Here is a 54,989-nt window from a genome sequence, read left to right on the forward strand (position 1 = left end):
GGCACGATCGTGTTCGCCACGTTCGCCGGCATCTACTTCTGGTTCCCGAAGATCACTGGCCGGATGATGGACGAGCCGCTGGGCAAGCTCCACTTCTGGACCACGTTCATCGGCTTCCACGCCACGTTCCTCGTCCAGCACTGGCTGGGTGCCGAGGGCATGCCGCGCCGGTACGCCGACTACCTCGTGACCGACGGCTTCACCACGCTCAACACGATCTCCACGATCGGCGCCTACCTCCTCGGTGCCTCGACGCTGCCGTTCATCTGGAACGTCTTCAAGAGCTACCGCTACGGCGAGGTCGTGACCGTGGACGACCCGTGGGGCTACGGCAACTCGCTCGAGTGGGCCACCAGCTGCCCGCCGCCGAGGCACAACTTCACCGAGCTGCCCCGGATCCGTTCCGAGCGCCCGGCGTTCGAGCTGCACTACCCGCACATGGTCGAGCGGATGCACAACGAGGGCCACATCACCTTCACGGGTAAGGCGCTGCCTCACCCGGAGGCGAAGGACGCGCCGTCGGAGGTCCTCACCGAGGCCGCCGTCCCGGGACGGCACGACAAGGACAACGCGAGCGAACAGTGAGCGCGACCCCTGTCCTGATCACCACGACGGGGCCGGACAAACCTGGTGTCTCCTCGGTCCTCTTCGCCGCGCTGACCCGGCACGGCGTCGAGGTGCTCGACGTCGAGCAGGTGGTGATCAGGGGTCAGCTCGTGCTCGGCGTGCTCGTCGGGGTCGAGAGCGACCCCGAGGCGCTGCAGGAGGCCGTCGAGCAGGCGATGGCCACGGTGTCGATGCACGTCGAGGTCCGCATCGGTTCGGCGATCGGCACCGATCCGTTCGCGCAGGGGCGGCAGGGTTCGACGCACGTCCTCACGTTGCTGGGCCGCCCGGTGACGGCGCGAGCGTTCACGGAGGTCGCGGGAAGGCTCGCGGCGGTGAACGCCAACATCGACACCATCCGCAGCATCGCCGACTATCCGGTGACGGGCCTGGAGGTCTACGCCTCGGTCGCGCAGGACACGCCCGAGGCCGACGCGGAACTGCGCTCGATGCTCGCGGAGGTGGGTTCGCGCGGCGGTCTGGACGTCTCGATCGAGCGGGCCGGGCTGTCGCGGCGCGCGAAGCGGCTCGTCGTGTTCGATGTGGACTCCACCCTGATCCAGGGTGAGGTGATCGAGATGCTCGCGGCGTACGTGGGTCTCGAGTCGCAGGTGCGGGAGATCACCGAGGCCGCGATGCGCGGAGAGCTGAACTTCACCGAGTCGCTCGAACGCAGGGTCGCCCTGCTCGAGGGGCTTCCCGAGTCGGTGCTCGACGAGGTGGCCGACTCGATCGATCTGACGCCGGGTGCGCGCACCACTGTCCGAACCCTCAAGCGCCTTGGCTTCCGCTGCGGCGTCGTGTCCGGCGGGTTCACGCGCATCATCGACCGGCTCGTCAAGGACCTCGGTCTCGACTTCGCAGCGGCCAACGAGCTGGAGATCGTGGACGGCAAGCTCACGGGACGCGTCACCGGGGAGATCATCGACCGGGCGGGCAAGGCGGTGGCTCTGCGCAAGTTCGCCTCCGGCTACGGGATTCCGGTCGCGCAGTGCGTCGCCGTCGGAGATGGGGCCAACGACATCGACATGCTGTCGGCCGCGGGCATGGGCATCGCGTTCAACGCCAAGCCCGCGCTGCGTGAGGTCGCCGACGCCGCGCTGTCGTATCCCTACCTCGACGCCGTGCTGTTCATGCTGGGCGTGACCCGCGCGGAGGTGGAGGCGGCCGACGCCGCCGACGGGCTTCCGCTCGTCCGGCCGTGACCTCGATACTGGAACCACTCGCCGCGCGCTACGCGTCGTGGCTCGGTCTTCCCTCGGAGCAGACCGCGGAGCCGGAAGCCGCCCCCGGCGAAGTGCGGGCGATGCCGGTGGTGCTGCGCATGGAGAAGGCCGGCCCGCCCGCGCGCACGCCGCTGCTGGAGGCGGCGGCGACCGCGGCGCTGGCCGTGTGCCTCGACGAGCGCGCCGCCGACGGCGGGGAGTGGCACGAGGCCGTGAGCGCGTGGGTGGGCGGGCACATCCGCAAGGTCGCCAGGCGGGCGCGGGGAGCGCATTGGCAGGCCGTGCAGGAACTGCCCGGCGTGACGGTGACAGTGGACGGAGCGCAGGCGCGCGCGTTGCTGCCCGGCCGGGTCGCGGACGTGCCCAAGGACGTCGCGCGGCTGCAGATCTCCGGCAGCGACCTGCCCGCCGACGAGCCTGGGGAGCCGCCTGCGGACCTGCCGCTGCTGCTCCTGAACCCCGGCATCACGATGACGGTCGGCAAGGCCGCCGCGCAGGTGGGCCACGGCACGATGCTGCTGGCTTCCCTGCTGGGCAAGGAGGAACTCGCGCGCTGGCGGGAGCGGGACTACGGCTGCGCGGTGCGCACGGCGACCGACGCGGAGTGGACGAAGCTGTACCCGCGCGATCCCGCGGCCGCCTGGCGCGACCGCGAGGTGATCGCCGTGCGGGACGCCGGCTTCACCGAGATCGCCCCGGGCACGGTCACCGTGCTCGCCCAGTGGCGAGGCTGAACCACCTGCCCCCAAGGCCACCTTTGTTGCGTTCAACGCAACAAAGGTGGCCTTGGGGAGCGTTTGTCAGGCGGGCTGGCTGTCCGCCTTCCAGACCACGTACGCCTCGTCGGCGTCGGTCGTCATGGCCTCCACGAACTTGTCGTGATCGAAACCGGGCAGGGTCTGCAGCCGTTCGATGAGCGCGTTCGCCGCGGGGTCGCCGCTCGGCACCGCTGTGCCCGTTCCGTCGGCCGCGGCCAGCATCAGGAAGACGTCTTCCTTCCACGGACCTTCTGGGATGACTCGCACCACCACGGCGGTCAGCTCCGACCAGGTGATGGACTCCTCGCTGCCATCGGCGAGCTGTCGGCGCACACCGGTGTCGTCCACGCTGACCGACCGGGACCGTGCGCTGGATGAGTCGGGGAACAAGACTTCTCCCTTGCCTCGGGTTCCGTTCACCGTAGCGCCTTCTTCCCCGGCGCTCAGGCCGGGGCGGCGGCGTCCAGCCTGCGCAGGGCGTCCCGGGCGACCTTTGGGTCGTGCGTCGGCCACAGCGGCGGCAGCGACGCGCGCAGGAATCCGCCGTAGCGCGCCGTCGCCAGGCGCGAGTCGAGTACCGCGACGACGCCCTTGTCGGTCACGGACCGATGCAGCCGCCCAGTGCCCTGTGCCAGCAACAACGCGGCGTGGGTGGCCGCGACGGTGAGGAAACCGTTGCCACCACGCGCTTCGACGGCCCGCTGCCGGGCTGACGACACCGGGTCGTCGGGGCGCGGGAACGGGAGCCGGTCGACGATCACGAGCTGCAGCGACGGACCGGGGACGTCGACGCCCTGCCACAGCGAGAGTGTGCCGAACAGGCACGTGCGTGGATCGTCGGCGAATTTGCTCACCAGCAACGACGTCGAGTCGTCGCCCTGGCAGAGGATCGGGTGCTTGACGCGGTCGCGCAGTTCCTCGGTGGCCTGTTTCGCCGCGCGCATCGACGAGAACAGCCCCAGCGCACGCCCGCCGGCCGCGTCGATGAGCTCGGCGATCTCGTCGAGCGTGCGCTCGCCGAGTCCGTCGCGACCCGGCGGCGGCAGATGCTTGGCGACGTACAGGATTCCGTGCTTGCGGTAGTCGAAGGGCGAGCCGACGTCGAGGCCGCTCCAGCGCGGGCCGTCGTCGTCCGACGGCGCGGGCTTGTCCGTGGCGGTGCCCTCCGCCTTGACCGTCGGCTTCGGCGACGGTGGCAGCCCCCACTGGCGGGCCAGCGTGTCGAAGGCGCCGCCGAGCGCGAGCGTCGCGGACGTCAGCACCGTGGTGCTGCGCGCGAACACCCGCTCCCGCAGCAGCCCGCCCACCGAGAGCGGCGCGACGTGCAGCGCGGGCGGCCGGGGCGAGGCCGAGTACTGGTCCCCGGAGAGCCAGACGACGTCCTGCCGGTGGGCCTGGTCCTCGTCGAACGCGTCCAGCAGCCGCACCGCGGTGTCGTGCACCTCGTCGAGCAGCGAGCGGGCGAGCTTGCGTGCCGTGGCCTCCTCGATGTCCTCCTTGCGCTCGGAGCCCAGCGCGGTGAGGCACCCGTGCGCGGCGTCGCGCACGACCGTCAGCGCGCCGCCCAGCGGCGTCGGCAGCGTGTCCATGCGGCCCGGCGGCAGGTCGTCGAGCACGAGCGCGAGCCCGTCGCCGGCCTCCAGGAGCCGGTCGGCGATGTCGGCGTCGATGAGCCTGCCGCAGCGCCGCGTGGCCGCGGAGATCAGCGACGTGGTGAGCTCGGACGTGGCCACGGACGTCACGCGGTCGACCAGCTCGTGCGCCTCGTCGATCACCACCAGGTCGTGCTCGGGCAGCACCTGGTACTCCTGCAGCGCGTCGATCGCGAGCAGCGCGTGGTTGGTCACCACCACGTCCGCGCGGCCCGCCTCGCCCCGCGCGCGCTCGGCGAAGCAGTCGGTGCCGACCGGGCAGCGGGCGACGCCGAGGCATTCGCGCGCCGTGACCGACACCTGCCGCCAGGCCTGTTCGGACACGCCGGGCACGAGTTCGTCGCGGTCGCCGGTCTCGGTGTCCGACGACCATTCGTGCAGGCGTTTGACCTCCCTGCCGATGCGGGAGACGGCGAACGCGTCGAACAGCCCGGTGTCCTCGGGTTCCTCGGGAGCGCCGGTGTGCACGCGATGCATGCAGAGGTAGTTGCGCCTGCCCTTGAGGATCGCGAACGTGGGCTCCCTGCCGAGCGGCTTCTTCAGCGCCTTCGCGAGCCTCGGCAGGTCCCGGTCGACGAGCTGGCGCTGCAGCGCGATCGTGGCCGTGGAGACCACCACCGTCGCCTCGTGCTCCACCGCGTACCGGATTGCGGGCACGAGGTACGCCAGCGACTTCCCGGTTCCGGTGCCCGCCTGCACGGCGAGGTGCTCGCCGGTGCGGATCGCCTTGGCGACCGCCTCCGCCATCCGCACCTGGCCCTCGCGCTCTGCTCCGCCCACGGCCTCGACGGCGTGCGAGAGGAGATCGCGGACGCTGGGCAGGGTGGAGATGGAGGACGGCACGGATCGAGACGTTACCGCCCGGGTGCGTCAGTTCCGGGCGCGGTGCGCGCCAACTGGTCGCCCATTGATCACGAACGGTCCATTCACGTCTCATCGAGTCGTCGCGAACCGGTCATAACGTCTGCCGGATGAGACGCATCCCATCCCGCATCCTCGCCTGCCTGCTGGCGGCGGCCACGGTCGCCGTCGCCGGTCCGGCGCTGTCCCCGATGGCCGCCGCGGACCCCGGAGACGTCGTCGTCGACGAGTCCTTCGACGGCACCGCGCTGCCCGACGGCTGGCGGCCCGTGGCTGGGCAGTGGCAGGTCGCGGGAGGCCGCCTGGTGAACACCGAACCGGGCAGCCTTTCGAGGATCACGTTCGGCACTCACCTGCGCGACTTCCGCGCCGAGGCGACCATCCGGTTCGAGTCCGTGAACAACACGAGCCGCTGGGCCGGCCTCGTGCTCGACACCGACCCGTCCGGCGCCGTGCCGTGGAGCCAGGCGATCATGCGGTCGGCGTCCACCGCGAGCAACGGCATCGAGTTCGCCGGGCGCACCGAGGGCAACACCTGGAACGTCACCAACGCGGGCGCCGCGCCGTACGACGCGGGCACCGGCCGGGACATCCGGGTCGCCATCGAGGTGCACGGCAGCCGCGCGACCTGGTCCTTCGACGGTCAGACCGTGCTCACGTCGACGCAGGTGCGGCGCAGCACCGGCGGCGTGCTGGGCCTCATCGCCGACGGCGCGCGGATCAGCGTCGACGACGTCAAGGTCACCGAGCTGGAGCCCTTGCCGGTGACGCAGCCCGACGGCGCGCTGCCGCTCACCGTCGCGCACCGCGGCTACTCCTCGGTCGCGCCGGAGAACACGCTCGCCGCCGTGGAGGCCGGGATCCGGGCCGGCTCCGAGTACGTCGAGATCGACGCGCAGACGACCGCCGACGGCGTGCCCGTGGTGATGCACGACAGCACCGTCGACCGCACCACCGAGGGCACTGGCGACGTCTCGAAGCTCACGGCCGACTACGTCACCGGGCTCGACGCGGGCTCGTGGTTCTCGCCCGCGTACGAGGGCCAGCGCGTGCCGACCCTCGGTGAGGTGCTGGACCTCGTCAAGGGCAGCGGTTCGACGCTGCTGCTGGAGGTGAAGGGCCCGGAGACCCGCGCCGAGACCGAGGGCATCCTCGCCGAGGTCAGGGCCCGCGGCATGGCCGAGCAGGTGCTGCTGCAGAGCTTCGACGAGCGGGTGCTGCGCGATGCGCGCGACCTGGCACCGGAGATCCCGCTCGGCCTGCTGCGGGGCACGCTGGACGCCGACCCGCTCGCGACGGCGCGTGACCTCGGCGTGGTCGCCTACAACCCCTCGTCGGCGGCGCTGCTCACCAGGCCCGGCACCGTGGCGACGCTCAACGACGCCGGCATCGCCGTGATGCCTTACACGATCGACGACGCCGGGACCTGGCTGCGGCTGGCCGAGATCGGCGTGGACGCCGTGATCACGAACAAGGCCGGTGAGCACTTCGGCTGGCGGCAGCGGGCCGGGCAGGACGCGCCCGCGAAGCCGAGCGTGTCGCTCGTCGCGCCCGCCGACGGCGCGCAGCTGCGCCGGTACTCCTCGGCCGTGGTCGCGGTGGACGCCCGCGACGCCGAGACCGTGACCGTGACGCTCGACGGCGAGCCGGTCGAGGTGGGCGCCCCGCTGGACCTGCGGAACCTCGCGGCGGGCGAGCACAAGCTGACCGCCGTCGCCGAGGGGCCCGGCGGCACGGCGGAGGCGAGCGCGACGTTCGACCTCGTCGTGGACGTCACGGGTGTGCGGGTGCTGGTGGCCGAGGCCGGTGTCGCGCCGGAGGACACCGCCACGATCCTGGGTCACCTCGACAAGGGCCGCTGGCAGCTCGCCGAGCGCGCCGTCCACAAGGCGGGCTTCACCGCCGAGCAGGAGGAAGTCCTGCTGGCGGACCTCCGCACGCTCTCGGAGCGCTGACCAACTGCCCCCAAGGCCACCTTCGTTGCGTTCAACGCAACAAAGGTGGCCTTGGGGCAAGGCGGGGTCACACAAGCGAGTGACGTCACCGCGACCGGGTCAGGTGACGGCGCGGCTCCGCCGATGTCGTGTGCGGGTCAGCAGGCGATCTTGGAAGGAACGCGCATGGCGAAGATCAACAGGGCTGCGGTGGTGGCCGTTCTCGCGACCGGGGCGCTCGCGCTGCCAGTGCAGGCTCAGGCGCAGACCGTCTCCACCGCGTCGGCGTCGCTCGGCGCGGCGGACCTGGTCGTGAACGGCGAGGTCACCCAGGCGGGGCCGATCGCCCCGTGCGACGTCGCGGGCCCGGCGGCGGGCGCATCGGACGGCGTGGACGTCGGCGCCGACACCGAGTTCGGCCGCGGCGAGACGAACTGTGCCCGCGCGGGCGACGGCGTGTCCAGCGCGAAGGCGACGGGCCAGCGGTTCGAGACCTCGGTGCTCAAGCAGTTCGGCGGGCCGACGATCCGGGTGCGCACGTTCTCGGCCGAGTGCCGCACCACCACGAACGGCAGCAGCGGCTATGTCGAGCTCGGCGGCGTCTCCGGCTTCACCCTGCCGCAGAACATCCCGCCGAACCACACCATCACGATCCCCGGCAGGGCACAGGGCGACCCGCCGCTGGCCGAGCTCGTGCTCAACGAGTTCACCGCGCCGACGCCGCCCGACGGCAGCCTCACCACGACCGCACTGCGCATCAAACTGTTCCCGCAGGGCGGACCCGCCAGCGGCGACATCCGCGTCGGCACGGCCGCCTGCGATCCCTACGGGGGCTAACGCGGCGGCCGGGAGAGCTGCGTCAGCTCCTCCCGGTCGGGCAGGCCCTGCCAGTCGCCCTCCACGGACAGCGCGAGCGCACGGCACGCGGCGGCCGTGCGCACGCGCCGCTCCGGCGGCGCTCCAGTGAGGAAGTCCGCGAGATAACCGGCCACGAACGCGTCGTCGGCGCCGTCGGCGTCGACCGCGCGGACCGGGTAGGAGGGCACGTCGTAGCGCGAGCCGTGCAGCTCCGCGACCGCGCCCCTCGGCCCGAGCCGCACCACGACCTCCTCCGGGCCCAGCTCGGACAGGCCGGAGGCCAGTTCCTCGGCCGTGCCGTCGAAGCCGAGCATGCGCGCCTCGTCGTCGCCCGCGAACACGATGTCGGCCCTGGTCACCAGGTCCAGCAGCACCGGGCGGGCCTCCTCCGGCGGCCACAGGGCGTGCCGGTAGTTGAGGTCGAACGACACCGGAACGCCTTCCGCGTGTGCCACCTCGATCGCCGCGAGCACCGCCTTGGCCGCCGTGTCGGACAGCGCGGGCGTGATCCCGGACAGGTGCAGCACGCCCGCCTCGGCGACGCGGTCCTCGCAGATGTCCTCGGGACACAGCCGGGAACCCGCGCTGCCGTGCCGGTAGAAGGCGACGCGCGGCGAGTCGGGCGTGCGGAAGTCCTTGAGTGCCAGCCCGGTCGGCGCCTCCTGGTCGGTGACGGCCGCAGAGGTGTCGACGCCCTCCGCCCGCAGCCGCGAGAGCACCAGCGCTCCCGGCTCGTCGGCGCCGACCCTGCCAGCCCACGCGGACTCAATGCCGAGCCTGGCCACACCGATCGCCACGGTCGACTCCGAGCCCGTGATGCCCACCTCGGCCGTGGTGGCGTGCCGCAGCCTGCCCTCGGAGGTGCCGAACGCGGCGAGGGTCTCGCCGAAGGTCAGCAGACCGGGAACAGTCACGAAGCGACCCGTGGGCTTCCGCTGATCTCCACGCCCTCCGACCTCAGCTCCGCGAGTGCCTTGTCCACAGTGGACGACGAGACGCCCGCGGTCAGGTCGGCGAGCACGCGCACCCCGAAGCCCGCCCTCGCCGCGTCGAGCGCCGTGGCACGGACACAGTGGTCGGTCGCGATGCCGGCCACCTCCACCGCGGTCACGTCCCGCTCGCGCAACCAGTCCGCCAGCCGCTCGCCGGCGTCGGTCGCGCCCTCGAACCCGGAGTAGCCGTCGCTGTACTGGCCCTTCGAGAACACCGCCGTGATCGGCCCGACGTCGAGCTGCGGATGGAAGCCGGCGCCCGCCGTGCCGGCCACGCAGTGCCGGGGCCACGAGCGCACGAAGTCGGGTTCGTCGCTGAAGTGCGCGCCCGGATCGATGTGGTAGTCCCTCGTGGCCACCACGTGCGCGTAGTCGTTGTCGCGCAGGTGCCCCGAGATCGCCTCCGCGACCGCGGCACCGCCGGTGACCGCGAGCGCACCGCCCTCGCAGAAGTCGTTCTGCACGTCCACCACGATCAGCGCGGTCGTCATCTCGTCCTCCTCAGCTGAAGGTCGTGGGGATGGCCGGGTCGCCGCCGGAGAGCTTGAGCCCCTCCCACGGCAGGCTCACCAGCGCGCGGCGCAGCCGTTGCCTTCCGTCCTCAAGGGTGGGCAGCTCGTCCACCGGTTGTCCAGCGCGCATGAGGGGGATCAGCAACTCGCGGTCGTGCTCGCCGAGCTCCGGCGGCTTCGCGGTCGGGTAGACGACCTCCTCCAGCGCGGTCCCGGTCGGCTTGTGCCTGCGCAGCGCCGACTTGCGGCCCCCTCTGGATGCCTTGTGCTCACTGCGTTTCGCGACCGGCCTGCCGTCGACCTCGACCAGCTTGTACACCATTCCGGCCGTCGGCGCGCCCGAACCGGTGACCACCGAAGTGCCGACGCCGTACGCGTCGACGGGCTCGGCCCGCAGCGCGGCGATCGCGTGCTCGTCGAGATCGCCGGACACCACGATCCGCGTGTCACTGGCGCCGAGGGAGTCGAGCTGCTCGCGGGCCTTGCGGGCGAGCACGCCGACATCGCCGGAGTCGATCCGGATCGCGCCGAGCTCGGGACCGGCCACGCGCACGGCCGTCTCGATGCCCGCCGTGATGTCGTAGGTGTCCACCAGCAGCGTCGTGTCCACGCCCATCTTGTCGATCTGCGCGCGAAACGCCGCTTCCTCGCTGTCGTGCAGCAGCATGAACGCGTGCGCGACCGTGCCGCGCGTCGGGATCCCGTAGCGGCGGCCCGCTTCCAGGTTGGACGTGGTGGCGAACCCGGCGAGGTACGCGGCGCGCGCGGCAGCGACGGCGGCCTGCTCGTGGGTGCGCCGCCCGCCCATCTCGATGATCGGCCTGCCGTGTGCCGCGCTGGACATCCGCGCTGCCGCCGAGGCCACCGCGCTGTCGTGGTTGAGGATCGAGAGCGCCACCGTCTCCAGCACCACGCATTCGGCGAACGTGCCCCGCACGGTGAGGATCGGGGAGCCGGGGAAGTACAGCTCACCCTCGGGATAGCCGTCGACATCGCCCGAGAACTCGTAGTCGGCGAGCCAGGACAGGGTGTCGCCGTCCACCACCGCCGTGGTCTCCAGCTGTGCGATCTCGGCGTCGGTGAACCGGAAGTCGGTGATCGCGTCGACGACCCTGGCGGTACCGGCGACGACGCCGTACCTGCGGCCGGCGGGGAGCCTGCGTGCGAAGACCTCGAACACGCAGTCCCGCTCACCCGTGCCGTCCGCGAGCGCACTGCCGAGCATGGTCAGTTCGTAGTGGTCGGTCAGCAGCGCCGTGCTGTTGTCGTTGTTGCCGCTCTGTTCGGCCATACCGGGAAGACTATTCACCCACACGGCCCGACCGGTGCCGCACCGCCCCTTCGAGGCGTGACAACATGGAGCCATGACCACGCCTGTCGAGGCCGAAGAGACACTCGGTGCGGACGCCGCCGCCGGGGACAGTCCGTGGCAGACCATCGTCTGGAACGACCCGGTCAACCTGATGTCGTACGTGACGTACGTGTTCCAGAAGTTGTTCGGGTACAGCAGAGACCACGCCACGAAGCTCATGCTCGACGTGCACCACAAGGGAAAGGCCGCCGTGTCGTCCGGGACCAAGGAGAAGGTGGAGGGCGACGTCGCCAAGCTCCACGCGGCCGGCCTGTGGGCCACGATGGAACAGCCGTGAAGGGCTGGCGCCGCAAGGGCGGCAAGGTGCTCGCGGGCTTCGAGCAGCAGGAGGCCGCGGTGCTGCGCGGCCTGGTGAGTCAGGTGGACGACATGCTCCGCGCGCGTGCGCAGGAGGCGCCGCAGGACGAGCTGGCCGAGCTGACCGGGATCAAGACGGGTCCGTCCGAGAGCCCCAACGACCCGGTGCTGTCCCGGCTGCTGCCCGACTTCCACAAGCTGGACCCCGACAACCCGACGACGGAGGACCTCGACTCGGTCGCCGCGCTCCGCTCGCTGCACGAGCCGGAGGTGCTGGACGCCAAGGTCGGCGTCGCCGCCGTCGTCATGGACACCCTGCCGCCGGAGGGCGGCGACATCCGGCTGACCTACGAGCAGGCCGACGCGTGGCTGGCGGCCCTCAACGACGTGCGGCTGGCGCTCGGCACCGCGCTCGACGTCACCGACGACATGCCGGACGAGCTGCCCGAGGACGACCCCCGCGCGCCGCATCTGGGTGTCTACCACTGGCTGACCTGGGTGCAGGAGAGCCTGGTACAGGCACTGACCGAGTGATGCGGAACGCGATCACGGACGTGCCGGGCGTGCTCGTCGGCCACCACCACCGGGTGGGGGACGGCTGGGCCACGGGCACGACCGTGGTGCTCGTGCCGGGGGAGGCCGTCGCCGCCGTCGACCAGCGCGGCGGAGCGCCCGGCACGCGGGAGACGAACCTGCTGGAGCCGGAGAACCTCGTGCAGCGGGTCAACGCCGTGTGCCTGTCCGGGGGCAGCGCGTACGGGCTCGCGGCCGCGGACGGCGTCATGCGCTGGCTCGGCGAGCACGAGTTGGGCTTCCCCGTCGGCGTCGAGCCCCACGAGGTGGTGCCGATCGTGCCCGGCGCCGTGATCTTCGACCTGCCGCGAAGCACGTGGGGCAACCGGCCGGACGCGTCGTTCGGCTACGCGGCGTGCGAGGCGGCCACGGACGGTCCCGTCGAGCTGGGCACGGTCGGTGCGGGGGCCGGTGCGCAGGTCGGCTCCCTCAAGGGCGGTGTCGGCACGGCGAGCGAGGTCGTCGACGGGTTCGTGGTCGGCGCGCTCGCGGTGGTGAACGCGTCCGGCGAGGCCGTGCGCCCCGGCACCGGGGAGCCCTTCGCCGCGGACCACGAGGTCGACGGCGAGTTCGGCGTCGCCCGGTGGCCGGGCAGGCCGGGTGACCTCTCCCCGCGTGGGAAGGATCTCAACACCACGATCGGCGTGGTGGCAGTCGACGCGACGTTGTCGAAGGCGGAGTGCCGCAGGCTCGCCGTGGCCGGTCAGGACGGGCTCGCGCGTGCCGTTCGTCCCGCGCACACCATGTTCGACGGCGACACCGTGTTCGCGCTGGCCACGGGTGAGCGGGAGTTGCCGAGCGAGCAGGGCCGGATCGGCGAGGCGAGCCGGATGGTCGCCCTCGACGCGCTCTGTTCCGCCGCGGCGAGGGTGTTCACCCGTGCGATGGTGCGTGGCCTGCTCGCGGCGACGGGCGTCCCGGGCCTGCCGGCGTACCGCGACGTCTGGCCGGAGGCCTTCAAGCCGTAACCACGCGAGTCCCCCGCTGAGGCGCGCGAGTCCCCCGCTGAGGCGCGCGAGTCCCCCGTTCCGGCGGGCGAGTTCCCCGTTCCGGCGGGCGAGTTCCCCGTTCCGGCGCGCGACGTGTGCGCTCCGTTGCCGCCATCGCATCCCCAGTCGCGCATCTCGGCGTCCCGAATGGGCAACTCGCAGGCGGGAGCGGGCAACTCGCGGGCGAGAGCGGGGGACTCGCGGGTGGGAGCGGGGGACTCGCGGGTGTGACGTTCGTGGCTCGTCTCACGCTGTGAACGCCCGGTATCCAGCCCGTAAGATGTTCACCGTGCTTCGGATCCGCCGTGACCTCGTGGACGCGATCGTCGCGCACGCCCGTCGTGACCACCCCGACGAGGCGTGCGGCGTCATCGCCGGCCCCGACGACGGCAGCGACCGTCCCGAGCGGTTCATCCCGATGGTGAACGCCGCGCGCTCGCCGACGTTCTACGAGTTCGACTCCGGTGACCTGCTCAAGCTGTACCGCGAGATGGCCGCGAACGACGAGACACCCGTCGTGATCTACCACTCGCACACCGCCACCGAGGCGTACCCCTCCCGCACGGACATCAAGCTGGCCCAGGAGCCGTTCGCGCACTACGTGCTGGTGTCGACCAGGGACGCGGACGAGCACGAGTTCCGGTCCTACCGCATCGTCGACGGCGTCGTGACCGAGGAGCCGGTCGAGGTCGTCGAGTCGTACATGTTCGCCAACACCGGTAGCGACGACGTACCCGACGCGTAGGTCACAGACGGGAATTTCCCCGTCTTCGTGAACGTCTGTCCTGTCATAAACCATTTGCGGAGGTAACCCATGGCCGTGACCGTGTCGATCCCGACCATCCTGCGTACGCACACCGGCGGCGAGAAGTCCGTCGAGGCGTCCGGCAAGACGGTGCTGGAGGTCATCGACGACATCGAGGCCAGGCACGGAGGACTCAAGGCTCGCCTGGTCAAGGACGAGAAGCTGCACCGCTTCGTCAACGTCTACGTCAACGACGAGGACGTGCGGTTCGCCGGCGGGCTCGATGCCGAGGTCAAGGACGGTGACACCGTGACGATCCTGCCCGCGGTCGCCGGCGGCGCGCGCTGACCATGGCTCGCTACGAGTCGTTGCTCGACGCGCTCGGCGGTACGCCGCTGGTGGGGCTGCCGAGGCTGTCCCCGTCGGACGACGTCCGGCTGTGGGCCAAGCTGGAGGACCGCAACCCCACCGGCTCGATCAAGGACCGGCCCGCGCTGGCCATGATCGAGGCCGCCGAGCGCGACGGCCTGCTGCGCCGCGGCTCCACGATCCTGGAGCCGACCTCGGGCAACACGGGCATCTCGCTCGCGATGGCCGCCAAGCTCAAGGGCTACGGCCTGGTGTGCGTGATGCCGGAGAACACCTCCGCCGAGCGCAAGCAGCTGCTGCAGGCCTATGGCGCACGCATCGTCTACTCACCCGCCGCGGGCGGGTCGAACGAGGCCGTGCGCCGCGCGAAGGAGCTGGCCAAGACCAACCCGGACTGGGTGATGCTCTACCAGTACGGCAACCCGGCCAACGCCGACGCGCACTACTACGGAACCGGTCCCGAGCTGCTCAAGGACCTGCCGACGCTGACCCACTTCGTCGGCGGGCTCGGCACCACGGGCACACTCGTCGGCGTCGGCCGGTACATGCGGGACCACAAGCCGGACGTGCAGATCGTCGCCGCCGAGCCGCGTTACGGCGAGCTGGTGTACGGGCTGCGCAACCTCGATGAGGGGTTCGTGCCCGAGCTCTACGACCCCGACGTGCTCAGCGGCCGGTACTCGGTGGGCGCCTACGACGCTCTGCGCCGCACCAGGGAGCTGCTGGAGCACGAGGGCATCTTCGCGGGCATCTCCACGGGAGCCGTGCTGCACGCCGCGCTAGGCATCGCCGAGAAGGCGGTGGCCAAGGGCCAGAAGGCGGACGTGGCGTTCGTCGTCGCCGACGCGGGCTGGAAGTACCTCTCCACCGGCGCCTACAGCGGCTCCCTCGACGAGGCCGCCGAGCGGCTCGACGGTCAGCTCTGGGCCTGAGCGGCCAGGAACCTCTCGTGCTGGGCGACCACCGTTCGCCACAGCCGGGCGCGTTCGTCGCCGGTGAAGCCGTTCGCCGCGATCCCGAAGACGTCGCCGAGTGCGGCCCACCAGTCCTGCTCGGTCTCCAGCACCGTCCGGCTGCCGGGGGTTCTGGTCAGGGTGAGCGCGCGCAGGACGTCGACGCCGCCCGCGTCGCGGCGCTGCACCGTGCACGTCCGCACGAACCCGGAGTCCGGCGAGGTGGAAAGGTACTCGTGGCGGTCGGCGAAGTCGCCCATCTCGGCCGGTCCGGGCGCGAAGTCCAGTGCGAAGAAGCTGCCGGCGGGGTCGTGGGCAAGGCGCCAGCCGCCCGGTGCGATCTGCGAGGGCTCGAGCCCATAGGTGAACGGCCCCTGCCGGTAGGTGCCCGTGCGCAGTGGCAGGGGCGTGTGCAGGGCGTCGCCGAGCCCCACGTCGGTGAACCACGCCGTCCCTGGGTCGCCGGGCAGGGCGTCGACGGTCAGCGCCAGGTGTTCGCGCGTGATCGCCGCGGGATCCGCCGCGGTCATCTGTGCGCCGCCGAGGTGCCGGGTGACGCGGTAGCCGAGCTGCCGCAGCAGCGCGGAGAACGCGCCGTTGAGGTGGAAGCAGTAGCCACCGCGGCCCGCGACGATCCGGCGCGCCGATTCGGCGGGGTCGAGGGACGTCGGCCTGCCGAGCTGGATTTCCAGGGTCTCGTACGGCACCCGTTCCACATGGGCGGCGTGCAGGCGGTGCAACGCTTCCACACTCGGGGGTTCGGCCTCGTCGATCCCCAGGCGGGCGAGGTAGGCGGCCACGTCGATCTCGGTCACGCGCCGAATCTAGCGGGGGCCGCCCCGCCGGGCCGACCGATTTATCAGGGTTTTTCACCGAGGTGAGGCGCCTGCCCACGACGTAGCCTGAAACCGTGAGCACGCAGCCCCAGCCACCCTCCACGCAGGGACCGAAGAAGGCCCCCGCCCGCATCCTGCCGCCGAAACCGCTGGTGGCCGGCATCGTCGCGTTGTCGTTCACGGTGGTGCTCTACCTGATCGAACTGCTCGACGTGCTGATGCCCGCCGATCTCGATCAAGGCGGCATCCGGGCCCGCTCACTGTCGGGGCTCGACGGCATCGCCTGGGCGCCCGTACTGCACGACGGCTGGAGCCACCTGTTCGCCAACACCGTTCCCGTGCTGGTCTTCGCGTTCCTGGCGATGGCGGGCGGCATCGGCCAGTGGATCGCCGTGACGGCCACGATCTGGATCGTCGGCGGGCTCGGGGTGTGGCTCACGGCCGCGCCGCACGTCGTTACGGTCGGCGCGTCGGGGCTCGCGTTCGGCTGGCTGGCGTTCCTGCTGGTCCGTGGCCTGTTCAACCGCAGCTTCGGTCAGCTGGCCGTCGCGGCGGTGCTGCTGGCCGTCTGGGGCGGGATGCTGTGGGGCGTGCTGCCCGGCAGCCCCGGTATCTCCTGGCAGGGGCACCTCTTCGGCGCGCTCGGCGGTGTGCTCGCCGCATGGCTGGTGGCCAAGTCCGACCGCGTCCGTTCGGGCAAGGCCAAGGGCACGCCGGGGGCCGCCGGTACGCTCGGGGCGTGAGTCACGCTGACGCCCCGATCGGAATCTTCGACTCCGGCGTCGGCGGGTTGACCGTCGCTCGCGCCATCGCCGACCAGCTCCCCGGCGAGAGCTTGCGCTACGTCGGCGACACCCGCCATGCCCCGTACGGCCCGCTTCCCATCGCCAGGGCGCGCGAGCTCGCGCTGACGGCGCTGGACGGGCTCGTCGCGGACGGCGTGAAGGCGCTCGTCATCGCGTGCAACACCGCATCGGCGGCGTGCCTGCGGGACGCGCGCGAGCGCTACGACATCCCCGTGATCGAGGTGGTGCTGCCCGCGGTGCGCAGGGCCGTCGCCGCCACGCACACCGGGCACATCGGGCTGATCGGCACCGAGGGAACCGTGCGCTCGCGCGCCTACGACGACGCGTTCGCCGCCGCGAACGGCATCCGGCTTTCCAGCGTCGCGTGCCCCCGGTTCGTCGACTTCGTCGAGCGCGGCATCACCTCGGGCAGGCAGGTGCTCGGCCTCGCGCAGGGCTACCTCGAACCGCTCGTGCGGGCGGACGTCGACACGCTCATCCTCGGCTGCACGCACTATCCGCTGCTCACCGGCGTGCTGCAGATCGTGATGGGGCCCGACGTGACGCTCGTGTCGAGCGCGGAGGAGACCGCGAAGGACGTGGTGCGGGTGCTCACCGAGCTGGACCTGCTGGCCGGCCACGGCGAACCCCGGCACCAGTTCGTCGCCACCGGGCGCGCCGAGCCGTTCGCGAAGCTCGCGCACCGGTTCATGGGCTTTCAGCCGGGAGTGCTCGCCGCCACGTGACCCTGGGCGCGCGGCGCGCTCGCGTGGCAGGGTGTCGATCGTGCGACTGACCATCCTGGGCTGTTCCGGCAGCATCCCCGGCCCGAACGCGGCCGCGTCCGGCTACCTCGTCGAGGCCGACGGCTTCGTGCTCGGGCTCGAGCTCGGCAACGGCACGCTCGCGCAGCTGCAGGCCGTCCGTGACCCGTTCGACCTAGGCGCGCTCGTCCTTTCGCACCTGCATCCCGACCACTGCGCCGACTTCAGCGCGCTGACGGTCCTGCGCCGCTACCATCCCGCGCCGCCGTACGACGTCACGGCGCGAAGGCTCCCCGTGTACGGCCCGGTGGAGGCGCCGGCGCGGCTGGCCAACGCGTATGCCCCGCACGAGGCCGAGCGCGTGCGGACCGACCTCACCGACGTCTTCGAGTTCCATCCGCTGTCGGCGGGTCCGGTGCGGGTGGGGCCGTTCGAGCTGAGCGCGGTGCCGATGGACCACCCGACGGAGGCGTTCGGCCTGCGGCTCTCACACGGTGGTCGCACGCTCGCCTACACCGGTGACACGGGGCCGTGCGAGACGCTCGACAAGCTCGCCGCCGACGCCGACGTGCTGCTGGCGGAGGCGTCGTGGACCGACGCGCCGGACCGGCCCGCCGGTGTGCACCTATCCGGCAGGCAGGCGGGTGAGCTGGCCGCCCGCGCCGGGGCCGGACGGCTGCTGCTCACCCACATCGCGCCGTGGAGCGACCGGGAGGCCATCCTCGCCGAGGCCCGCGCGGCCTTCACCGGGCTGACGGATCTCGTCGAGCAGGGCGCCTCCTACGACGTGTGAACGCAGGAACAGCCACGCCAGCACGCCGACGGGGATGATCAGCCAGCAGGACAGGAGCCGGTAGGCGAGCACCGCGGCCGCGGCGGCGGGCTCGGCGGCTCCCGCGGACACGAGCCCGGTGAGCAGGCCGACCTCGATCACGCCGATGCCGCCGGGGGTGAGCGGGATCTGCCGGACGAGCTGCACCGTCACGTAGATCGTGGCCAGTTCGAACGTGCCGAGTCCGATGTCGAAGGCGTTGGCGGCCGCGAGCAGGCACAGCATGTCGGTGAGCCAGTTCGCGACGGCGGCGCCGAGCGCCAGTAGCCAGTGCCGGGGCGCGACCGTGCGCGACGTGGCCGCGGCGTCCGCCAGCGGCGTCACCACCGCGGCGAGCCACGGCCACCTGGGTGGTCTGCGGATCCGTTTCGGCTGCGCGGCGCTGTGGTGCGCCGCCGCCAGCCGGTACGCGATCCAGCCGAGCGCCGCGATCGCCGCGACCGCCGCCGTCAGGGTGAGCGCCGGGTGGGTGTGCCAGGCGCGCGCGAGGTGCAGGGCGCCCGAGGTGAGCGCCCCCGTCGCCCACAGCAACGCCAGGCCGGTCGCGGAGGCCAGTCCTGAGAGCACCATGACCGCCGTCGCGGCGGCACGGTCGGCCCCGCCGGCGCGGAACTCGCGGAAGGCGTATGCCGCCGACACGGCCGACCCGGCGGGCAGGCTGATCGAGATCGCGGAGCGGCTGTAGGCGAGCGCGAGCGCCCTGTGGCGCGGCATGGTGACGCCGAACGCCGTGAGGAGCCTGCGCTGCTGCCTGGCGAACATCGCCATCGAGACGAACTCGGCGAGCCCCGCGACGAGCAGCCAGCGGGGGTCGGCGTGCCGCAGCGCGCCGAGCACGTCGGCGGGCTGCGGAACCCGGTCGCCAAGGGTCCACGCCATGAGCGCGAGTACCGCCGCCACGCCGCCGACCTGGACGAGCCTGCGCATCGCGACCCCCTAATTCACGCTGAGTTGAATTATGCGCGCGCACGCGGAGATGTCAACGGTCGTTGAATAAGGTCACGCCCTGGCGGCGGCCAGGTATTCGGGCGCCAGGTACTCCGCGTAGGCGTGGAGCAGGGCGAGGCCACTGAAAGGCCCGCCGACGGCGTCGAACTCGGCGAGATCGAGCGCGAGCTCGGCACCGCGCCGCGCCGGGACGGGGTTGGTGACGTCGGTGAACCAGTCGACGAACGTGAGCTGGAACCGCTCGCCCGGCCGCGCGCCGGGGGAGACCACGTCGAACAGGGCCGGGCGGTTGCGCAGGACCCACCGGTAGAACTCCGAGTAGGAGAAGAACCGCTGCTCCACGCCCGAGGCCACGAGGCCGTGCACCTGCTCGGCCACGGTCACGCCGTGGTCGGTCGCCGCCTGCTCGGCCTCGCTCCACGCGCGGTCGTGCGCGGCGCGGCCGGTGAGCTCGCCGTCGCGCAGCCGGACGAGGTAGCTCGCCCACAACGCCGAACCCGGGTTGCCGAACGTGTCGGTGCCCCGGCCAGCGGCGATCGCGATCCCGCGCTCGATGCCCTCCAGGATTCCGGCGTCGACGTAGGAGACCCAGGTGCCCGGCTCGCCCATGTCATGCGCGGCGAAGAAGGTGATGATCCCCGCGATGTTGCCCCAGCGCGGCGCGTAGCCGGGAGCGATCTCCGCCGCCGGGCCCTCCGACATCGCGATGAGGAACTCCAGCCGCTGCGGCATGGTCATCAGGTCGATCTCGGCGAGCGGGCAGTCGAGCGTCGCCGCGCACGTCAGCGGGTCACGCGGTTGCCGGGCCGCCGAGGCGGGCGCTGGCACGACGGACAACAGGAACAGGGCCACGATGCCCACGGCGGCGGCGCGCATGCGACGGCACGCTAGCAGCACATGACCACGTCGAGCTTCCGCGACGCGGCGCTGGCACTAGGCTCTGCCCTCGTGGTGCGAAAAGACGGCAGGAACGACGACCAGCTCCGCGAGGTGCGGATCACCCGCGGTTTCCAGCAGTGGCCGGCCGGATCGGTGCTCATCGAGTTCGGCAACACCAGGGTGCTGTGCGCGGCGAGCGTCACCGAGGGCGTGCCGCGCTGGCGGCAGGGCTCGGGGCTCGGCTGGGTCACCGCCGAGTACGCGATGCTCCCCTCGGCGACCCACACGCGCAGTGACCGCGAGTCCGTCAAGGGCCGGGTCGGCGGACGTACCCACGAGATCAGCAGGCTGATCGGCCGGTCGCTGCGTTCGTGCATCGACCTCTCGGCGCTCGGCGAGAACACGATCCAGATCGACTGCGACGTCATCCAGGCCGACGGCGGCACCCGGACGGCCGCCATCACCGGCGCCTATGTGGCGCTCGCCGACGCGATCACCTGGCTCGGCGCGGCGGGCAGGCTCGCCGACCCGAAGCCGCTCTCCGCCGCGGTCTCCGCGGTGAGCGTCGGCGTGGTGGACGGCCGCGTGCGACTCGACCTGCCTTACGAGGAGGACTCCCGCGCGGAGGTAGACATGAACGTGGTCGCCACCGACGTGGGCACGCTCATCGAGGTGCAGGGCACGGGCGAGGGCGCCACGTTCACGCGGTCCACACTGGACAAGATGCTGGACCTCGCCCTGAACGGCTGTGCCGAGCTGGCCCGCAAGCAGGCCGAGGCGCTGGAGGCGCCGTATCCGTACGAGCTGCCGACGCCCGCGCCCGACAAGAAGTCGAAGGGCTCCAAGTGACCACCAAGGTCCTGCTGGCCACGCGCAACGCCAAGAAGCTCGAGGAACTGCGCCGGATCCTGCTCAAGCGCGGGCTCGGCGACATCACGGTGCTCGGCCTGTCCGATGTGGACGAGTTCCCGGAAGCGCCGGAGACCGGGGCGACGTTCGAGGAGAACGCGCTCGCGAAGGCCTACGACGCCGCGATGGCCACCGGCCTTCCGGCTGTGGCCGACGACTCCGGGCTTTCCGTCGACGAGCTCAACGGGATGCCGGGCGTGCTGTCGGCCCGGTGGGCGGGGCAGCACGGCGACGACGAGGCCAACCTCCGGCTCGTGCTCTCCCAGCTGAGGGACACCCCCGACGAGCGAAGGGGCGCGGCGTTCGTGTGCGCGGCCGCACTCGTGGTGCCCGACCGCGAGGAGGTGGTGGTGCGCGGCGAGTGGCGCGGCACGATCATCCGGGAACCCCGTGGTACCAACGGATTCGGCTACGACCCGATCTTCGTGCCCGAGGGCGAGCAGCGGACCTCGGCGGAACTGGAGCCCTCCGAGAAGGACTCCGCGTCCCACCGGGGCCGCGCGCTGCGCTCACTGCTGCCGCACCTGCGCGACCTGGTTCACGACTGACCCAGGGCTCACTCAGGGCTTACTCAGGACTGATACAGCCAGTCGACGTACTGGTAGTCGTCGAGCCTGCGGTCGGTCAGCAGCGCGTTGCGCAGGGTCCGGGTGAGCCCGTCGCAGTGCCAGATCTCGCCCCACACCCTCGCCGAGGACTGCACGCGCGCCGTGCGCGCGGTCCGTGTGCGCTGGTACGCATCGAGCGCCCCGGCCCAGTCGCCCGTTCGCTTGCCGGCCTCCGCGGCCAGGCAGTGCGCGTCCTCCAGCGCCTGGCACGCGCCCTGCGCCAGGTACTGCAGCATCGGGTGGGCCGCGTCGCCGGTGAGCGCGAGCCTGCCGTTGACCCAGTTGCCGATCGGCAGGCGGTCGAACATCGGCCACCGCCGGTCGCGCCACAGCCAGGTCAGCCCCCGCCGCACGGCGGGGCACGTCCCGTCGAACGCGGCGTCGAGCTCGTCGGGGCCACCCCACTCCTCCTCCCCGCGCGCGTACGCGGGCGAGGCGAAGACGGCGACCGTGTTGAGCATCTCGCCCTGCCGCAACGGGTACTGCACGAGGTGGCAGCCCGGTCCGAAGTGGACAACGACGTCGGTGAGCGCGTCGGCGTCCACGTCGGTCACCTCGCTCACCGGCAGCGCGCCCCGGTAGGCCACGTAGCCGGAGCACACCGGGCTGTCGTCGCTCACCCGGGCTCGCAGGGGTGACCAAAGGCCGTCGGCCGCGAGCGCGATGGCGGCGCGGTGCTTCTCTCCGTTCGCCAGCACCACGGCCTCGTGCTCGGTGACGGTGACGTCGTCCACCTTGTGGTCGGCGAGCAGTTCGACCCCGGCCCGCTCGCACGCGCGGAACATGATCGAGAGCAGGTCGCTGCGGTGGATCACCACGTACGGTGCGCCATAGCGCCGCTCGAACGACTCACCCAGCTCCAGCGAGGTCAGCTCGACGCCGTCGAGCGCGTCCTTGAAGACGAGCCGCCCGGGCCGGACGCCGTGCTCGATCACCTCGTCCAGCAGCCCCCACTCGCGGAGGATCCGGGTCGCGTTGGGGGCGAGTTGCAGGCCGGCGCCCACCTCAGCGAAGGCGGAAGCCCGTTCGAGCACCCGCACGCGGTGGCCCGAGGACGCGAGCGCGAGGGCGTTGGCGAGGCCGCCGATGCCGCCGCCCACCACGGCGACGTCGATGTCGGTCATGTCGTCGGTCCTTCCTCTACAACCACGGGCCGAGCGCCGGGGCGGCGTCGCTGCGGCCGGTGAGCCAGCGGACGAGATCCGGACCGTGCCCGCCCGCGAACCGCTTGCCGAGCACGTCGTCGGCCAGCGCCCGCAGGAGGCCGGGGGGCAGGTCGGCGAAGTCGACGCCCGCGGCGAGGTCCACCGCGTGCACGGAGACCTCGCGCGTGCGCATCCACGGGATCTCGGTCGCGGGCACGGTCCGGCCCTGCGCGGTCACCACCTCCGTGCGCCACGCCTCTTCCGGTAGTGCGGCCAGGTCCGCCCCCAGCGCCCGCGCCGAGGAGTGCACCTGCTCGCGCAGCGTCGCGACGGGCAGCTTGCTGCCGTCCTCGATCTCGGCGTTGCGCTGCTCGACGCTCGCGTACATCCGGTTCTCGACTCCCGTGCGCGCCCAGCTGACCAGACGCCGCAACGCCTCCGCGTTGTAGTGCACGTGCGCCACCAGGTGCCGTCGCGTCCAGCCCGGCAGCGCGCTCGGCGCGTCGAAGTCGGCGTCGGCGAGCCCGTCCACGGTGCGCAGCAGCAGATCCGTGCACTCGTCGAGCCAGTCTGACGTGGTCATTCGGCCCTCGCCACGTTGTCGAGCCTGCCGATGCCGCTGATCTCGGTGACCAGCCGCGCGCCGTTCGTCAGGTAGCGGGCGGGCTTGCGGGCGTGGCCGACGCCGCCGGGCGTGCCGGTGGCGATCACATCGCCCGGCCGCAGCGTGAGGATCGTGGAGACGTAGCGCACCAGCTCGACCGGGTCGAACACCAGGTCGTCGGTGTTCGCCTTCTGCATCAGCTCACCGTCCACGGTGCACGACAACTCCAGCGCGGGCCTCGTGCCACCGGGCAGCTCGTCCGGAGTCACGAGCACCGGGCCGAACGGCGTCGTCGACTCGAACGTCTTGCCCTGCAACCACTGCGGCGAGCGGTACTGCCAGTCGCGCATGGTGACGTCGTTGAGCACGCTGAACCCGGCGATGGCGGTCTCGGCCTCGGCCGTGCTCGCGCGGCGGACCCGCTCGCCGATCACGATCGCCAGCTCCGCCTCCCAGTCCACGGCGCCGGACTCGGCGGCCAGCAGCACGTCGTCTCCGCCACCGACGAGTGCCTCGGGGTACTTCGCGAACAGCGTCGGGTACCGCGGCAGTTCGCGGCCCATCTCCAGGATGTGGTTGCGGTAGTTCAGCCCGACGCACAGGATCTTGCCCGGCCTCGCGACCACCGGCGCGTACTCCGCGTCACCGAGCGGCCGGTCCGCGGTGGCCGCCTCGGCGGCGGCCTGCCAACCGGGGGTGCGCAGCAGCGCGCCGACGTCGGCCGCGTCGAGTTCGGCGTAGCGGTCGCCGTCGACGCGGACGGCTCTTGTGCCCTGGCCGGTGCGGATCGTCGCGAGCCTCATGCGTTCTGTCCTTCCACGTGCACGCGGTCCTGATGCAACCGCTCGAAGATCGGGGTGTCGCTGAACCGGAATAGGTCCAGCCCGGTCTCGGCGCCGAGCGTGAGCGGGGCCCACGACGGCACCACGAAGAGGTCGCCGCGCTCCACGCGCCACTCCTGGTCGCCGATGCGGACCTGGCCCTCGCCCTGGAAGACCTGCCACACCGCGGAGCCGACCTCGCGGCGGGTGGCCGTCTGCGTGCCCGTGCGCAGGCGGTGGAACTCGGCGCGGATCGTCGGCATGACGTCGCCGCCGGTGGCGGGGTTGCTGAACCGGATCGCGGCGTGCCCCGGCTCGACCACGCCGGGGTGGCCCTCGTCCTCCAGCGCGAGCTGGTCGGCGAGTGCCGCGTCGGTGTGCTCCCAGCGGTAGGCCGCGATCGGTGAACTGGCCGTGGGGCCCGGCTGGGACAGCGGGCGCAGGCCGGGATGCGCCCAGAGGCGTTCAGAGCGCGAACGGTCGGGCGTGGCCGTGTCGGTGACCTGGTCGGGACCGAACTCGAAGAACGCCGAGCCGGTCTGGTGCACGAACGGGATGTCGAGCCCGTCGAGCCACGCCATCGGCTCGTTGCTCGTGTTGTGGTGGCCGTGGAAGTGCCAGCCGGGGGTGAGCAGGAAGTCGCCGCGGCGCATGGCCACCGGGTCGCCGTTGACGACGGTCCACACGCCCTCGCCCTCGACGACGAAGCGGAACGCGTTCTGGCTGTGCCGGTGCTCGGGCGCGACCTCGCGCGGGCCGAGGTACTGGATCGCGGCCCACAGCGTGGGCGTGGCGTAGGGGGCGCCGCCGAGGCCGGGGTTCGCGAGCGCGATCGCGCGGCGCTCGCCGCCCCTGCCCACCGGCACGAGGTCACCCGCGCGCTGGGCGAGGGGCAGCAGCCGCTGCCAGCGCCACGCGTGCGGCCGCGCGGCAGGCGTGGGGTGCTTCGGCATCAGGTCGCCGATCTCGGTCCACAGTGGAATCAGCAGCTCGCGCTCGAAGCCGCGGTAGAGCTCGCTCAGCTCGGGCGACGGGTCGGGCCTGCCGGGGCCGCCGGAATCCACTATGGATACCGGGCTGGCGAGTTGCTCTCTCGTCATCGTGTGGTGACTCCTTCGGTCACGTGGCGCAGCACTGTGCCGAGCCGTCTCGGACATGAGTCACAACGTAGAAGGGTTCTGTACTCAGGGACGTAAGATTCTGCTGTGAAGAACAAGCCGCCCTACGCCATCGAGTCTGTCGACCACGCGCTGCACCTGGCCACGCTGCTGCAACAGGAGAACTCGCTGGGTGTGGCCGAGGCGGCCGAGCGACTGGGGGTGTCGCGTTCGACGGCGCACCGCCTGCTGGCGATGCTCGTGTACCGGGACTTCGCCGAGCAGGACGCCGACCGGCGCTACCGGGCCGGGCCCGTGCTGAGGCCCGGCGACGCGACCTCGGCGCCCGTGTCGCTGCTGCGGCGCGCCGCGTTGCCGCACCTGGAAGCGCTGGTGGGGAAGGTGCGGGAGACCGCGAACCTCATGGTCCTGGCCGGCACGCGGGCGTTGTTCGTGGCGTCGGTGGAGAGTGACCAGGTGCTGCGGGTCGGCGACCGGGCCGGCAGGGCGCTACCGGCACACCTCGCGTCGGGCGGCAAGGCGCTGCTCGCGGCGCTGCCCGCCGGGGAACTGGCCGCGCGCTACGCCGACGCGAGTGAAACGGTGGACCTCGCGCGGCTGCGGCGGGAGCTGGCGCTGGTGCGCAAGCGCGGCTTCGCCCTCAACGACGGGCTCACCGAGGCGGGCCTGACGGCGGTCGGCATGGCCGTGCCCGCCGCGAACGGCACTCCCTCGGCGGCGGTGTCGCTGGCGATGCCGTCGGCCCGCTTCGACCGCGACCTGCTGCCGATGTGGGTCGCGGCCCTTTCGGCGACCACCACAGCCATCGAGGAGGCACTACGGACGCAGTGAAGGCCACCATGCCTGCGTTCAACGCAGTGAAGGTGGCCTTCACTGCGGCTTGGTGACCAGGCTCAGGAGGCGAGGTCCAGGTCCCTCAGGAGCTTGGCGACGTGGCCGGTGGCGCGGACGTTGTACAGGGCCTTGGCGATCTTGCCCTCCGGGTCGACGACGAACGTCGAGCGAATGACGCCCTGCACCACTCGCCCGTAGTTCTTCTTCTCGCCGAATGCGCCCCACTCCGTCAGCACCGTCTTGTCCGGGTCCGACAGCAGCGGGAACGTCAGTTGCTCCTGCTCGACGAACTTCGCGAGCTTCTCCTGCTTGTCGGGGGAGATGCCGAGCACCTGGTAGCCGGCGTCGTTCAGCTCGGCGAGGTTGTCCCGGAAGTCGCACGCCTGCTTCGTGCAGCCGGGAGTGCCCGCGGCGGGGTAGAAGTACACCACCACGGACCGGCCGCGGAAGTCGGCGAGCGAGACCTTGTTGCCCTCGCTGTCGGCAAGCGTGAAGTCAGGTGCCGGATCGCCGGGGGAAAGCCGCTTCTGCTCGGTCATGGCGAAAGCCTAACCGGCGACGCGGCACCATCACACGGAGCCGCCGTAGACCGCCGTCGCCGGTGTCGAGACGTCCGGCCGCACCACCAGCCGCACCAGGGTGGACCGGTCCGGCACGACGAAGGCCAGCTGCAGGCGCACGATCTCGCCCGGCGGGATGTCGCGGTCGGCATCGACGATGCCGTTGTAGCCCTGCGTCGGGTCCACGACCTGCTTGGCCTGCTGGTCGGCCGTCGTCGCGCTGACCGAGAGGCTGGAGAGCCGGTAGGGCTGCTCGGTCTCGTTGTAGACCACTACGCCGAAGGCGGCGGCCCTGCCGGCGCGCGGGTACGCGGAGTCGCTGGGGCGGAAGATCTTCGGCCCGGTGACGGTGACCACCAGGCCCGACTCGAAGCGGTGGTCGGCGCCGAAGACGAGCACGGCGTCCCGGTCGGCGGTGGTCGCCCTGCGCTCGGCGGTGACCGCCTCGGAGGTGACTGTGGTCTCGCTGTGGCCCGCAGCCGGGGCGGCACAGGAGGTGACGGCCAGCAGCACGAACCCGGCCAGTACGGGCCTCGGAATTCGCACGACTGCCGCTCCTCTGCTCCGATCGCGGTGGGTAATTACTCCGTTCGGCGGCGGTAGTCCGCCGCCTCGGTCCACTCTGACGACGCCGCTGGCGGACTGCCAGGCGGATCCCGGGGTTGCGGCGGACCTGGTGTACTTCCGTGTCCTAGCCGTGATCGATGGCGTACGGGGAGTGAGCGCGGTCACTCGCTCCGAAGGGTTCAGACCGCGAACGCGAAGAAGAGGATGAACAGGGCCAGCCCGGCGAGCCACGTGACCATGAGCCAGCCCCAGTCGCGCCAGGGGTCGACCATGCGGTTGTCCTCGCCCGGGACGTAGACGCCGCGCATCTCGAACCAGTCGGCCCAGCGACCGGGCCAGCGCAGCGGGTTGCGCTCGGCCATGCCGTCCACCTCCCGCACCTGCTCGCTCGCGTGCCGTGTGCCTGACGCTACTCCACGTATATCGTGCCTGACGGCTGAGTCAAGGCGACATATCAATCGGACATTCATCATTCACCGGACGTCACTACCGGATCTAGGCTTCAACCCTCGCAAGTCGCACGACAACCAGGGCGGGACTGGCCCCGCCCTCCGAGCAGCTGTGCCCGGTCGGCTTCGCCGGTTCGCCGCCCATCATTCTCGGATGACGGGAGCTGTAGTGATGCGAACGTCGATCTTGTGGCGGGCCGCCTTGTGCCTCAGCGTGACGGCACTGGTGGCGACCGCCTGTGGCGATGGTGACGGCGGCGGAGGCGGCGGGGACGGCGACGGTGGCGGAGGCGAGGCCCTGAACCTCGGCTACGTGCTCCCGGAGACCGGTCAGCTCGCCTACCTTGGGCCGCCGCAGATCCAGGCGGCCAAGTTCGCGATCCGGAACATCAACCAGGCCGGCGGCGTGCTCGGGCAGGACATCCCCGAGATCACCGGCTCCGACGAGGGCGGTCAGGAAGCGGTCGCGGTCCAGTCGGCCGACCGGGTGCTCTCCGCGGGCGTCGACGCCATCATCGGCGCGGCGGCGTCGGGCATGTCACTGGCCTTCATCGACAACGTCACGGGCTCGGGCGTGGTCCAGTGCTCCGGCTCCAACACGGCGCCGACGTTCACCGACTACGAGGACGGCGGCTTCTACTTCCGCACCGCGCCCAGCGACGCTCTCCAGGGTCCCGTGCTGAGCAAGGTGATCAGGGAGGACGGGCACAACCGCGTCGCACTCGTCGCTCGTGCCGACGACTACGGGCGTGGCCTGATGCAGTCCACGCAGCGGGCGCTGGAGTCCGCGGGCGGGCAGGCCGTGCTCACGGAGACCTACGACCCCGAGGCGACCAACTTCCAGCAGCTCGTGCAGCAGATCCGCAACTCCAACCCCGACGCGGTCGCCGTGATCGCCTTCGAGGAGGGCACGCAGATCCTGCAGGCCATGATCGAGGCCGGGGTCGGCCCGCGGCAGGTCGGTGTCTACGGCGCCGACGGCCTGCGCAGCGAGGAGCTGCCGACGCTGGTCTCGCCGAACGATCCCGCCGTGCTCAACGGCATGAAGGGCACCGCGCCGGCCTCCGCGGAGAACCAGCAGTTCGTCTCCCAGCTGCGTGAGTTCGCGCCCGATCTGAGGGAGCTGCAGTTCGCGCCGCAGGTCTACGACTGTGTGAACATCATCGCGCTGGCCGCCCAGCAGGCGAACTCCACGGACCCGGCCTCCTTCGCACCGGAGATCAACGGGGTGACCAAGGACGGCGAGAAGTGCACGTCGTTCCAGCAGTGCAAGAGGCTGATCGAGCAGGGTTCGAACATCGACTACGACGGCGTGAGCGGTCCGCTCGACTTCATCGAACAGGGTGAGCCGGGACAGGCCACGATCGAGGTCTACACCTACGACCAGTCCGGCAAGCTCCAGACGGTGCGCACCGAAGTGAGCACCGGCGAAGGCTGACCGGCTGCCGGCACCCGCAGTGAAGGCCACCTTGCCTGCGTTCAACGCAGGCAAGGTGGCCTTCACTGCGGCTGGGGAGCCGCTCAGCGGGCGCGGGCGAGGGTGCCGAGGTAGAGCTCGATCACCTTCTCGTCGTGCAGTAGCTCCCGGCCGGTGCCGGTGTAGGCGTTGGTGCCCTGGTCGAGCACGTAGCCGCGGTCGCAGATCTGCAGGCACCGGCGCGCGTTCTGCTCCACCATCAGGATCGCCACGCCGGTGGCGTTGATCTCCTTGACCCGCTCGAACACCTGGTCCTGGAAGCGAGGCGACAGCCCCGCCGACGGCTCGTCCAGCAGCAGCACGTCGGGCTCCATCATCAGTGCCCTGCCCATGCTGAGCATCTGCCGCTCGCCGCCGGACATCGAGCTGGCCTTCTGGTTCCGCCGCTGCGCGAGCACCGGGAAGAGCTCCCGCACCACCTCCGCCCGCCGCGCGAACTCCTTCGGCTGCAGGTAGGTGCCCATGCGCAGGTTCTCCTCGACGGTCAGCGTCGGGAAGACGTTCTGTCGCTGCGGCACGTAGCCGATCCCCTTCGACACGAGCTTGTGCGCGGGCTGGTTGGTCACGTCCTCCCCCCGGAACGAAACCCGCCCCATGCGCACCCGCAGCAACCCGAAGATCGCCTTCACCAGCGTCGACTTCCCGGCGCCGTTCGGCCCGATCACGCCCACCAGCTCGCCCGCGCTCAGCAGCAGCCCGCAGCCGGACAGGACGTCGACTCCCCGCACGTACCCCGCGAAGATCCGCTCGGCGAGCAGGAGTGGGGCCTCGTCCAGCTCATCCATGGTCGTGCTCCGTTCCCGGTTCGTCGTGCCGCTTGCCGAGGTAGGCGTCGATCACGGCCGGGTTCTGCGCGACCGCCTCTGGCGGCCCCTCCGCCGCGATCTCGCCCTCGGCCATGCACACCACCCAGTCGCTGATGCCCATCACCACGTCCATGTCGTGCTCCACGAAGCACACCGTCATGCCCTCGTCCCGCAGGTCCGTGATGTGCGAGAGCAGCGACTGCGTCAGCGCGGGGTTCACGCCGGCCATCGGCTCGTCGAGCAGCACCATCGTCGGCCGCACCATGAGGGCCCTCGCCATCTCGAGCAGCTTGCGCTGCCCGCCGGAGAGCGTGCCCGCGTACTCGTCGCGCATGTGCGCCAGCCGGAAGCGTTCGAGCAGCTCATCGGCACGGTGTTGGATCTCCCGCTCCTGTTTGAGCCACAGTGGCGGCAGCAGTGACGTGACCAGCCGCTCACCCCTTTGCCCCGTGGCGGCGAGCTTCATGTTCTCCAGCACCGACAGGCGGCCCAGGGTCTTGGTGAGCTGGAACGTGCGCACGAGCCCCCGGCGTGCCAGCCGGTGCGCCGACCTGCCGGTGACCGGCGCGCCGTCGAAGGTCCAGTGCCCCCGGTCGGCGCGGTCGAAGCCGCTCAGCACGTTGAACAGTGTGCTCTTGCCCGCACCGTTGGGGCCGATGAGCGCGGTGATGGCGCCGCGCTGGATCTCCAGATGCTCGACGTGCACGGCGACGAGCCCGCCGAACGCCCTCGTGACACCGTCGGCCACGAGCAGCGGGTCGGGCTTCGCCACGCCCGGCTCGGCGGTGAGATTGACCAGGTCAGCGTGCATCGAGCAGCATCTCCTTCCTGCTGCCGAGCAGCCCCTGCGGGCGGAAGATCATGAGCAGCATCAGGCCGAGCCCGACGAGCGCGAAGCGCACCGCGCCGACCTCGGGCGCGCTGATCACTTCCGACGAGACGTACCCGGCGCCGATCGCCTCGCGCAGCGCGCTGTCGAAGAACGTCAGGATCGCCCAGAACAGGATCGCGCCGACGATCGGCCCGAGCACGCGGCCGGCCCCGCCGAGCACGACGATCGTGTACAGGAAGAACGTCACGACGGGGTCGTAGCTGTCGGGGTTCACCGACTGGTTCTGGATCGCGAGCATCATGCCGGCCATCGAGCCGATCGCTCCGCCGAGCACGAGGCTCTGCATCTTGTACGCGTACACACTCTTGCCGAGGCTGCGCACGGCGTCCTCGTCCTCGCGGATCGCCCGGATCACCCGGCCCCACGGGCTGTGCACGAGCAGCGCGACCACCCCGGCCGTGAGCAGCACCATCGCCCAGGCCACGCTGAGCGCCCACAGGTCCAGCGACGTGTACCGCACGAGCCAGATCCCATACGTGTCGCGGGGGATCGGGTTGACGTCGTAGAACTCGACGGCGAAGCGCTGGAGCCCGAACACGCCGCCGGTCACCGGTTCCGCCCAGCTGGAGCGGTAGAACAGGCGCAGGATCTCCCCGGCCGCGATCGTCGCGATCGCGAGGTACTCCGCACGCAGTCGTAACGTGGGCAGCCCGAGCAGCAGAGCCAGCACCACCGAAGAACCGAGTCCGATCAGGACACCCACCCACAGTGGCAGGCCGTAGGTGGAGACGGAAGCCGCGACCCCGTACGCGCCGACGAGCATGAACGCGACCTGGCCGAAGTTCAGCAGGCCGGTGTAGCCGAAGTGCAGGTTGAGGCCGATCGCGGCGAGCGCGTAAACGGCGGCGACCGGGCCGATCCCGGAGCGGATCGCGTCGGAGACGATGACTGCCCAGTCCATTGTGTACCGCCTAGCCCACGCGTTCCCGCTGGCCGAGGATGCCCTGCGGGCGGATCAACAGCACGACGATCAGCGCGAGCAGTGCCCACGCGTTCTGCAGGTCGATCGGGAACCACAGGCTCGACATCTGCGCCACGATGCCGATCACGAAGCTGCCGACCATCGCCCCGTACGCGGAGCCGAGACCGCCGAGGATGATGCCGGCGAACATGAGCAGCAGCAGCCGGAATCCCATGTCCCACGTGATGATCTCGGTCAGCCCGAAGAACACGCCGCCGAGCGCCGCGAGGCCGCCGCCGAGGATCCACACGATCAGCACGACCCGGTTGACGTCGATGCCGGACGCCTCGGCCAGGTCGGGGTTGCTCGACAACGCGCGGATCGCCGTGCCGGTCCGGGTGCGCTGCAGCATGAACGCGACGCCGAACAGCACCAGCACGGACAGCGCGATGATGACCAGGTCGCGCGGGGTGATGCCGATCGGGCCGAGGTCGAGGGCCTCCTGGATGTCGTACTCCCGGTACGACTGCGGGCGCGTACCGAAGAACACGAGCACGATGTGCCGCAACAGCAGCGAGAGCCCGATCGTGAGGATGAACAGATTGATCAGGCCGGTGCCGTGCTTGCGCAGCGGCCGCCACAGTCCCCTCTCGATGAGGCCGCCGAACAGAGCTCCGATCACGATCGCGACGAGGGCGGACGGGATCAGGTGCCAGCCGGGCCCCGCCGCGCCGACGTTGAGGAAGAACGCGACGACGGCGCCGATGGTCACCAGCTCACCGTGCGCGAAGTTGATCAGGTGCGTGGTGCCGAAGATCAGGGAAAGGCCCACCGCGGTGATCGCGATGATGGCGCCGAACTGGATGCCGTCGACCAGCGCCTGCAGCGCGCGATCCAGGAAGCCCGGACCCTGACGAACCTCGTCGCCCTGAGCCAAAGCCGTTGCGAGAACCATCTGAACACGCACAGTCACCTCACGTGCGGGCTCGATCCTGGGATCAATCAGTGTATGCGCACGTACGACTGAGCAACATCAATGTGCGCGATTGTTACGCGACGGCGGCGTCACCTTGAGTACGCGCGGTCCGCGGGACGTCATAACAGCGTGGCCGGTTCGTCTCAGTAAGTAGGCCGTTCGGCTGAACGAGAGAAGGTGCGTTCCATGAACGAGCAGACGCGAGCGATGGTGGCGGCGCTGGCCGCACTCGGCAACGACCTTCCCGGCGTCATCGAGGGGCTGCGTGCCGGCACGCTCGGGGTGGCGGGCCAGCACGAGTTCGCGGCGCTGTTGATCGAGCTCGGCGAGCAGCTCGACGACCACGCCGACGACCAGGCGAGAGCGGGCAACGGGCACTCCGGCGGTTACGGGGTCAGCTACGGCGAGAGCGCCCCGCGCGACATCGACGACCTCTGACCGGTCCTGCAGGCACGGAGTGCCGCAGGATGGGGCGATGACCGACATCGACGCCGACGCCGTGATCGCGAAGCTGGGCCTGCGGCCCCTGCCCGTGGAAGGTGGACTGTTCGTCCAGACCTGGCGCAGCGACAACAACCCCGCGCCCGCGGGGACCGCGACCTACGCCGCCTTCACGAGAGATCCCGACTCCTTCTCGGCCATGCACCGCCTCGCCGTCGACGAGATCTGGCACTTCTACCTCGGCGATCCCGTGGACCTGCTGGTCCTGCACCCGGACGGGACCCATTCCACGCCCCGGCTCGGGTCCGATGTGCTCGGTGGGCAGCATCCGCAGCTCACGGTGCCCGCAGGTCACTGGTTCGGCGCGTCGCTGGCCCCCGGCGGCACGTTCGCCCTCTTCGGCAACACGCTCGCCCCCGGTTTCCACAGTGGACTGTACGAGGGCGGGGAGCGGGACTCGCTCGTGGAGAGCTGGCCGGATGCCGAGGAGCGCATCAGGGCGCTCACCCGGCCCGGCGCGGACCTGGTGATGCCCTCGGGGTTGTGAGCGTTCTCAGCCCTGTTTGCCCTCGATGAGCACGCCGACGCCGTCGAGCACGCGGCGCAGCCCGAACTCGAAGGCGCTCGAGGGATCCGACGCGGCCTGGTACTCGGCGCCGACCTCGCCACCGACCTGGGCGGCGGTCGGGTACCTCTCCGGGTCGAACACCTTCTCCAGCAGCGGTGAGTACTCCTCCCACCATTCGAGGTCTGTCTGTCCGGTCTGCTGCCCGGCCCGTGCCGCCTCGACGGCGTTGCGCGCCGCGCCGTGCGTGTAGTCGGTGATTAGCGTGACGACGAGGTCCATCTCCACGGACGTGAGCCCGAGGCCCGCGACCGCGCGCAGTTCGTAGTCGTACTTGGCGATCATGTTCGGACCGAGCACCGGCCTGCTGCTGGAGACCTGGAGCAGCCAGGGGTGGCGCAGGCTGAGGTCCCAGTTCTGCCGTGCGACGTGTTCGAGCCGGGCCCGCCAGCCGTCCGGCAGCGCTGCCGATATGTCGACCTCGCCGACGACGCGGTCCACGAGCAGGTCGATCAGCTCGGCCTTGCCCGGCACGTACCCGTACAACGACATGGCGGTGACGCCGAGGTCCGAAGCGACCCGGCGCATCGACACCGCGGCCAGCCCCTCGGCGTCGGCGATGGCGAGCGCCGAGGCGACTACGTCGTCGAGCGTGAAGCGGGGTTTCGGGCCCCGCCGAGGTCGATCCTCCTGAAGTCCCCACAGCAGCTCGAGGCTGCGTTTCGGGTCGCCGGCGCCGCCGTACACCGTCACGGTTGAAAACTCCCTACGCCGTAGAGTATTGTTCCTCCGTCCACCACTCTACGCTGTAGAGAGTTTTCGAGAGGACCCCACATGCCTGCCGAGGAACCGGCCGTCGTGGCCGAGAACCTGCGCAAACGATACGGCGACACCAGAGCGCTCGACGGCTTCGACCTCACCGTCGCCCCGGGCACGGTGCACGGCCTGCTGGGCCCCAACGGCGCGGGCAAGACCACCGCGGTGCGCGTGTTCGCCACCCTGCTGCGACCCGACTCCGGCACCGCGAGGGTCGCCGGGTTCGATGTGGTCCGCCAGGCCGAGCGGGCGAGGTACCGGCTCGGGCTCGTCGGCCAGCACGCGGCCGTCGACGAGCTGCTCAGCGGACGGCAGAACCTGGAGATGTTCGGCAGGCTCTACCACCTGAGCGCCGCGGGCGCGCGGCGCAGGGCCGGCGAGCTGCTGGAGCGCTTCCGCCTGGCCGACACCGGCGGCAAGCCCGTCAAGCAGTACTCCGGCGGCATGCGCAGGCGGCTCGACCTCGCAGCCGGACTCATCCTCGCCCCGCCCGTGCTGTTCCTGGACGAGCCGACCACCGGGCTCGACCCCCGCGCGCGCAACGAGGTGTGGGACGCCATCCGGCAGCTTGCGGCGGCGGGCACCACGGTGCTGCTGACCACCCAGTACCTGGAGGAGGCCGACCAGCTCGCCGACCGCGTCTCGGTGATCGACCACGGCCGGGTCGTCGCCGGCGGGACCACGGACGAGCTGAAGCGCCGCATCGGCGCCGACCGGATCGACGTAGTGCTGCGCTCCGGCGCCGACCTGGCCGCCGCGGCCGCCCTGCTGACCGGCATCGCCGGGGAGGAGGCCGAGACCGATCCCGACCGGCGGCTCGTCAGCGTGCCCGTGCGCGACCGAATGGCCGCGCTGAGCGAACTCGTGCCCGCGCTCGCCTCGGCCGGGATCACGGCGGAGGACATCGCCCTGCGCAGGCCCACCCTCGACGAGGTGTTCCTGCACCTCACCGCCAAGGAGAAGGAGGTCGTGGGATGACCATGACGATCACCGCGCCGTCCCGCTCCGCGCTCGCGCGGCTGCGCTGGGCGTTCACCGACGGCTGGACCATCACCAGGCGCGACCTGACACACTGGGCCAACCAGCCCGTGCAGTTCGTGGTGAACCTCCTGTTCTCCGTCATGGTGCTGCTGATGTTCGGCTTCCTCTTCGGCGGCGCCATGGCCGTGCCGGACGGGGGCGACTACCAGGACTTCCTGGTGCCCGGCGTGCTCGCGCTGACGATGGTGTTCGGCGTCGAGGCCACGTTCACCGCGGTGAGCACAGACGCGCAGCGCGGTGTCACCGACCGCTTCCGCTCCCTGCCGATGGCGCCCTCCGCGGTGGTCCTCGGCCGCTGCACGGCCGACATGCTCGGCGCCGTGCTGACGCTGGCCGCCCTGGTGGTGGCCGGGCTGCTGATGGGCTGGCGGTGGCACAACGGCTTCGCCTCGGCACTCGCCGCGTTCGGGCTGCTTTTGCTGCTGAGGCTGGCCATGCTGTGGCTCGGCATCTACCTCGGGCTCGTGACGCGCAGCCCGGAGGCCGTGATGGCGCTGCAGATCCTGGTGTGGCCGCTCGGCTTCCTCTCGAACGCGTTCGTGGCGCCCGCGACGATGCCCGCCTGGCTCGGCTCGATCGCGGAGTGGAACCCCCTTTCGGCCACGGCCGCGGCGACGAGGGAGCTGTTCGGCAATCCCGGCTGGGGAGGCGAGGGCTGGCTCGCGCAGCACCCGCTGCTGCTCGCGCTGCTGTGGCCCGCGGCGCTGATCGCGGTGTTCTGCCCGCTGGCGATCCGCTGCTACCGCAACCTCAGCCGCTGAGCAGGGAACGCAGGATCTGGTCGGTGTGCGTCCACAGCACGGCGCCGCCGATGCCGGGAACGACGTGGCGGCGAGCCGTGGGGATGCGTTCGGCCAGCGTGGCGCCGTTGTCGGGGGAGTGGCTTCCGTCCTGTTCGCCGTGCCACAGGTGGATGTCCACGGTGACTCTCGCGAGGTCGAACGGCCAGTGCCCCATGGCCAGCACGGTGTCGCGGGCGTAGCCCGCGGAGCCCTGGCCGAACGCCTTGGCCAGGGCACGCCGGTAGGCGGTCTCGAAGGTGGGCGAAAGGTAGACGGCGAGATCCGCGTCGCCGCTGCCGTCGGTCACCAGCCGCCACATCGCCTCGGCGTCGAACTGCCCGAGCACGGCTTCGGCTCGCGCGGGATCGGCACACGCCAGATCGACCAGCGCGGCGACGCGATCTTGTCGGCGCCGGACGCGATCGTCTCGGCCGCGCGGGCCAGCGCGAATGGACCACCCTGCGAGTTGGCGAGTACCGGAGGCCGGGGAAAGCCGCGAGCGTGGGTGAACACGTCGAGATCGGTGACGAGGTCGGCGAACGTCCGTCCGGGAAGGGGAGTGGAGACGCCGAGCCCTGGCCGGTCGATCGAGACCAGCCGGACGCCCAGCGATTCGGCGGCCCCGGCACGCACACCCAGTCACCGGCTCGTCGCCGCGCCGGGGATCAGGAGGACGGGAGTACCGTCGGGCGGACCCCACTCGGCCCACCCGATCAGGCGCCCTCCCCGGACCTCGGTCTCGCCGAGCCGCGCTGGCGGATCGATCTCGACGCTCACGGTGTCATGATCACCTCGCGGGCAAGCCGATATCGCAGCAGTCAGGAGGCCGCACGTGACCGATTCCGCTGAAGGCATCGCGACGTTCGGGTACGAGCTGGGTGTGCTCAAGCGGATCCGGCGGGCGGGGTGGTGGCACGCGGGTGTGCGCGATCCGGAGTCGGTCGCCGAGCACACCATGCGCGTGAGCCAGCTCGCGGCGCTCCTGGCGGCCGAGGAGGGCGCCGATCCCGCGCGCGCCGCGTACCTCGCGCTGTGGCACGACACCCAGGAGACCCGCACCGGCGATCTCCCGCACACCGCGAGGCCTTACCTGGACAAACCCGATCCGCGGCGCATCACCGAGGACCAGACCACGCCGCTGCCCGGCACCGCGCGGGCCAGCGTGCGCGACGCCGTCGCGGAGTACGAGCAGGCGGCCACCCCCGAGGCCCGCTGTGCCCGTGACGCGGACAGGCTGGAGATGCTGTTGCAGGCGCTGGAGTACCGCGCGGCCGGGGTGGAGGGCGTCGGCGAGTGGATCGACAGCGCCACGGGGAGGCTCACCACCGCCATCGCCCGGCGGGTCGCCGAGGCGGCCCTGCGCACCTCGCCGCTGGCGTGGCGAAACAGCTGAGCGACCGAACCGTCCCGTGTGGACTGTTCGGTCGCTCAGCGGGGTACCGCCTCAGGGCCGCCAGGCCGGGTCACGGCCGATGAAGGCCATCAGCTTGTCCTGAGCGGACGCGCTCTCGGGGACCGGCACGGCGGAGCCGAACTGCCCGCTGTCGCGCAGCAGCTGCTCGATCGGCTTCATGCCCTCCAGCGCGGCGGCACAACGCTCCTGCCCGAGGTCGGGCTCACGGCCGAGCGCCTTGGCGAGATCCCAGGAGTGCATCCAGACGTCGGCGGTGTAGAACTCGTCGATCGCCTGGTCCACGGGCTTGTCTCCGGTGTGCGGATTGCTGAGGACCCGCCCGGCGGGATCGTCGAGGATGGCCTGGATGTCGGTGACGTGCTGCTTCCAGGCGGCGACCGGATCGGCCTCGACGTCCAGTGCGGGCAGCTCGATCCCGGCGCCGTGCAGGAAGCCGCGGGACCATTCGACGAGGTGCTTCACGACGTCGAGCGCCGTCCACTCGGCGACCGGCGAGGGCCGGGTCCAGTCGCCGGCCGAGGCGGACTCGACCAGCGCGGTGAACCGGGCCGCGTCGTGCGCGTGCCGCTGGGCGGGGGTTGTGGGTGTGGAGGTCATGATCAGGCACCCTTCGCCAGCAGCTCGTCGAGCTTTTCGTAGCCCTCCCTGACTCCGACGTCCATGCCGCTGGACAGGATGCCGTCGCGGGTTTCGAAGTCCTCCACCACGCTCAGCGTCCGCAGTCGCGTACGCCCGCCCTCGAGCTCCTCGAAGGTCAGCGTCTCCAGCGCGACCCCGTCGGGCTGACCTTCGTAGGTGAAGGTCCACACGATCCGCTCGTTCGGCCGCACCTCGTGGAAGCTGCCGTAGAAGGTGGCGATCTCCTCGCCGTCCCGGTCGTTGGCGAAGGCCCATTCGCCGCCCGTGCGGGCGTCCCACCTGGTGACTCTCGTGGTCACCGAGTGCGGCCCGATCCATCGGGCGTAGAGCTCGGGGTCGACGTGGGCGCGGAACACCTGTTCTGGCCTCGCGTCGAACTCCCGGACCAACTCGATCGTCGGAACCCTCTCGTCGGCCTTGATCTCGGTCTCGTGCTTGGTCGTGGTCATGATGCGTCCCTTGTGTCGGTGTGTGTCGGTTCCTCGTCGTCGGCCATCCGGGCCAGCAGGGCGTCGAGGCGGCGATAACGCTCCTCGGCTTCCCGGCGGTAGCGCTCGATCCATTTCGTCATCAGGCCGAACACCTCCGCGTCGAGGTGGACGGGCCGGCGCTGGGCGTCCTTGCTGCGGGTCACGAGCCCGGCCTCCTCCAGCACCTTCACGTGCTTGGAGACGGCCTGGAGGCTCATGTCGTAGGGCTCCGCCAGCTCGCCCACGGTCGCGTCCCCGCCGGCCAGCCGGGCCACCAGGTCGCGCCGGGTCGGGTCGGCCAGTGCCGCGAACGCCCGGTTGAGCCGTTCCGTGCTGTCGTCCACCATGCGTCCTCAACTTGTTGGTTGAATAAGAAGCTAGGCTGCCGGCGGGGCTTTGTCAACCTGTTGGTTGAGAAAGGTGGCGAGTCGTCGCCGTGACTCGCGGCGGCGCGCGGTGGGCGTGGAGCAGCATGGCCGCCGAGAAGCCCGGTGAGCTACCCGGCGGGGTCCCTCTTGCGCGGAAGGCTCGGCGGACAGTCCGCCCGATACAGCACCATTGGGCGATCGTTTCGAAATGTGGCGAATTGAGAGCTTTCTCGCGCGCGTCAGTTCTTTCGATGACGGCCGCATTCGTTCTTCCGGCACGGCCCACGCCGGCCCCGAAGCCGGTCGGCAGCTGCTCGTGGTTCGAACCAGTCGCTCTTGCGTAGCCGTATTGAGACGGCCGGGGTACTTGAGAGGTCAACGTCAGGCGGCCGGCCGGTGCCCCGGCATGGCGGGAGGAGCCTGAGCGTGGCGTCGATGATCCGGCCCGTTCCCGGGCAGAAAACCGCCGGAGCCGACGCCCGGTAGCGGCCGATCGTTGGCGGGGCGGGCTCGACTCGGACACCCCAGAACGATTCGAACCCGAGTTCCTCGGCGTCGAAACCGCAGGTCAATGCCTCCGAGGAAGGAGTTCGGCTGCTGACAAACTTGTGGGCCCGGTGGGACTCGAACCCACACTGGCACGGACCTAAACCGTGTGCCTCTGCCAATTGGGCTACGGGCCCGACGGATGCAGCCTAGCCGCCCGCCTTCGGCGCTCCGCTCGGCGTGCCCGTGAGAAGTGCCCGGTCGGCGTGATCTAGCCTGCTGGCAAGCATGTTGCCGAGGGAGGACACGTGGCTCGCGATCCGGAGACCATCGAACGCGACATCGAGAAGGCCAGGCACGCGCTGGCCTCGACGCTCGACCAGCTCGGTACCAAGGCCAGTCCCAAGCGGCTCGCCGACTCCGCGCGCACGAGCCTGCGGGCGAAGTTCGACGACCCCAAGGTGAAGTTCCCGCTGATCGGCGCCGGCGCGCTGATCGCGGTGCTGCTGGTGCGGAAGCTGATCCGCTGAGTCGGGGACCGGCTCAGCCGGCCGCGCTCGCCGAGCCTGCCGACCCTGGCAGTCCGGCCGCGGTCGTGCGCACGTAGCGCCCGTCCGCTGCCCGCGGCCGGGTCTCCTTCTCTGCCGCGGGCTGCGGGCTCTTGCTGAGCTCCTTGCGCGGCACGTTCCGTTTGCGCGGCTTCGTCTCCTTGGCCGCGGCGTCCTCCTTGGCGGACGACTCCTTCGGCTCCGCAGGCTTGTCCTTCGGCTCCGGCTCGCTCGCCTCGTCCTTGGACTCCGGCTTGGCGGGCTCCTCCGTGCCCGGCTCCGGCCGTGCGAGCCTCGCGGTCATGTACGCCGAGGTGAACTCGAGCGCGCTGCCGTTGAGCAGATGCACCACGGTCGGGGTGCTGCCCTCCGGGGCCAGCTTCTCGACCAGCTGGTCCGCCCGGTCGCGAGCGGCGATGATGCCCGGTGCCCGGTCGTTGAGCTCCTTGCCGAGCCCGGCGACCGTGACCGCCCAGTCGTCGGCTTCCTGCACGTACCGTGCGGTGATCGCTTGCACCACCAGTCCTCACCCCTCCTCGACGGATACGGCTCCACAGTGCAAGACCGCTTCGCCGCCGTCTTATGACGCCAGTTCGTGAACAACCCGATCGGTTGAGTCCCATCAGGCGCGTGTTCAGATTCTGTTACGAAATGATCCACCCAGCAATACGACAATGCGTCAGGAACTACTGAGCGTGAGAACACTCTCAGTATGTCGCCACAATGGGTGACCCGGTGTTCTCAGTCTGTCGATCACCGGCTCGTCAACCGCTGCAAACCGCCCCAGAGCAGGTCCATCGCGTACTCGGTGACGGCCTCGGGCGTCAATTCGTCGTACCGTTCGCACCAGATCGCCAGCCGCTCGCAGCCGCCGACAACGAATTCCGCAGCCGCCTGGACACGCACCGTGTCGGAGTCGTCGAAGTAGCCGCTCATCAACGTCGCGATGAGGTCGGTCTGCTGCTGTCTGGTCGCCTCGATCTCCTCGGCCGCCGAGGTCCCGACCAAGGTGATCTCGTGGCGGACCAGCGACCACGCCTGCTTGCGGTCCCTGATGAATCGGAAGAACGCGCGCAGGCCCGCGCGCATCGCGTCCTCGGCGCCTGCCGCGCCGACCACGGCCTGCTCGGTGACGTGCCGCAGCTCGGCCCTCGCCTCCCTGATGCACGCGAGGAGCAGGCCCTCCTTGGAATTGAAGTACTCGTAGAGCATCGGCTTCGAGACGCCGACCCGTTCCGCGATCTCGTCCATCGACGCGGCGGCGTAGCCCCGCTCGGCGAACACGGCCTCGGCGACCTCGATCATCTGCCGCTCGCGCTGCGCCCTCGGCATGCGTTTGCGCCGGGTGGGGGCCTTTTCGGGCGTGCTCACGACAACGACTCTACCGGAAGTAACCTACTGCTGGTAAGGTGGACTCCGGGTAACAGGAACTGCGGCATGGAGGCACGCATGGGCAACCGCACCGAAGCGGGAGTCGTCATCATCGGCACCGGGTTCTCCGGCCTCGGCATGGCGATCCAGCTCCGCAAGGAAGGCCGCGAGGACTTCGTGATCCTGGAGAAGGCCGACGACGTGGGCGGCACCTGGCGCGACAACACCTATCCAGGCTGCGCCTGCGACATTCAGTCGCACATGTACTCGTTTTCCTTCGAGCAGAACCCGCAGTGGTCCCGCTCGTTCTCTCCGCAGCCCGAGATCCACGACTACATGCGGCGCGTCGCGGAGAAGTACGACCTGTACCGCTTCGTCCGCTTCGGCCAGGAGATGACCGGAGCGCGCTGGGACGCCGACGAGAACCGCTGGCACGTCTCCACCGCCTGCGGCGACGAGTTCGTCGGCCGCTACCTCGTCGCCGGGGTCGGTGCGCTGCACCTCCCGCAGATCCCGGACCTGCCGGGCATCGAGCGGTTCCAGGGTCGAAGCTTCCACTCCGCGCAGTGGGATCACGACTTCGACCTGCGCGGCAAGCGGGTCGCCGTGATCGGCACGGGGGCCAGCGCGGTCCAGTTCGTGCCGCAGATCGCCAAGGACGTCGCCGAGCTGACCCTGTTTCAGCGCACGCCGCCGTGGATCATGCCGAAGCCCGACCACGCCATGCCGGACTGGGCGAAGCAGCTCTTCGCGAAGGTGCCGGGAGCCCAGCGGGCGTACCGCAACCTCCTTTACTGGATGCTCGAGGTGCGCGCCGTCGGCTTCAACGGCAACCCACGTGTCATGAAGCTCGCGCAGAAGCTCGCCAAGCACAACATCGACAAGCACGTCGACGACCCCGAGCTGCGCGCGAAGCTCACCCCCGACTACGTCATGGGCTGCAAGCGGGTGCTGATCTCCAACGACTACTACCCGGCGCTCAACCGGGACAATGTGCACGTGGTGACCGACGGCGTCGCCGAGGTGACCGAGCGCGGCGTGATCGACAAGGCCGGCGTCGAGCACGAGGTCGACGCCATCATCTACGGCACCGGTTTCCACGTCACCGACGCCTTCGACGACCTGGACATCATCGGCGTCGACGGCCGCAACCTCGGCAAACTGTGGTCGACCGAGGGCATGCAGACGCACAAGGGCATCACCGTCACGGGCTTCCCGAACCTGTTCTTCCTGCTCGGGCCCAACACGGGGCTCGGGCACAACTCCGTGGTCTTCATGATCGAGCAGCAGATCCGCTACATCTCCGAGGCGATCCGCTTCGTGGAGTCGCGCGACGCCGAGGCGATCGAGGTCCGCGAGGACGTCCAGGCGCGGTTCAACGACGACATCCAGCGCAAGCTGGAGCGCGGCATCTGGACCCAGGGCGGTTGCAAGAGCTGGTACCTCGACGCGAAAGGCGTCAACCGCACCATCTGGCCGGGCTTCACCTGGCGCTACTGGCTGGAGACGCGGAAGCTCCGCCCGAGCGACTTCGAGCTGACCCGCTAGTGCCCTCCGTCGGAAGTCTGTTGCTTGAGTCGGTGGATCCAGGTTTCCGCTGGCAAGGCGCCGGTTCGTCCTCGTACGGGGCCGTACTTGGGCGGACCGGCAACGCAGCCGGCGGGAAGCTGGGCCGTCGAATTATGTGGCGAACTTCCGGCGGGGGGCACTAGACCCGGGGGCCGGGGGGCTACCGGCCCCCGGGCAGGGAGGGGGCCCCGGGGGCCGGTAGCTGGTCAGTAGCCGGCCGGGAGGCCGGACAGCTTCCGGAGGCGGGCGATCAGGTCCTGGGTCTCCATGCCGCAGAGTTCCGCCATGCGTTCGAGCGCGCTGAACTCGAGCTGGACCTCGGTGCCGCTCGCCTGCTCGAGCCTGCCTCGGGCCCACCGGCGCAGCGGCAGCAGCTCGGGCTGGTCGTCCGCGACCACCTTGGCGAGGTTCAGCCGGACCCTGCCGGGCTCGTCGCCGAACACCCGCCGGTGCACGCGCTCCAGCAGGTTCTGCGGCAGCTCGTCCATGGCGAGGCACAGCTCGACGAGCCGCACCACCGAGCACTGCCGGGTGCCCAGCTCGTACGTCGCGAGCGTCTGCAGCGAGATCTCGCTCTGCAGGCGCTCGTTCAGTTCCTTGCGCGTCCATCCTCGCTTCTTGCGGAGCTTGCGTAGTTCCTCGCCAAGTACTCGCTGGTAGGCGTCCGCGTCGATCAGCACTCCAGGTCCCCTGCCCGCACCGCGTGGGATGCCGTGCGCCGGCTCAGCCGACACAGTGCATGCGTTCTTCACGCGAGTGAAAGCCTTTGAGGTCCCTCGCCTTACGCGGCTTCCGTAGAAAACTTGACAAAAGCCCGCCAACTACCCCGAATGGAGCAGCAAAAGACACCGAATGGGCTCACCCGGATTCGGCGGTCACAGACTGCAGTGAAGGCCACCTTCACTGCGTTGAACGCAGTGAAGGTGGCCTTCACTGCGGCCGGGTGGAGGGGGCCTAGTTCACGCAGGGGACTCCCTGTGCCGTGATGGGTGGCTCCTCGGCGGGCTCCTGCTTGGCCACGGGCGACGCCTGCTGCTGCATGGCGGGCTCGGCCACTCCCTCGGCGGAACCGGACTCGTCCGGCGGCGTGTAGTCGGGAGCCAGCAGGACGCGGACGTGTCCGGCAGGCACGGAGGGATCGGTATCGACCTCGACGTCGCCGCCGAGCGAACCGGCCACCTTCTCGCCTGCCGCCTCCTGTCCCTCGGGCACCTGCACCACGGTGGTCGCACGGGCCGTGGCGTTGCCGACCTCGCCTGCGATGTAGCCCTCGGCCGTGAGCGACTCGGACACGCTGCCCGCCAGGCCGGTGATGCCCGAGGCGTTGAGCACGTCCACGGTGATCTCGTCCGGGGGCGGAGCGGGCGCCTTCTTCTCCTCCGACGGCGGCGGGCCGGAGAGGCCCTGCACGAAGTCGCGCACCTCGTCCGGGTCGACCTGGATGGCCTGCCCGTCGGCGGTGTCGTACTCGGTGTCGACGACGGGGATCGTGCGGAACTCGATCTGGCCGCCGGTGAGACCCCGCATCTGCTCCGCGAAGCCGAGCAGGTCCCAGCCCTGGTTCACGACCACGGACTTCTGGACCGCGCTGACGAGGTCGTTGAGCTTGGCCGGGTCGGCCAGCGTGCCCGCGGAGAGGACCTTGCGGGCCAGTCCGGCCATGAACACCTGCTGGCGCACGACGCGGTCGAGGTCGCCGCGCAACAGCCCGTGCCGCTGCCGGACGAACGCCAGCGCGTCGAAGCCCGAGATCGTCTGCGGGCCCGCCTCGAAGTTCGCGCCCGAGTAGTCGTCGTCGACGGGCTCGTTGAGGCACACGTCCACGCCACCGATGGCCTTGGTGATGTCGTAGAAGCCGAGGAGGTTGATCGAGGCGTAGTTGTCGATCGTGGAGCCGGTGAGGTTCTCGACGGTCTTGATGAGGGTCTTCGCGCCCTCCTGGTTGCTGTCGACCTCGAGCTGCTTCGGGTCGGTGACGCCCTCCTCCTCCAGTTGCGCACGGGCGGCGGCCTTGCCGCGCGCGTACGCGGAGTTGATCTTGTGCTCACCGAAGCCGGGGATGTCCACGTAGGAGTCGCGTGGCAGCGAGATCGCCACGGCCTTGCTGCCGTCGTTGGGGATGTGGACGAAGATGAGAGTGTCGGTGTTCAGTTCGCCGTCGGCGACTCCGGCCCGCAGCTTGGCGAGCATCTCCTCCGACAGCGGGTTGCCCTGCGCGTCCGTGCGGCTGTCCATGCCGACCAGCAGGATGTCGCGGGCGCCGTCGGCCGGGAGCTCGTCGGAGCCGCCCTCGATCACGTCGGCCATCGTGAGGCCGTTTACGAGACCCTGCATCGCGGCCCACGCGTAGCCCGTCAGGCACATCACGAGCGCCGAGACGACCGCGAGCACGATCTTCGGGCCGCGCAACCTGCGGCGCCGGGGCGGCGGCGGAGGCGGAGCCGGCCTGCGGGGGCGCTGAGCGGGCGGACGTCCCTGACCGGCGGCGGCCGTGCGGCGACCCGGCTGCTGCGCCCCCTGTGCCCTGCGCGGGGGTGCCGGCCTGCCGCTGGGGGGCGGCACCGGCCTGCCCCCTCCGGCGCGGTCCTGCCACGGCCTCGCGGGACCACGGCCTCGCGGGGAGTTCCGCGGCGGGTACTCCACGCCAACGGCTCCTTTCGGTCGACAGTTCGATCCGTTGTTGGACGTCCGAGCAAGGACACAGGTTGTCGTAGGGTGGCACACCGGTTCACCGATGTGGTTGGTACCACTCCGGAGTGGGCGCTCCGACTACGTGACGTAACCGCTCGTCGCCCGGGCGGCCCACACCGTAGCCAACGCCGCCGACACGGCCAGCAGCCCCGTGACGCCGTGCACAACGACGCCCAGTGCGAACGTGCTCGGCCCCGCCGTCGCGGACAACAGCGGTGGCACACACGCCAGCGCCGTCAGCAGCCACGTCCGCGGCGCGTTGCTGACACCGGTACGCACCGTGTGCAGCAGCGACATCCCGAGCAGCAGGTGCACGAGGCTCTGGATCGGATCGAGCGGCAACCCGCCGAGCGTGACCTGGCCCGCGCCGCTGAAGCTGCTCAGCGCGAACCCGAACACGCCAAGAGTGGAGTACCCGATCCCGGCGAACGTAGCCGCGTGCGCCAACGCCCGATCGAGTCGTCCTGGCGCCGTCCGCCATGCGGGCAGTGGCGGCGGTCGGTAGCCGAGATGCCGTTCGAACCACCAGAACACGAGCGCGGCGGGCCCGGTGAGCATCGCGACCGCCAGCAGGACCCGCAGGCTGCCCGCCGCCAGGCGCTCCGGCAGGTACACCGCCGCGACGACCAGCAGCATGCCGGAAAGGAAGAGCAGGTAGAGGCTCATCGGCGCGCGGGAGGCGAACCCGGCCGCGCGCAGCACGCCGGGTCTGCCTGCCAGCCTGGCCAGCGGCGCGCGGAGCAACCCGAGCAGGCTGAGCTGCACCAGTCCGAGAGCGAGCACGGGGAGCACGGGGCCGGTCAGCGCCGGCGGGTCGCCGGGCGAGCCGAGCAGGGTGGCCGGGACGCGCCCCGCCACCGCTCCCGCCGCGAGCGCGCCCACTCCGCCGAGCCCTGCCACCGCGAGGAGCCACGGCCTCGGCCTCGGCCGCCCGGCGTGGGCGAACGCCAGCTGCTGGGCGAGCAGCGCGAGCACCACCACGCTCAGGTTGCCGAGCACCGGCGAACCGACCCGGTCCGCGAGCAGCGCCACGCCTACGAGCGCGGCGACGAGGGCGAGTCCCGCCGGTACCGGCCTGCGACGGTGCAGTGCGAGCAGCGCGGGAGCCGCCGCCATGGTCACCACGTAGACGCCGAGCAACCACAGCGGATGGAGCGCGATCCTGACCACGACGTCGGTGGTCGCCTTCGGCACCGCGAGCAGCTCGAGCGCTGTGGGCACCGCGAACGCCACCACGGCGAACACCAGCGTCAGGCGCAGCAGCCAGCTCGCCCGGTGCGCGAGGAACTCGCGGTAGCCGCCGCCGTGCTGGCGGACCGTGAGCCAGCCGGTGAGGTTGGAATGCCCGGCCGCGAAGAAGAACACGAAGGCCAGCTGGGAGAGCCACGTGAACGGCCAGAGCCAGTCCGCGGGCGCGCCAGCCCAGTGGGCGAGCGCGACCGACGCCTCGCCGAGCACGAGCAATGCGACGCTGCCGACACCGAGCAGCGTCCAGCGCCCGCCGGGCACCGGTGCGGGCCTCGGCTCCTGGACGTCGGTCCGGGGCCGGGTGCGCCGCGCGACGAGCCAGCCGCGCAGCCGGAACGAAAGGAGGAAGCCGATCGCCGCGACCCCGGCGAGGATCGGCACGATCGGCTCGCCGACGGGAGGGCCCCAGCGCTGGTGCCAGGAGTTGACCACGAGCCCGGCCGAGTACAGCGACGCGACGCTCTGGCACAGCCGCGGCGAGCCCTTCGGGTTGAGCCCACACGTGGCGTGCATGTCGGCGGAGAGCCGGTCGTCGAGCGCCCTGCGGACCTCCGGGCCCAGCGGATGGCCCTTCTTCTCGGCGTAGCGCAGCAGGTCGTAGCCGAGGTCGTGGGCCCGGCACGGCGTGCCGAAGTCCCAGCGGGTGTCGTCGTCGCCCCACGGCGTCGAGCACCCGCCGTCGACGTGCACGGCCCTGACCGTTCCGTCGCGGGCGGTCGCCTCGCCCGGCACGACGCCGGTGACCTGGGTGAAGTCGGCGGGCAGCAGCGCGAGCGCGCCGGGGTCGGGTCCCGGAGCGAGCAGGGCGTCGATCGCGCGCTGCGCCGACGCCACGTCGCCCTGCGGCGGTCCCTGGTCGGGCGGTGCCTCCGAACGGGACGCCAGGAATCCGAACCCCGTCACCACCAGGACGAGCAAGACGACCCATGCCGACGTCCCGAGGAGGCCCCGCCCGCGTCTGGACGCGGGCGCGACGGTCTCCTCGGCTGCTGCGGTCACGGTTCCCCAGGGTGTCAGCGGCGAGCGGGAGGCGGCATCCGGGTGGCCCCCCGATATGAGCTGTGCAGGTCAGCCTACCCGCCGGAGCCGTCGGCGAAGCGGACTTGGTTGCGCCCGTTCTCCTTCGCCTCGTACACCGCGGCGTCGGCGGCCTGCATCAGTCCCTGCAGCGTGCTCGCGTGCCTCGGGTACACCGCGACGCCGATGGAGGTTGTGCGGTCGGTGACCGTGGTCTGCGCTCCGCGTTTGTCGGTGGTGGCGATCTCCAGCGCGGCGATCGTGTTGCGGACGCGCTCGGCGGCGACCTCCGCCGCGGCCGCGTCTGCGTCGGGCAGCAGCACGAGGAACTCCTCGCCGCCGAACCGGCCGACGATGTCGGCGGGTCGCGTGACCTCGCCGAGTGCCTTCGCGACGGCTCCGAGCACGTCGTCGCCCGCCGGGTGCCCGAACGTGTCGTTGATCCACTTGAAGTGGTCGAGGTCGATCATGAGCATCGCGAGGTTGCCGTCGGCACGGCGCACGCGCGTGAGCGCCCGCTCGGCGGACTCCGACCAGCCGCGCATGTTGAGCAGCCCGGTCTTGGGATCGGTGACGACGTCGTCCTGCAGCTGGTCGAGCTCGGCGAGCCGGTTGAAGAACACGGTCACCACGGCCATGATCGCGACCGACGGCGGCAGGGTGACCACGAGCACGGCGGTGACGGCTCCGAGGCCCGTCGTGATGGCCTCGATGGTGTTGTCGGCCTTGCTGCCCAGCACGTTGCGCAGGGTCGGGTTCGGGTCGCTGAGGGCAAGGATGCCGCCGACGTAGATCAGCTGGACGCCCTCGTACACGGCGGCGGCGACGAGCACGTAGCCGAACTCGCGCAGCGAGCCGAGCGCGGTGATCGTGTGCCAGTCGTGCGCCCCGAGTGAGGCGTAGACGAGCCCGGCGAGCGCCGCGGCCAGACTGTGCGAAATGGACGAGAAGACGAAGTTGTGCGCTGGGCGGCGCGCGGTGAACCAGCGCTGAACGCGGATCAGCACCACGAGCAGGACCGTGAGCGTCGTGGGGAGCACGAGCACCGCCGGGAAGACCCACACGGCGATGAGGTCGATGAGGACGGTCTTCGTCCGGTTGCGCCTGCGTTCCTCCTGGCGCTGGGTGAGCTGGATGTGGACCGTCGCGCCGGCCGCGAGGATCGCGAACCGCAGCCAGTCCGTGCCGGTCGGCGGGTGGGCGCCCGCGAAAGCGACGGCGAAGCCCGCGATCGCCACGAGCTCCATAACGATCAGGAAGACGATGAAGCGTCTCGGCCGCCTCCACAGTGCCCAGTTCCGTGGGCGTAACCGGTGGCGCCGCCGCGCGTGCGCGGGCTCGCCGTCGGCGCTCGCGCCTCCGGCCGGCGGCGCCGGCCCGGTCACGGCGGCGCCGTCGCCCCTGCCGGGCGCACGGTCTCGACCTGGGGCGTCGGGTCCTGGCGGTGGCCGATCGTGAGGCGTGAGCGGCAATCGCCAAACCTCCCCAAGGTGTGCGTTCCGGCGGTTAAGTACCCTCTGCGAAGTCCGCGAGAGAACTGGGCGCTCTCCACAGCGGGTATCATCTCACCGCGCGAGAACTGTCGTGTAGGCGAGGACGCCGACATGTAGTCTCGGGGCGCCCCGTCTTCGGCTCAAAGGGCGATCGGAGGTGTTCTCCCTTGCCTGGCCGTGACTTCTGATCTAGAACAAACACATGTTGGTTGATTGCGCTCTCAATGGGAGGTGTCCCGTGGCCGGCCGTGATTTCTGATCCTGGGCGTTGGTGAACTCGGTGAGCAGTCGAAGTAAAGGAGGTGTTTCCGGTGACCGGTCGTGATTTCTGAGACACGTGGAGTTCGGAAAAATCGTTAGCGGATGTTAAGGAGGCTGGCTGTGGCCGGGCGTGACTTCTGAGCGAGGGCAGTCGGTAGTGGAGAGTCGAGCCGGGATCGCCGGGGAGGTGTACGCAAGTGCGTGGCCGTGATTTCTGAACACTCGTAGTCATTATGAGCACTCACAGTGACAATTTTTCTTAATCGCGTTCGAGGAGGAGCCTCTGATGGCCGGCCGTGACTTCTGATTGCCCCGCAATTCTTCTTTCTCCGTTCGTGCCCCTAGGCAGCGGAACTATCCGGCGTAGCTACGGACGCGCGCCCACGAAAGCGCGACCGGCACGGTGAAAACAACTCCCAGTACGCCGGCGAGAGCGATAGCGGTAGTCGCGGAGCCCACCCATTCCGCGAGTACGCCGCCCATCGCCACACCAAGGCCCTGTGCTACCCGCAGCCCGGTGCGGTACAGCCCTCCCGCTCCTCCGCGCAGTTCGTTGGGAACCCACGTGATGAACGTGGCGCCGACGGTGATGATGTAGGCGCCCGCCGCGCCCGCGAGCGCCAGCAGGACCAGCGCGAGCACCAGTCCTGGCTCGAGGGAGAACGCGACGAGCACGCCCGCCGCGGCGATCGCCAGCACACCGACGTAGCGCTGCCGGTTCTCGGCGGAGACGAAGCGCGACAGCGCGAAGGCGCCGAGAATGAACCCGACGGGGTCGGCCGCGAGCAGCCAGCCGACCGCCTGCTCGCCCGCGCCGATCTGGTGGGCCAGTGGCGCGGCGAGACCTTCGGGTACGACGGCGAGCCCGACGAGCCACGAGAACGCGAGCAGCACCCGCAGCCTGCGCTGCCCGAACACCCACCGGGCGGCGCCGAACCACGGATCGTCCGGGTCGCCGGCCGCGGGCCGCGCGCGCACCTGCCATCGCACGACGGCCGCCGCGACGGCGAACGTCAGCGCGTCGATCGCGAGCGCCCACGACGGGCCGAGTGCGGTCACGAGCACGCCACCGGCGCCGAGGCCGACGAGCATCGCGACGTTGGTGGTGATGCCACGCAGGTCCTGGCTGCGCAGGTAGACCTCGTCGTCGTCGAAGATCTCCCTCGTGAGCGCGTTCTGCGCGGCGTTGACCGGTGCGCCGGCCAGCCGCACGCCCACGACGAGCACGCACAGCAGGGCGAGCGGGGTGCCGGGGATCGCCATGGCTCCCACGAGCACGGCCTGGATCAGCGCGCACACGACCAGCACGGTCCTGCGGGGGAACCGGTCCGCGAGCTGGGAGAGCCCGAGCCCGCCCGCGAGCGCTGGCAGGAAGGTGAGGGCGTAGACCACCGCGGCCCACAGGGCCGAACCGGTGCGGCCGTAGACCACGATGGCGAGCGCGACCGTGGTGAGGTGGTCGCCGGCCACCGACTGCGCCTCGGCGAGCCACAGCGCGCGAAACTCCGGGTTGCGGATCGCGACGTTCATCCGTGGCGCCGTGCTGGTACCCACCCTCGTCACCCTGTACTGACTCGATTACCCCGTGCAACACACACGACAACGTTAAGTTCTACCCCCGTGACGGGGAGACGAACAGTGAACGTCGCCCGGATGGGACTAACGGCGCTCTCCTTTCGGCCATCTGTCCGAGGCCAAACGTACGGGGGCCACCCGGTTGCCTCTACGTCCGCCCGGCCGATCGCCGGTGCCGTGCGGAGCAGCCCGGCAGTATGCCGGGACCGATCACCGATCACTCGTTCGGCGCAGTGTGGCGGCCGTTCGGCGAGCTCGGCGGGCCGGGAAGGCGACTCTGCCGAAGACTGAGGGTGACGCTGGCTGCACGGGTGGACCGAGCGCGAGTCGGTGCCGGCGGGTGGGAGAAGAGACGATGAACGAGCTGCTGAGCGGCAAATCGGTGGTTGTGACCGGTGCGGGAAGGGGCCTGGGGGAGGCCTTCGCCGTGCACGCCGCGCAGGCGGGCGCCGCGGTCGTCGTGAACGACATCGACGTGGGACGGGCCGAGGCGACCGCGGCGAACATCAGGGCGCACGGCGGCCTGGCGGTCGCAAGCGGGCACAGTGTCGCCGACCCGGAACAGGCGAGGGCGATCATCGAGCTGTGCGAGGCGGAGTTCGGCCGGATCGACGGACTGGTGAACAACGCCGGGGTGAACTACGAGGCGCTGCCGTGGCAGGACGACCCGGCGCAGATCCGCGAGCTGATCGAGACCAACGTCCTCGGCGTGATCTACACGGGGACGGCCGCGGCGGAGGCGATGATGCGCCACGGCGGCGGCTCGATCGTCAACATCTCGTCGGGGGCGTCGCTGGGGCAGCGCAAGCTCGCGACCTACGCGGCGAGCAAGGGCGCGGTGGCGTCGCTGACGTACTCGTGGGCGCTCGACATGGAGGACGTCGGCATTCGCGTCAACGCCGTCTGCCCGCTCGCCCACACGCGCATGGTGTGGAAGTCGGAGCGGTCACTGCGCAACTGCCCGCCGGACCGCACGCCTGCGCGGATCGCTCCGGTGGTGCTGTTCCTGCTCGGCGACGGCTCCCACGGCATCACGGGGCAGCTGATCCGGTGCAACGGCCCGCAGCTGCACATCGTCGGCCAGCCGTATCTCAAGGCGCCGATCCTGGAACGGCAGGTGTGGGACTCCGACAGCGTGCAGCGCGCGTTCGACGAGGTCTTCAGCGCTCACCTGGAGCCGTACGGCCTGGAGAAGCGTGTGCCCCCGCGCCTGCGCAAGTGGACCGAGGGCCCCTCGACCCCCCTCCGCAGCGCCTGACCTGACTGCCCCCAAGGCCACCTTTGTTGCGTTCAACGCAACAAAGGTGGCCTTGGGGGCCGGTGGCGTCAGTCTGCGTAGAGGGCGGCGATGTCGGGTTCGTACCGCTCGGCGATGACGCGGCGCTTGAGCTTCAGCGTCGGCGTCAACTCGCCGCTCTCCGGGGTCCACGCCTTCGCCAGCAGCTGGTACCGCTTGATCTGCTCGACCTTGGCGAGCCGCTCGTTGGCCGCCTCGACGGCGCGGTCGATCTCGGCTCGCACGTCGGGGTGGCCGGCCAGCGCGGCCACGCCGGTGTCCTCGATGCCGCGCGCCGCCGCCCACGCGGGAGCGATCTCGTCGTCGAGCACGATCAGCGCGGTGACGTACGGCTTGCCGTCGCCGATCGCCACCGCCTGCCCGATGAGCTGGTGCTCCTTCAGCAGGCCCTCGATCCGGCTCGGTGCGATGTTCTTGCCGCCCGCCGTGATGATCAGTTCCTTCTTGCGGTCGGTGATCGTGACGAACCCTTCGGAGTCGATCGTGCCGATGTCGCCGGTCGCGAACCACCCTTCGGCGTCGGTCGCCGGCTCGATCGACCCGTCCTCCTGCAAGTAGCCGAGGAAGACGATCGGGCCGCGGACGAACAACTCGCCGTCCTCGCCCGTGCGCACCTCGACGTCGGCGAGCGGCCTGCCGACCGTCCCCGCCTTGAAGGCGCCCGCGGTGTTGGACGTGACGGCGCCGGTGGTTTCCGAGAGCCCCCACACCTCCTGGATCTCGACGCCGAGGCCCGCGATGAAGTAGAGGACCTCCACCGGGAGCGCCGCGGCGCCGCTGGAGGCCAGCGCGAGCTTGTCGAGGCCGAGCAGCTGACGCACCGGTGCGAGCACGGTCTCGTCGGTCTCGGCGATGCGGGCGGCGAGGTCGGCGGGCACCTCCTTGCCTGCGCTGCGCAGTTTGTAGCCCTCCTGCAGCAGTTCGTTGGCCTGCAACAGCGCGGTCCGCCGCTCCTCGGGCACGCCGCCGAGCATGTTCTTGAGGCCGGCGACCATCTTCTCCCACACGCGCGGCACGCCGAACAGGACGTCGGGCCGCACCCGGCCGAGCGCGGGGACGAGACCTTTCGCGTCGGCGAGCGTGTGCACGTGCCCCGCGTAGACGATCGGCAGGTAGATCGACAGCTCGCGCTCGGCGATGTGCGCCAGCGGCAGGTAGGCGATGTTCTTCAGGTGCATCTGGTTGTCGTGCAGCGAATGGATCGCGAGCGCCTCGTGGATCGCGTTGCGGTGGGAGAGCACCACACCCTTCGGCACGCCCGTGGTGCCGGAGGTGTAGATCATCGACAGCGGGTCGTCGGGCTTGATCTCGTCGGTCGCCTGCTCGAACGCCTGGGGTTCCCGCGCGTGCCTGGCGGCGCCGCGCTCGCGCAGGTCGGCGAAACTGAGGAAGCGGTCGTCGCCGCGCGGGAGGTCAACGGGGTCGAGCAGGACGACGTGTTCCAGGTTGGGCAATTGGTCGAGCACCGGAAGCCAGCGGTCCAGCTCCTCGCGCCCGGCGAGCACCGCGATCGGCGCCGCGCTGTGATTGACGACGAAGGCGATCTGCTCGCTGCTCAGCGTCGAGTACGCGGTGCACGGGATGGCCGCGATGTTGGTGGCCGCGAGGTCGGCGATGAGGTGCTCGGGGCGGCTCGGCGCCATGATGATCAGCCGCTGGCCCGCGCGCAGGCCGAGGTCGGTGAACCCGGCGGCGATCGAGGCCACCTCCTCGCGCAGCTGTCCCCACGTCAGCGTCGGCGTTCCCTCCGCGTCCAGTGACGTGAGCGCCGGCAGGTCGGCGAACTCGGTTGCGTTGCGGCGCAACAGAACGGGGATCGTGAGGGTGTCGGTCTGCCTGGCGACCGAAGTCTGGTTGGACGGCAACGGATGTCTCCTCGTCTCGCCGGTCGAGAGGCGCCCAGCCTATGTGTTCGACGTCACTCAGGGAACCATGATCGTTCATCTCGCCGGTGTTGCGGCCCGGGCGCCCGGGTACGCGGGTGGGATGAGCAGGGAGCCAGAGCGCGTCGCCAAGCGGCTGCTGGACGTGGCGGGGAGGACCTACGCGAGCGAGGCGGGCATCAAGCTCGCGGACACCCCGGCCCCGCTGTACCGGCTGCTGGTGCTCTCCGTGCTGCTGTCCACCCGCATCAAGGCCGACCTCGCCGTCGCCGCCGCGCGCGAGCTGGTCAAGGCGGGCGCGGGGACGCCGAGGAGGATGTTGGACACGTCGTGGCAGGAGCGGGTGGACGCGCTCGGCCGCGCGCACTACGTCCGCTACGACGAGAGCACGGCCACCGCGCTCGGAGAGGGTGCGCGGCTGTTGCTCGACGAGTACCGGGGCGACCTGCGGCGGTTACGGGAGCGGGCGTCCGGCGATGTTGGCGAACTGCGCAACTTGCTGTGCGAACTGCCCAGGCTCGGTGCCGTCGGCGCCGACATCTTCTGCCGCGAGGCCCAGCAGGTGTGGCCCGAGCTGCGCCCGTACCTCGACCGCAAGGCGACGTC

General features: G+C 70.8%; 60 protein-coding genes, 1 tRNA gene and 1 pseudogene (1 of these 62 running past the window's edge). 27 read left to right on the forward strand and 35 right to left on the reverse strand.

The window, feature by feature from the left end; translation table 11 throughout:
* The 3 genes from DI005_RS27595 to DI005_RS27605 form a co-directional block, all read left to right on the forward strand.
* The coding region (locus DI005_RS27595) for a cbb3-type cytochrome c oxidase subunit I (RefSeq protein WP_199543262.1) at positions 1-585 on the forward strand (585 nt) is incomplete at its 5' end.
* Positions 582-1,811, forward strand: coding sequence for a phosphoserine phosphatase SerB (gene serB / locus DI005_RS27600; protein ID WP_112271206.1), 1,230 nt, complete (start codon positions 582-584; stop codon positions 1,809-1,811). The genes DI005_RS27595 and serB, both read left to right, overlap by 4 nt.
* Positions 1,808-2,566 carry a peptidyl-tRNA hydrolase gene (locus DI005_RS27605; RefSeq protein ID WP_113644094.1) on the forward strand — a complete coding sequence of 253 codons (759 nt, stop codon included), beginning with the start codon at positions 1,808-1,810 and terminating at the stop codon, positions 2,564-2,566. Before serB ends, DI005_RS27605 begins: the two co-directional genes overlap by 4 nt.
* 66 nt (positions 2,567-2,632) lie before the next feature.
* Here the strand turns inward: DI005_RS27605 and DI005_RS27610 are convergent, their stop codons facing one another.
* Together DI005_RS27610 and DI005_RS27615 are read right to left on the reverse strand one after the other, a co-directional pair.
* On the reverse strand, positions 2,633-2,980 hold the full coding sequence (locus DI005_RS27610; RefSeq protein WP_113644095.1) for a hypothetical protein: 348 nt from the start codon (positions 2,978-2,980) through the stop codon (positions 2,633-2,635).
* A 53-nt stretch (positions 2,981-3,033) separates the two neighbouring features.
* The gene (locus DI005_RS27615; RefSeq protein WP_113644096.1) at positions 3,034-5,085 is read right to left on the reverse strand and encodes an ATP-dependent DNA helicase; all 2,052 of its coding nucleotides are present in this window, start codon (positions 5,083-5,085) and stop codon (positions 3,034-3,036) included.
* 128 nt (positions 5,086-5,213) lie between these two features.
* On the opposite strand from DI005_RS27615, the gene DI005_RS27620 reads away from it, so the two are divergent.
* On the forward strand, positions 5,214-7,058 hold the full coding sequence (locus tag DI005_RS27620; RefSeq protein ID WP_113644097.1) for a glycerophosphodiester phosphodiesterase family protein: 1,845 nt from the start codon (positions 5,214-5,216) through the stop codon (positions 7,056-7,058).
* A 165-nt stretch (positions 7,059-7,223) separates the two neighbouring features.
* On the forward strand, positions 7,224-7,874 hold the full coding sequence (locus DI005_RS27625) for a choice-of-anchor P family protein (protein WP_112271216.1): 651 nt from the start codon (positions 7,224-7,226) through the stop codon (positions 7,872-7,874).
* Here DI005_RS27625 and DI005_RS27630 read toward each other — a convergent pair.
* From DI005_RS27630 to DI005_RS27640, 3 genes are read right to left on the reverse strand one after another with little or no spacing between them, the layout of a single operon-like run.
* Complete coding sequence (locus DI005_RS27630; protein ID WP_113644098.1) at positions 7,871-8,809, reverse strand: sugar kinase; 939 nt, start codon at positions 8,807-8,809, stop codon at positions 7,871-7,873. The two genes, DI005_RS27625 and DI005_RS27630, sit on opposite strands and share 4 nt — an antisense overlap.
* A complete protein-coding gene (locus DI005_RS27635) occupies positions 8,806-9,378 on the reverse strand; it encodes a nicotinamidase (protein WP_112271218.1) in 573 nt (190 codons plus the stop codon). The genes DI005_RS27630 and DI005_RS27635 overlap by 4 nt, the downstream gene beginning before the upstream one ends.
* Before the next feature lie 10 nt (positions 9,379-9,388).
* Positions 9,389-10,690, reverse strand: a complete 1,302-nt coding sequence (locus DI005_RS27640; protein WP_112271219.1) for a nicotinate phosphoribosyltransferase — start codon at positions 10,688-10,690, stop codon at positions 9,389-9,391.
* A gap of 73 nt (positions 10,691-10,763) precedes the next feature.
* Here DI005_RS27640 and clpS point away from each other — a divergent pair, with 73 nt between their 5' ends.
* The 6 genes from clpS to DI005_RS27670 all read left to right on the forward strand — a co-directional run bounded on the left by clpS (position 10,764) and on the right by DI005_RS27670 (position 14,676).
* Positions 10,764-11,048 (forward strand): ATP-dependent Clp protease adapter ClpS, encoded by a 285-nt coding sequence (gene clpS, locus DI005_RS27645; protein ID WP_112271220.1) that lies wholly within the window; start codon positions 10,764-10,766, stop codon positions 11,046-11,048.
* Positions 11,045-11,602: a DUF2017 domain-containing protein gene (locus DI005_RS27650; RefSeq protein WP_112271221.1), complete on the forward strand. Its 558-nt coding sequence runs from the start codon at positions 11,045-11,047 to the stop codon at positions 11,600-11,602. The genes clpS and DI005_RS27650 overlap by 4 nt, the downstream gene beginning before the upstream one ends.
* Complete coding sequence (locus DI005_RS27655; RefSeq protein WP_113644099.1) at positions 11,602-12,609, forward strand: P1 family peptidase; 1,008 nt, start codon at positions 11,602-11,604, stop codon at positions 12,607-12,609. The genes DI005_RS27650 and DI005_RS27655 overlap by 1 nt, the downstream gene beginning before the upstream one ends.
* A 301-nt stretch (positions 12,610-12,910) precedes the next feature.
* Positions 12,911-13,375 carry a Mov34/MPN/PAD-1 family protein gene (locus DI005_RS27660; RefSeq protein WP_110337929.1) on the forward strand — a complete coding sequence of 155 codons (465 nt, stop codon included), beginning with the start codon at positions 12,911-12,913 and terminating at the stop codon, positions 13,373-13,375.
* A 69-nt stretch (positions 13,376-13,444) separates the two neighbouring features.
* Positions 13,445-13,723 (forward strand): MoaD/ThiS family protein, encoded by a 279-nt coding sequence (locus tag DI005_RS27665; RefSeq protein WP_112271223.1) that lies wholly within the window; start codon positions 13,445-13,447, stop codon positions 13,721-13,723.
* A 2-nt stretch (positions 13,724-13,725) separates the two neighbouring features.
* Complete coding sequence (locus DI005_RS27670; RefSeq protein WP_110337933.1) at positions 13,726-14,676, forward strand: PLP-dependent cysteine synthase family protein; 951 nt, start codon at positions 13,726-13,728, stop codon at positions 14,674-14,676.
* On the opposite strand, the gene DI005_RS27675 is transcribed toward DI005_RS27670, so the two are convergent.
* A complete protein-coding gene (locus tag DI005_RS27675) occupies positions 14,661-15,512 on the reverse strand; it encodes an arylamine N-acetyltransferase (RefSeq protein WP_112271224.1) in 852 nt (283 codons plus the stop codon). The genes DI005_RS27670 and DI005_RS27675 overlap by 16 nt on opposite strands.
* A gap of 152 nt (positions 15,513-15,664) precedes the next feature.
* Between DI005_RS27675 and DI005_RS27680 the strand changes: the two genes are divergently transcribed.
* The 3 genes from DI005_RS27680 to DI005_RS27690 are packed head-to-tail and all read left to right on the forward strand — an operon-like array spanning position 15,665 to position 17,875.
* Positions 15,665-16,276 (forward strand): rhomboid family intramembrane serine protease, encoded by a 612-nt coding sequence (locus tag DI005_RS27680; protein ID WP_112271345.1) that lies wholly within the window; start codon positions 15,665-15,667, stop codon positions 16,274-16,276.
* Positions 16,273-17,064, forward strand: coding sequence for a glutamate racemase (murI, locus tag DI005_RS27685; RefSeq protein WP_228714124.1), 792 nt, complete (start codon positions 16,273-16,275; stop codon positions 17,062-17,064). Before DI005_RS27680 ends, murI begins: the two co-directional genes overlap by 4 nt.
* A gap of 40 nt (positions 17,065-17,104) precedes the next feature.
* Positions 17,105-17,875 carry an MBL fold metallo-hydrolase gene (locus tag DI005_RS27690; protein WP_112271347.1) on the forward strand — a complete coding sequence of 257 codons (771 nt, stop codon included), beginning with the start codon at positions 17,105-17,107 and terminating at the stop codon, positions 17,873-17,875.
* 36 nt (positions 17,876-17,911) lie between these two features.
* Here DI005_RS27690 and DI005_RS39200 read toward each other — a convergent pair.
* Both DI005_RS39200 and DI005_RS27700 read right to left on the reverse strand, forming a co-directional pair.
* Positions 17,912-18,841 (reverse strand): annotated as a pseudogene (locus DI005_RS39200) (YbhN family protein); the annotation flags it as partial.
* A 72-nt stretch (positions 18,842-18,913) separates the two neighbouring features.
* Positions 18,914-19,738 (reverse strand): hypothetical protein, encoded by an 825-nt coding sequence (locus DI005_RS27700; protein ID WP_113644102.1) that lies wholly within the window; start codon positions 19,736-19,738, stop codon positions 18,914-18,916.
* A 72-nt stretch (positions 19,739-19,810) separates the two neighbouring features.
* Between DI005_RS27700 and rph the strand changes: the two genes are divergently transcribed.
* Both rph and rdgB read left to right on the forward strand, forming a co-directional pair.
* Positions 19,811-20,590 (forward strand): ribonuclease PH, encoded by a 780-nt coding sequence (rph, locus tag DI005_RS27705; RefSeq protein ID WP_112271349.1) that lies wholly within the window; start codon positions 19,811-19,813, stop codon positions 20,588-20,590.
* Positions 20,587-21,198: an RdgB/HAM1 family non-canonical purine NTP pyrophosphatase gene (gene rdgB, locus DI005_RS27710; protein WP_112271230.1), complete on the forward strand. Its 612-nt coding sequence runs from the start codon at positions 20,587-20,589 to the stop codon at positions 21,196-21,198. The genes rph and rdgB overlap by 4 nt, the downstream gene beginning before the upstream one ends.
* Positions 21,199-21,221: 23 nt before the next feature.
* On the opposite strand, the gene DI005_RS27715 is transcribed toward rdgB, so the two are convergent.
* The 4 genes from DI005_RS27715 to DI005_RS27730 are packed head-to-tail and all read right to left on the reverse strand — an operon-like array spanning position 21,222 to position 24,928.
* Positions 21,222-22,382, reverse strand: a complete 1,161-nt coding sequence (locus DI005_RS27715; protein ID WP_113644103.1) for an FAD-dependent monooxygenase — start codon at positions 22,380-22,382, stop codon at positions 21,222-21,224.
* Between the two features lie 16 nt (positions 22,383-22,398).
* Complete coding sequence (locus DI005_RS27720) at positions 22,399-22,986, reverse strand: maleylpyruvate isomerase N-terminal domain-containing protein (protein ID WP_112271234.1); 588 nt, start codon at positions 22,984-22,986, stop codon at positions 22,399-22,401.
* Positions 22,983-23,810: a fumarylacetoacetate hydrolase family protein gene (locus DI005_RS27725; protein ID WP_113644104.1), complete on the reverse strand. Its 828-nt coding sequence runs from the start codon at positions 23,808-23,810 to the stop codon at positions 22,983-22,985. Before DI005_RS27725 ends, DI005_RS27720 begins: the two co-directional genes overlap by 4 nt.
* Positions 23,807-24,928 (reverse strand): cupin domain-containing protein, encoded by a 1,122-nt coding sequence (locus DI005_RS27730; RefSeq protein ID WP_112271238.1) that lies wholly within the window; start codon positions 24,926-24,928, stop codon positions 23,807-23,809. Before DI005_RS27730 ends, DI005_RS27725 begins: the two co-directional genes overlap by 4 nt.
* Positions 24,929-25,033: 105 nt before the next feature.
* Here DI005_RS27730 and DI005_RS27735 point away from each other — a divergent pair, with 105 nt between their 5' ends.
* The gene (locus DI005_RS27735) at positions 25,034-25,777 is read left to right on the forward strand and encodes an IclR family transcriptional regulator (RefSeq protein WP_113644105.1); all 744 of its coding nucleotides are present in this window, start codon (positions 25,034-25,036) and stop codon (positions 25,775-25,777) included.
* A 62-nt stretch (positions 25,778-25,839) separates the two neighbouring features.
* Here DI005_RS27735 and bcp read toward each other — a convergent pair whose 3' ends face one another.
* From bcp to DI005_RS27750, 3 genes are all read right to left on the reverse strand, one after another.
* Positions 25,840-26,319, reverse strand: a complete 480-nt coding sequence (bcp, locus tag DI005_RS27740) for a thioredoxin-dependent thiol peroxidase (RefSeq protein WP_112271242.1) — start codon at positions 26,317-26,319, stop codon at positions 25,840-25,842.
* A gap of 30 nt (positions 26,320-26,349) precedes the next feature.
* Entirely contained in the window at positions 26,350-26,886 is a 537-nt protein-coding gene (locus DI005_RS27745) for a hypothetical protein (protein ID WP_113644106.1), read from the reverse strand.
* Between the two features lie 200 nt (positions 26,887-27,086).
* Positions 27,087-27,269, reverse strand: a complete 183-nt coding sequence (locus DI005_RS27750) for a hypothetical protein (protein WP_112271351.1) — start codon at positions 27,267-27,269, stop codon at positions 27,087-27,089.
* A gap of 259 nt (positions 27,270-27,528) precedes the next feature.
* Between DI005_RS27750 and DI005_RS27755 the strand changes: the two genes are divergently transcribed.
* Positions 27,529-28,794, forward strand: a complete 1,266-nt coding sequence (locus DI005_RS27755; RefSeq protein ID WP_112271246.1) for an ABC transporter substrate-binding protein — start codon at positions 27,529-27,531, stop codon at positions 28,792-28,794.
* Positions 28,795-28,877: 83 nt separating this feature from the next.
* Here DI005_RS27755 and DI005_RS27760 read toward each other — a convergent pair whose 3' ends face one another.
* The 4 genes from DI005_RS27760 to DI005_RS27775 are packed head-to-tail and all read right to left on the reverse strand — an operon-like array spanning position 28,878 to position 32,387.
* Positions 28,878-29,618: an ABC transporter ATP-binding protein gene (locus tag DI005_RS27760; RefSeq protein ID WP_112271248.1), complete on the reverse strand. Its 741-nt coding sequence runs from the start codon at positions 29,616-29,618 to the stop codon at positions 28,878-28,880.
* Positions 29,611-30,450: an ABC transporter ATP-binding protein gene (locus tag DI005_RS27765; protein ID WP_113644107.1), complete on the reverse strand. Its 840-nt coding sequence runs from the start codon at positions 30,448-30,450 to the stop codon at positions 29,611-29,613. Before DI005_RS27765 ends, DI005_RS27760 begins: the two co-directional genes overlap by 8 nt.
* Complete coding sequence (locus tag DI005_RS27770) at positions 30,440-31,432, reverse strand: branched-chain amino acid ABC transporter permease (protein ID WP_112271252.1); 993 nt, start codon at positions 31,430-31,432, stop codon at positions 30,440-30,442. The genes DI005_RS27765 and DI005_RS27770 overlap by 11 nt, the downstream gene beginning before the upstream one ends.
* Positions 31,433-31,442: 10 nt before the next feature.
* Entirely contained in the window at positions 31,443-32,387 is a 945-nt protein-coding gene (locus tag DI005_RS27775) for a branched-chain amino acid ABC transporter permease (RefSeq protein ID WP_112271254.1), read from the reverse strand.
* A gap of 207 nt (positions 32,388-32,594) precedes the next feature.
* Between DI005_RS27775 and DI005_RS27780 the strand changes: the two genes are divergently transcribed.
* Positions 32,595-32,846: a hypothetical protein gene (locus tag DI005_RS27780; protein ID WP_113644108.1), complete on the forward strand. Its 252-nt coding sequence runs from the start codon at positions 32,595-32,597 to the stop codon at positions 32,844-32,846.
* A 37-nt stretch (positions 32,847-32,883) separates the two neighbouring features.
* A complete protein-coding gene (locus DI005_RS27785; protein ID WP_112271257.1) occupies positions 32,884-33,396 on the forward strand; it encodes a cupin domain-containing protein in 513 nt (170 codons plus the stop codon).
* A gap of 6 nt (positions 33,397-33,402) precedes the next feature.
* Here DI005_RS27785 and DI005_RS27790 read toward each other — a convergent pair whose 3' ends face one another.
* A complete protein-coding gene (locus DI005_RS27790; protein ID WP_233520332.1) occupies positions 33,403-34,167 on the reverse strand; it encodes a TetR/AcrR family transcriptional regulator in 765 nt (254 codons plus the stop codon).
* Between the two features lie 81 nt (positions 34,168-34,248).
* Between DI005_RS27790 and DI005_RS27795 the strand changes: the two genes are divergently transcribed.
* Positions 34,249-35,208 (forward strand): ATP-binding cassette domain-containing protein, encoded by a 960-nt coding sequence (locus DI005_RS27795; RefSeq protein ID WP_112271259.1) that lies wholly within the window; start codon positions 34,249-34,251, stop codon positions 35,206-35,208.
* Positions 35,205-36,032, forward strand: coding sequence for an ABC transporter permease (locus DI005_RS27800; protein WP_113644109.1), 828 nt, complete (start codon positions 35,205-35,207; stop codon positions 36,030-36,032). The genes DI005_RS27795 and DI005_RS27800 overlap by 4 nt, the downstream gene beginning before the upstream one ends.
* Here DI005_RS27800 and DI005_RS39205 read toward each other — a convergent pair.
* From DI005_RS39205 to DI005_RS39215, 3 genes are read right to left on the reverse strand one after another with little or no spacing between them, the layout of a single operon-like run.
* Positions 36,022-36,399, reverse strand: a complete 378-nt coding sequence (locus DI005_RS39205; protein ID WP_228714125.1) for an alpha/beta fold hydrolase — start codon at positions 36,397-36,399, stop codon at positions 36,022-36,024. The genes DI005_RS27800 and DI005_RS39205 overlap by 11 nt on opposite strands.
* Complete coding sequence (locus DI005_RS39210; RefSeq protein ID WP_233520333.1) at positions 36,357-36,686, reverse strand: alpha/beta fold hydrolase; 330 nt, start codon at positions 36,684-36,686, stop codon at positions 36,357-36,359. Before DI005_RS39210 ends, DI005_RS39205 begins: the two co-directional genes overlap by 43 nt.
* Before the next feature lie 6 nt (positions 36,687-36,692).
* Entirely contained in the window at positions 36,693-36,830 is a 138-nt protein-coding gene (locus tag DI005_RS39215) for a hypothetical protein (RefSeq protein ID WP_233520334.1), read from the reverse strand.
* Positions 36,831-36,885: 55 nt separating this feature from the next.
* On the opposite strand from DI005_RS39215, the gene DI005_RS27810 reads away from it, so the two are divergent.
* Complete coding sequence (locus DI005_RS27810; protein ID WP_112271262.1) at positions 36,886-37,446, forward strand: HD family hydrolase; 561 nt, start codon at positions 36,886-36,888, stop codon at positions 37,444-37,446.
* 51 nt (positions 37,447-37,497) lie between these two features.
* On the opposite strand, the gene DI005_RS27815 is transcribed toward DI005_RS27810, so the two are convergent.
* The 4 genes from DI005_RS27815 to DI005_RS27830 all read right to left on the reverse strand — a co-directional run bounded on the left by DI005_RS27815 (position 37,498) and on the right by DI005_RS27830 (position 39,627).
* Positions 37,498-38,064 (reverse strand): TIGR03086 family metal-binding protein, encoded by a 567-nt coding sequence (locus tag DI005_RS27815; RefSeq protein ID WP_112271264.1) that lies wholly within the window; start codon positions 38,062-38,064, stop codon positions 37,498-37,500.
* 2 nt (positions 38,065-38,066) lie between these two features.
* Complete coding sequence (locus DI005_RS27820) at positions 38,067-38,555, reverse strand: SRPBCC family protein (RefSeq protein WP_112271266.1); 489 nt, start codon at positions 38,553-38,555, stop codon at positions 38,067-38,069.
* Positions 38,552-38,920, reverse strand: a complete 369-nt coding sequence (locus DI005_RS27825; protein ID WP_112271355.1) for a helix-turn-helix transcriptional regulator — start codon at positions 38,918-38,920, stop codon at positions 38,552-38,554. The genes DI005_RS27820 and DI005_RS27825 overlap by 4 nt, the downstream gene beginning before the upstream one ends.
* Positions 38,921-39,553: 633 nt before the next feature.
* Positions 39,554-39,627: transfer RNA gene (locus tag DI005_RS27830), tRNA-Leu, on the reverse strand.
* 111 nt (positions 39,628-39,738) lie between these two features.
* Between DI005_RS27830 and DI005_RS27835 the strand changes: the two genes are divergently transcribed.
* The gene (locus tag DI005_RS27835; protein WP_110337984.1) at positions 39,739-39,960 is read left to right on the forward strand and encodes a DUF3618 domain-containing protein; all 222 of its coding nucleotides are present in this window, start codon (positions 39,739-39,741) and stop codon (positions 39,958-39,960) included.
* A 13-nt stretch (positions 39,961-39,973) separates the two neighbouring features.
* On the opposite strand, the gene DI005_RS39220 is transcribed toward DI005_RS27835, so the two are convergent.
* Both DI005_RS39220 and DI005_RS27845 read right to left on the reverse strand, forming a co-directional pair.
* Positions 39,974-40,498, reverse strand: coding sequence for a hypothetical protein (locus DI005_RS39220; protein ID WP_228714130.1), 525 nt, complete (start codon positions 40,496-40,498; stop codon positions 39,974-39,976).
* Positions 40,499-40,731: 233 nt separating this feature from the next.
* Positions 40,732-41,310, reverse strand: a complete 579-nt coding sequence (locus DI005_RS27845; protein WP_112273149.1) for a TetR/AcrR family transcriptional regulator — start codon at positions 41,308-41,310, stop codon at positions 40,732-40,734.
* A gap of 117 nt (positions 41,311-41,427) precedes the next feature.
* Between DI005_RS27845 and DI005_RS27850 the strand changes: the two genes are divergently transcribed.
* The gene (locus DI005_RS27850) at positions 41,428-42,897 is read left to right on the forward strand and encodes an NAD(P)/FAD-dependent oxidoreductase (protein WP_113644133.1); all 1,470 of its coding nucleotides are present in this window, start codon (positions 41,428-41,430) and stop codon (positions 42,895-42,897) included.
* 227 nt (positions 42,898-43,124) lie between these two features.
* On the opposite strand, the gene DI005_RS27855 is transcribed toward DI005_RS27850, so the two are convergent.
* From DI005_RS27855 to DI005_RS27875, 5 genes are all read right to left on the reverse strand, one after another.
* The gene (locus tag DI005_RS27855) at positions 43,125-43,598 is read right to left on the reverse strand and encodes a helix-turn-helix transcriptional regulator (RefSeq protein ID WP_113644110.1); all 474 of its coding nucleotides are present in this window, start codon (positions 43,596-43,598) and stop codon (positions 43,125-43,127) included.
* Positions 43,599-43,872: 274 nt separating this feature from the next.
* Entirely contained in the window at positions 43,873-45,561 is a 1,689-nt protein-coding gene (locus tag DI005_RS27860; protein ID WP_199543263.1) for an LCP family protein, read from the reverse strand.
* 126 nt (positions 45,562-45,687) lie between these two features.
* Positions 45,688-47,856: a phospholipase A2 gene (locus tag DI005_RS27865; RefSeq protein WP_233520335.1), complete on the reverse strand. Its 2,169-nt coding sequence runs from the start codon at positions 47,854-47,856 to the stop codon at positions 45,688-45,690.
* 74 nt (positions 47,857-47,930) lie between these two features.
* On the reverse strand, positions 47,931-49,121 hold the full coding sequence (locus DI005_RS27870) for a diguanylate cyclase (RefSeq protein ID WP_112273146.1): 1,191 nt from the start codon (positions 49,119-49,121) through the stop codon (positions 47,931-47,933).
* Positions 49,122-49,982: 861 nt separating this feature from the next.
* On the reverse strand, positions 49,983-51,158 hold the full coding sequence (locus DI005_RS27875; protein WP_112273144.1) for an MFS transporter: 1,176 nt from the start codon (positions 51,156-51,158) through the stop codon (positions 49,983-49,985).
* Positions 51,159-51,558: 400 nt separating this feature from the next.
* On the opposite strand from DI005_RS27875, the gene DI005_RS27880 reads away from it, so the two are divergent.
* Positions 51,559-52,461: an SDR family NAD(P)-dependent oxidoreductase gene (locus DI005_RS27880; RefSeq protein ID WP_113644111.1), complete on the forward strand. Its 903-nt coding sequence runs from the start codon at positions 51,559-51,561 to the stop codon at positions 52,459-52,461.
* A gap of 68 nt (positions 52,462-52,529) precedes the next feature.
* Here the strand turns inward: DI005_RS27880 and DI005_RS27885 are convergent, their stop codons facing one another.
* Positions 52,530-54,365, reverse strand: coding sequence for a long-chain fatty acid--CoA ligase (locus DI005_RS27885; protein ID WP_113644112.1), 1,836 nt, complete (start codon positions 54,363-54,365; stop codon positions 52,530-52,532).
* Between the two features lie 121 nt (positions 54,366-54,486).
* Here DI005_RS27885 and DI005_RS27890 point away from each other — a divergent pair, with 121 nt between their 5' ends.
* Positions 54,487-54,989, forward strand: the 5' portion of a protein-coding gene (locus DI005_RS27890) for an endonuclease (RefSeq protein WP_113644135.1). The gene runs 142 nt beyond the window's last position; the window shows 503 of its 645 coding nt (coding positions 1-503); the start codon lies at positions 54,487-54,489; its stop codon lies off the right edge, out of view.

This window comes from Prauserella sp. PE36, assembly GCF_003311655.1.
Taxonomy (GTDB): domain Bacteria; phylum Actinomycetota; class Actinomycetes; order Mycobacteriales; family Pseudonocardiaceae; genus Prauserella_A; species Prauserella_A endophytica.

Coding starts and splice junctions, on each gene's coding strand:
- DI005_RS27620 (WP_113644097.1), top strand. CDS start 5,214: ATGAGACGCATCCCATCCCGCATCCTCGCCTGCCTGCTGGCGGCGGCC.
- DI005_RS27625 (WP_112271216.1), top strand. CDS start 7,224: ATGGCGAAGATCAACAGGGCTGCGGTGGTGGCCGTTCTCGCGACCGGG.
- DI005_RS27635 (WP_112271218.1), bottom strand. CDS start 9,378: ATGACGACCGCGCTGATCGTGGTGGACGTGCAGAACGACTTCTGCGAG.
- DI005_RS27640 (WP_112271219.1), bottom strand. CDS start 10,690: ATGGCCGAACAGAGCGGCAACAACGACAACAGCACGGCGCTGCTGACC.
- clpS (WP_112271220.1), top strand. CDS start 10,764: ATGACCACGCCTGTCGAGGCCGAAGAGACACTCGGTGCGGACGCCGCC.
- DI005_RS27655 (WP_113644099.1), top strand. CDS start 11,602: ATGCGGAACGCGATCACGGACGTGCCGGGCGTGCTCGTCGGCCACCAC.
- DI005_RS27660 (WP_110337929.1), top strand. CDS start 12,911: ATGTTCACCGTGCTTCGGATCCGCCGTGACCTCGTGGACGCGATCGTC.
- DI005_RS27665 (WP_112271223.1), top strand. CDS start 13,445: ATGGCCGTGACCGTGTCGATCCCGACCATCCTGCGTACGCACACCGGC.
- DI005_RS27670 (WP_110337933.1), top strand. CDS start 13,726: ATGGCTCGCTACGAGTCGTTGCTCGACGCGCTCGGCGGTACGCCGCTG.
- DI005_RS27700 (WP_113644102.1), bottom strand. CDS start 19,738: ATGCGCGCCGCCGCCGTGGGCATCGTGGCCCTGTTCCTGTTGTCCGTC.
- DI005_RS27715 (WP_113644103.1), bottom strand. CDS start 22,382: ATGACCGACATCGACGTCGCCGTGGTGGGCGGCGGCATCGGCGGCCTC.
- DI005_RS27720 (WP_112271234.1), bottom strand. CDS start 22,986: ATGACCACGTCAGACTGGCTCGACGAGTGCACGGATCTGCTGCTGCGC.
- DI005_RS27725 (WP_113644104.1), bottom strand. CDS start 23,810: ATGAGGCTCGCGACGATCCGCACCGGCCAGGGCACAAGAGCCGTCCGC.
- DI005_RS27730 (WP_112271238.1), bottom strand. CDS start 24,928: ATGACGAGAGAGCAACTCGCCAGCCCGGTATCCATAGTGGATTCCGGC.
- bcp (WP_112271242.1), bottom strand. CDS start 26,319: ATGACCGAGCAGAAGCGGCTTTCCCCCGGCGATCCGGCACCTGACTTC.
- DI005_RS27750 (WP_112271351.1), bottom strand. CDS start 27,269: ATGGCCGAGCGCAACCCGCTGCGCTGGCCCGGTCGCTGGGCCGACTGG.
- DI005_RS27755 (WP_112271246.1), top strand. CDS start 27,529: ATGCGAACGTCGATCTTGTGGCGGGCCGCCTTGTGCCTCAGCGTGACG.
- DI005_RS27760 (WP_112271248.1), bottom strand. CDS start 29,618: ATGGATGAGCTGGACGAGGCCCCACTCCTGCTCGCCGAGCGGATCTTC.
- DI005_RS27765 (WP_113644107.1), bottom strand. CDS start 30,450: ATGCACGCTGACCTGGTCAATCTCACCGCCGAGCCGGGCGTGGCGAAG.
- DI005_RS27770 (WP_112271252.1), bottom strand. CDS start 31,432: ATGGACTGGGCAGTCATCGTCTCCGACGCGATCCGCTCCGGGATCGGC.
- DI005_RS27775 (WP_112271254.1), bottom strand. CDS start 32,387: ATGGTTCTCGCAACGGCTTTGGCTCAGGGCGACGAGGTTCGTCAGGGT.
- DI005_RS27780 (WP_113644108.1), top strand. CDS start 32,595: ATGAACGAGCAGACGCGAGCGATGGTGGCGGCGCTGGCCGCACTCGGC.
- DI005_RS27785 (WP_112271257.1), top strand. CDS start 32,884: ATGACCGACATCGACGCCGACGCCGTGATCGCGAAGCTGGGCCTGCGG.
- DI005_RS27795 (WP_112271259.1), top strand. CDS start 34,249: ATGCCTGCCGAGGAACCGGCCGTCGTGGCCGAGAACCTGCGCAAACGA.
- DI005_RS27800 (WP_113644109.1), top strand. CDS start 35,205: ATGACCATGACGATCACCGCGCCGTCCCGCTCCGCGCTCGCGCGGCTG.
- DI005_RS27815 (WP_112271264.1), bottom strand. CDS start 38,064: ATGACCTCCACACCCACAACCCCCGCCCAGCGGCACGCGCACGACGCG.
- DI005_RS27820 (WP_112271266.1), bottom strand. CDS start 38,555: ATGACCACGACCAAGCACGAGACCGAGATCAAGGCCGACGAGAGGGTT.
- DI005_RS27845 (WP_112273149.1), bottom strand. CDS start 41,310: ATGCCGAGGGCGCAGCGCGAGCGGCAGATGATCGAGGTCGCCGAGGCC.
- DI005_RS27850 (WP_113644133.1), top strand. CDS start 41,428: ATGGGCAACCGCACCGAAGCGGGAGTCGTCATCATCGGCACCGGGTTC.
- DI005_RS27870 (WP_112273146.1), bottom strand. CDS start 49,121: ATGGAGCTCGTGGCGATCGCGGGCTTCGCCGTCGCTTTCGCGGGCGCC.
- DI005_RS27875 (WP_112273144.1), bottom strand. CDS start 51,158: ATGAACGTCGCGATCCGCAACCCGGAGTTTCGCGCGCTGTGGCTCGCC.
- DI005_RS27880 (WP_113644111.1), top strand. CDS start 51,559: ATGAACGAGCTGCTGAGCGGCAAATCGGTGGTTGTGACCGGTGCGGGA.